This is a genomic window from Carboxylicivirga linearis (genome assembly GCF_018271995.1).
Lineage (GTDB): Bacteria > Bacteroidota > Bacteroidia > Bacteroidales > Marinilabiliaceae > Carboxylicivirga > Carboxylicivirga linearis.
The window spans coordinates 57,672-115,342 of sequence record NZ_JAGUCO010000014.1; the positions used below are offsets into that span (position 1 = coordinate 57,672).

At 36.5% G+C, this 57,671-nt stretch carries 39 protein-coding genes and 1 riboswitch (2 of these 40 cut by a window edge); of the genes, 18 read left to right on the plus strand and 21 right to left on the minus strand.

Translation table 11 applies throughout. From position 1 onward, the window contains the following. Positions 1-91: the end of a CotH kinase family protein gene (locus KEM10_RS15590; RefSeq protein ID WP_212216960.1), read on the plus strand. The gene continues 1,868 nt to the left of window position 1, outside the view; 91 of the gene's 1,959 nt are visible here — the last part of the coding sequence; the start codon falls outside the window, past its left edge; its stop codon occupies positions 89-91. A 71-nt stretch (positions 92-162) separates the two neighbouring features. On the opposite strand, the gene KEM10_RS25165 is transcribed toward KEM10_RS15590, so the two are convergent. After that, positions 163-2,448, minus strand: coding sequence for an NADP-dependent malic enzyme (locus KEM10_RS25165; protein WP_212216961.1), 2,286 nt, complete (start codon positions 2,446-2,448; stop codon positions 163-165). Positions 2,449-2,633: 185 nt separating this feature from the next. After that, complete coding sequence (locus KEM10_RS15600; protein WP_212216962.1) at positions 2,634-3,752, minus strand: glycoside hydrolase family 26 protein; 1,119 nt, start codon at positions 3,750-3,752, stop codon at positions 2,634-2,636. Between the two features lie 247 nt (positions 3,753-3,999). Here KEM10_RS15600 and KEM10_RS15605 point away from each other — a divergent pair, with 247 nt between their 5' ends. Then, positions 4,000-5,943, plus strand: coding sequence for a PP2C family protein-serine/threonine phosphatase (locus tag KEM10_RS15605; protein ID WP_212216963.1), 1,944 nt, complete (start codon positions 4,000-4,002; stop codon positions 5,941-5,943). 79 nt (positions 5,944-6,022) lie between these two features. On the opposite strand, the gene KEM10_RS15610 is transcribed toward KEM10_RS15605, so the two are convergent. Next, positions 6,023-7,234: a hypothetical protein gene (locus tag KEM10_RS15610; RefSeq protein ID WP_212216964.1), complete on the minus strand. Its 1,212-nt coding sequence runs from the start codon at positions 7,232-7,234 to the stop codon at positions 6,023-6,025. Between the two features lie 121 nt (positions 7,235-7,355). Here KEM10_RS15610 and KEM10_RS15615 point away from each other — a divergent pair, with 121 nt between their 5' ends. After that, entirely contained in the window at positions 7,356-8,114 is a 759-nt protein-coding gene (locus tag KEM10_RS15615; protein ID WP_212216965.1) for a metal-dependent hydrolase, read from the plus strand. Between the two features lie 15 nt (positions 8,115-8,129). Here KEM10_RS15615 and KEM10_RS15620 read toward each other — a convergent pair whose 3' ends face one another. From KEM10_RS15620 to KEM10_RS15680, 13 genes are all read right to left on the minus strand, one after another. Next, a complete protein-coding gene (locus tag KEM10_RS15620; protein ID WP_212216966.1) occupies positions 8,130-8,909 on the minus strand; it encodes a Cthe_2314 family HEPN domain-containing protein in 780 nt (259 codons plus the stop codon). Positions 8,910-9,027: 118 nt separating this feature from the next. Further along, complete coding sequence (locus KEM10_RS15625) at positions 9,028-9,402, minus strand: HU family DNA-binding protein (RefSeq protein ID WP_212216967.1); 375 nt, start codon at positions 9,400-9,402, stop codon at positions 9,028-9,030. Positions 9,403-10,241: 839 nt separating this feature from the next. Next, entirely contained in the window at positions 10,242-10,913 is a 672-nt protein-coding gene (locus tag KEM10_RS15630; RefSeq protein ID WP_212216968.1) for a hypothetical protein, read from the minus strand. Between the two features lie 27 nt (positions 10,914-10,940). Then, positions 10,941-11,609, minus strand: coding sequence for a hypothetical protein (locus KEM10_RS15635; RefSeq protein ID WP_212216969.1), 669 nt, complete (start codon positions 11,607-11,609; stop codon positions 10,941-10,943). Positions 11,610-11,770: 161 nt separating this feature from the next. Next, the gene (locus KEM10_RS15640) at positions 11,771-12,772 is read right to left on the minus strand and encodes an HAD family hydrolase (RefSeq protein WP_212216970.1); all 1,002 of its coding nucleotides are present in this window, start codon (positions 12,770-12,772) and stop codon (positions 11,771-11,773) included. A 72-nt stretch (positions 12,773-12,844) separates the two neighbouring features. Beyond that, the gene (locus KEM10_RS15645) at positions 12,845-14,398 is read right to left on the minus strand and encodes an arylsulfatase (RefSeq protein ID WP_212216971.1); all 1,554 of its coding nucleotides are present in this window, start codon (positions 14,396-14,398) and stop codon (positions 12,845-12,847) included. A 347-nt stretch (positions 14,399-14,745) separates the two neighbouring features. Beyond that, positions 14,746-16,119, minus strand: coding sequence for a hypothetical protein (locus KEM10_RS15650; protein WP_212216972.1), 1,374 nt, complete (start codon positions 16,117-16,119; stop codon positions 14,746-14,748). A 6-nt stretch (positions 16,120-16,125) separates the two neighbouring features. Next, entirely contained in the window at positions 16,126-17,931 is a 1,806-nt protein-coding gene (locus tag KEM10_RS15655; protein ID WP_212216973.1) for a family 43 glycosylhydrolase, read from the minus strand. A 96-nt stretch (positions 17,932-18,027) separates the two neighbouring features. Next, the gene (locus KEM10_RS15660; protein WP_212216974.1) at positions 18,028-19,593 is read right to left on the minus strand and encodes a sulfatase family protein; all 1,566 of its coding nucleotides are present in this window, start codon (positions 19,591-19,593) and stop codon (positions 18,028-18,030) included. Positions 19,594-19,747: 154 nt separating this feature from the next. Next, positions 19,748-22,063, minus strand: a complete 2,316-nt coding sequence (gene bglX / locus KEM10_RS15665; protein ID WP_212216975.1) for a beta-glucosidase BglX — start codon at positions 22,061-22,063, stop codon at positions 19,748-19,750. Positions 22,064-22,144: 81 nt separating this feature from the next. Beyond that, the gene (locus KEM10_RS15670; protein ID WP_212216976.1) at positions 22,145-23,620 is read right to left on the minus strand and encodes a RagB/SusD family nutrient uptake outer membrane protein; all 1,476 of its coding nucleotides are present in this window, start codon (positions 23,618-23,620) and stop codon (positions 22,145-22,147) included. A 21-nt stretch (positions 23,621-23,641) separates the two neighbouring features. After that, on the minus strand, positions 23,642-26,653 hold the full coding sequence (locus KEM10_RS15675; protein ID WP_212216977.1) for a SusC/RagA family TonB-linked outer membrane protein: 3,012 nt from the start codon (positions 26,651-26,653) through the stop codon (positions 23,642-23,644). 16 nt (positions 26,654-26,669) lie between these two features. After that, complete coding sequence (locus KEM10_RS15680; protein ID WP_212216978.1) at positions 26,670-29,270, minus strand: glycoside hydrolase family 2 TIM barrel-domain containing protein; 2,601 nt, start codon at positions 29,268-29,270, stop codon at positions 26,670-26,672. Positions 29,271-29,574: 304 nt separating this feature from the next. Here KEM10_RS15680 and KEM10_RS15685 point away from each other — a divergent pair, with 304 nt between their 5' ends. The 9 genes from KEM10_RS15685 to KEM10_RS15725 all read left to right on the plus strand — a co-directional run bounded on the left by KEM10_RS15685 (position 29,575) and on the right by KEM10_RS15725 (position 41,831). Further along, on the plus strand, positions 29,575-32,379 hold the full coding sequence (locus tag KEM10_RS15685) for a triple tyrosine motif-containing protein (protein ID WP_212216979.1): 2,805 nt from the start codon (positions 29,575-29,577) through the stop codon (positions 32,377-32,379). A gap of 129 nt (positions 32,380-32,508) precedes the next feature. Next, a riboswitch (cobalamin riboswitch) is annotated at positions 32,509-32,703 on the plus strand. Positions 32,704-32,820: 117 nt separating this feature from the next. Next, a complete protein-coding gene (locus KEM10_RS15690) occupies positions 32,821-34,734 on the plus strand; it encodes a TonB-dependent receptor plug domain-containing protein (RefSeq protein WP_212216980.1) in 1,914 nt (637 codons plus the stop codon). Between the two features lie 9 nt (positions 34,735-34,743). Then, positions 34,744-35,748 carry a FecCD family ABC transporter permease gene (locus tag KEM10_RS15695; RefSeq protein ID WP_212216981.1) on the plus strand — a complete coding sequence of 335 codons (1,005 nt, stop codon included), beginning with the start codon at positions 34,744-34,746 and terminating at the stop codon, positions 35,746-35,748. After that, entirely contained in the window at positions 35,741-36,559 is an 819-nt protein-coding gene (locus KEM10_RS15700) for an ABC transporter ATP-binding protein (RefSeq protein WP_212216982.1), read from the plus strand. Before KEM10_RS15695 ends, KEM10_RS15700 begins: the two co-directional genes overlap by 8 nt. Positions 36,560-36,629: 70 nt before the next feature. Further along, positions 36,630-37,172, plus strand: coding sequence for a cob(I)yrinic acid a,c-diamide adenosyltransferase (locus tag KEM10_RS15705; protein ID WP_212216983.1), 543 nt, complete (start codon positions 36,630-36,632; stop codon positions 37,170-37,172). 4 nt (positions 37,173-37,176) lie between these two features. Beyond that, entirely contained in the window at positions 37,177-38,067 is an 891-nt protein-coding gene (locus tag KEM10_RS15710) for an ABC transporter substrate-binding protein (protein WP_212216984.1), read from the plus strand. 593 nt (positions 38,068-38,660) lie between these two features. After that, positions 38,661-40,082 carry an MFS transporter gene (locus KEM10_RS15715; RefSeq protein WP_212216985.1) on the plus strand — a complete coding sequence of 474 codons (1,422 nt, stop codon included), beginning with the start codon at positions 38,661-38,663 and terminating at the stop codon, positions 40,080-40,082. A 1-nt stretch (position 40,083) separates the two neighbouring features. Then, positions 40,084-41,085, plus strand: a complete 1,002-nt coding sequence (locus tag KEM10_RS15720; RefSeq protein WP_212216986.1) for a glycoside hydrolase family 43 protein — start codon at positions 40,084-40,086, stop codon at positions 41,083-41,085. Between the two features lie 164 nt (positions 41,086-41,249). Then, positions 41,250-41,831: a DUF3109 family protein gene (locus tag KEM10_RS15725; RefSeq protein WP_212216987.1), complete on the plus strand. Its 582-nt coding sequence runs from the start codon at positions 41,250-41,252 to the stop codon at positions 41,829-41,831. A gap of 15 nt (positions 41,832-41,846) precedes the next feature. Here KEM10_RS15725 and KEM10_RS15730 read toward each other — a convergent pair whose 3' ends face one another. Both KEM10_RS15730 and gpmI read right to left on the minus strand, forming a co-directional pair. After that, complete coding sequence (locus KEM10_RS15730) at positions 41,847-42,002, minus strand: hypothetical protein (protein WP_212216988.1); 156 nt, start codon at positions 42,000-42,002, stop codon at positions 41,847-41,849. A gap of 405 nt (positions 42,003-42,407) precedes the next feature. Then, a complete protein-coding gene (gene gpmI, locus KEM10_RS15735; protein ID WP_212216989.1) occupies positions 42,408-43,922 on the minus strand; it encodes a 2,3-bisphosphoglycerate-independent phosphoglycerate mutase in 1,515 nt (504 codons plus the stop codon). Positions 43,923-44,576: 654 nt separating this feature from the next. On the opposite strand from gpmI, the gene ung reads away from it, so the two are divergent. Further along, positions 44,577-45,239 (plus strand): uracil-DNA glycosylase, encoded by a 663-nt coding sequence (gene ung / locus KEM10_RS15740; RefSeq protein ID WP_212216990.1) that lies wholly within the window; start codon positions 44,577-44,579, stop codon positions 45,237-45,239. Positions 45,240-45,665: 426 nt separating this feature from the next. On the opposite strand, the gene KEM10_RS15745 is transcribed toward ung, so the two are convergent. Next, positions 45,666-46,079, minus strand: coding sequence for an acyl-CoA thioesterase (locus KEM10_RS15745; protein WP_212216991.1), 414 nt, complete (start codon positions 46,077-46,079; stop codon positions 45,666-45,668). 337 nt (positions 46,080-46,416) lie between these two features. Here KEM10_RS15745 and KEM10_RS15750 point away from each other — a divergent pair, with 337 nt between their 5' ends. Beyond that, positions 46,417-49,155, plus strand: a complete 2,739-nt coding sequence (locus KEM10_RS15750; protein ID WP_212216992.1) for a TonB-dependent receptor — start codon at positions 46,417-46,419, stop codon at positions 49,153-49,155. Positions 49,156-49,195: 40 nt separating this feature from the next. After that, positions 49,196-50,389 carry a hypothetical protein gene (locus KEM10_RS15755; RefSeq protein ID WP_212216993.1) on the plus strand — a complete coding sequence of 398 codons (1,194 nt, stop codon included), beginning with the start codon at positions 49,196-49,198 and terminating at the stop codon, positions 50,387-50,389. 93 nt (positions 50,390-50,482) lie between these two features. On the opposite strand, the gene KEM10_RS15760 is transcribed toward KEM10_RS15755, so the two are convergent. Together KEM10_RS15760 and KEM10_RS15765 are read right to left on the minus strand one after the other, a co-directional pair. Then, positions 50,483-52,915: a mechanosensitive ion channel domain-containing protein gene (locus tag KEM10_RS15760; protein WP_212216994.1), complete on the minus strand. Its 2,433-nt coding sequence runs from the start codon at positions 52,913-52,915 to the stop codon at positions 50,483-50,485. 66 nt (positions 52,916-52,981) lie between these two features. Next, complete coding sequence (locus KEM10_RS15765) at positions 52,982-56,206, minus strand: CHAT domain-containing protein (RefSeq protein ID WP_212216995.1); 3,225 nt, start codon at positions 56,204-56,206, stop codon at positions 52,982-52,984. 85 nt (positions 56,207-56,291) lie between these two features. Between KEM10_RS15765 and KEM10_RS15770 the strand changes: the two genes are divergently transcribed. The 3 genes from KEM10_RS15770 to KEM10_RS15780 all read left to right on the plus strand — a co-directional run. Next, entirely contained in the window at positions 56,292-56,432 is a 141-nt protein-coding gene (locus KEM10_RS15770; protein ID WP_212216996.1) for a hypothetical protein, read from the plus strand. A 163-nt stretch (positions 56,433-56,595) separates the two neighbouring features. Next, positions 56,596-56,853: a hypothetical protein gene (locus KEM10_RS15775; RefSeq protein WP_212216997.1), complete on the plus strand. Its 258-nt coding sequence runs from the start codon at positions 56,596-56,598 to the stop codon at positions 56,851-56,853. Positions 56,854-56,951: 98 nt separating this feature from the next. Next, on the plus strand, positions 56,952-57,671 hold the 5' portion of the coding sequence (locus KEM10_RS15780; RefSeq protein WP_212216998.1) for an HlyD family secretion protein. Its footprint extends 426 nt past the window's final position; only the first 720 of its 1,146 coding nucleotides appear in the window; it begins with the start codon at positions 56,952-56,954; its stop codon lies off the right edge, out of view.

A 57,671-nucleotide genomic window follows, 5' to 3' on the forward strand; every position in this document is an offset into this window, starting at 1 on the left:
ATCAGGAAACGGAATGATTCCGGTTAATAGTCTTGTCAATGGCGCATATTTAATCAAGATTGGAGATCAAACATTTAAGTTCATCAAATAACTTAAAATTCAGATAAATAAAAAATGGGATCTAAATACATAGGTCCCATTTCTGTTTAATAAACTTAGTTTCTATAACTCAATTATATCATCATCTTTGGTTTGAGCATCCACAACTGTAATGGAAGCCATATCAACAATCTCGCGAACCGACGCCTGCATCTGAAGCACATGTATTGGCTTGCGAATCCCAAGAAGAACTGGTCCGATTATTTCCACCTGACCAAGCTGTTGCATCATTTTATAAGCAATATTTCCGGAGCTTAAACTAGGAAAGATAACGGTATTCACTTCTCGGCTACCCAATTTGGTAAAAGGAAATTTCTTCATGCGTAACTCAGCATTAAAGGCATAATTCGCTTGCATCTCTCCATCCACAATCAGATTCGGATAATTTTCATGCAGGTATTGAACCGCTTTTCGTACTCTCAATGGACTTCCCTGACGAGTGGAACCAAAATTAGAGTATGACACCAAAGCCACCACTGGTTCAATATTAAATTTCTTGACTTCATTAACCGTTAACAAAGTTGTATCTGCCAAGGTACGTGATGAAGGTTGATAATTAACAGTTGTATCAGCAAAGAAATAAGGCCCTTTCTTAGTCATTACAATGTACATACCAGCTATGTGATTCAAAGTATTATTAGAACCCACAATCTGTAATGCCGGACGAATAGTATCGGCATATTTACTGGCAAATCCGCCTAAGAAACCATCTGCTTCACCTGCCTCTACCATCATAACTCCAAAGTAATTACGATCGTTCATCAAGCGGCAAGCATCTTCTTTATTCAAACCTTTACGCATACGCTTCTCAAAAAGCATTTGCGCATAGTTTTCTTTTCTGTCTTTTTGGTCTTCTTCTTTAGGATCGATGATTGGCAATCCTTCTACATCTATTTTATTTTCTTCGGCAAGCTTCAATATAGCTGTTCTGTCACCAAGTAAAACCGGATGTGCAATGCCTTCGTTGCGCACTATATCCACCGCTTTTAAAACTTTAAAATGATCGGCATCGGCAAAGACAATCTTCTTAGGATCGGATTTAGCTTTCACACTAACATCGCGAACCAATTTATTATACAAGCCCATACGTTTCATTAATTCAATACGATAGGCTTCCCAATTATCAATGCTTTTACGGGCAACTCCTGTTTCGATGGCTGTCTTTGCTACAGCCGGAGCCACCACCGTTATCAATCGGGGATCAACGGGTTTAGGTATCAGATAATCTCTGCCAAATATTAAATTCTGACTTTTATAGGCCGCGTTAACCTTTTCGGGCACATCTTCTTTAGCCAGTTCAGCTAAAGCATAAACCGCCGCTTTTTTCATCTCTTCATTAATCGCCTTAGCCCTTACATCCAAAGCACCTCTGAAGATAAAAGGAAAACCCAACACGTTATTAATCTGATTGGGATAATCAGAACGACCTGTGGCTATTATCACATCCTCACGGGCCGCCTTGGCATCTTCGTAGCTAATTTCGGGTACGGGATTAGCCAATGCAAAAACAATGGGATTATCGTTCATTGAACGCACCATTTCTTTTGTAAGAATATTACCTTTTGATAATCCCAGAAAAACATCTGCCTTTTTAATCACATCTTCCAGATGCACTAATTCACTATTCTGAGCGAATTCAATCTTGTATTTATTTAAATCGGTTCTCTTTTTTGTTATCAAACCTTTACTATCAAGCATAAATACATTCTCGGGCTTCACGCCCAACGACATATACAGCTTGGTGCACATAATAGCCGATGCTCCGGCTCCATTCACCACTACCTTAATTTGAGTAATGTCTTTATCAACAAGTTCAATGGCATTGATTAATCCGGCTGCAGAGATAATGGCTGTACCATGCTGATCGTCGTGAAAAACAGGAATATCTAATTCTTTCTGCAGTCGTGTTTCTATCTCGAAACATTCCGGTGCCTTAATATCTTCGAGGTTAATACCTCCAAATGTGGGGGAAATAGCCTTAACCACTTTCACAAAGTCATCAACATTGGTTTCGTCAACTTCAATATCAAACACATCAACATCGGCAAACACTTTAAATAAGAGCCCCTTTCCTTCCATTACCGGTTTTCCGGCACTTGCTCCTATATTTCCTAATCCCAGAACTGCCGTACCGTTTGAAACAACAGCCACCAGATTACCTTTGGCAGTATAACGATAAACATCATCGGGTGTTTTTTCAATTTCGAGACAAGGATCAGCTACTCCGGGAGAATAAGCAAGTGACAGATCGTGCTGAGTACTGTAAGGTTTTGTTGGTACTACTTCGATTTTTCCAGGTTTACCACTCTCATGATAGTCAAGAGCGTCCTGCTTTGTAAATGAAGCCATAACAGGTGTAATTTTCAGATTATTATTGGGTAAATTATTAATACAAGTTAGGTATTAATACTACAGTAACCAATAACATATATCAATTGCGATTGTTCTTTTATAAGACGTTTTACTTCTGAAATAAAAAAAACGGACAGCAAGATAAAACTTACTGTCCGTTGCATTCACTTATAGTTTATCTCCTAGTAAATCTCTGGTAAATCCGAAGCAAATACGGTTTCATCTTTCTCGTAAAACTCATTGAAGTTATCAGCACTGGCTTCACCCGGATAGGTAAAATAGAACTGAGTTTCTTCGAGGTTTATCCAAACCAACGCCCATCTGATGCCCGTATCTTTAGTATACTCCAAAAGTGAATCGGTCCACCAACGCTCAGGCTTTTCATTTAAATAACCTGTTTCTGTTAAGGCATAAGGCTTGTTCTTTTCTATTGCTATTGATTTCAGAATGTCGAGATTTTTAGGTAATACTTCGTCATATTTAATTCCGTAGTGCGGAAAATCATATACATCAACACCTAATATATCAACCCATTCATCCCCCGGATACTTGGCCAGGTATTCTTCTGCTGATCCTACAATATTAGGTGAATAGGCATACAGCACATTATGCACATTCATGGTATCGCGCAAATAACTAACTGTATATTTCCAAAGCTGTGTATATTCTTCAACCGAACACAAATCATCGCCCCACCAAAACCAACTACCATTATGTTCATGAAACGGACGAAAGATAACTGGCACATTATTGCCTTTTGAATCTTTCAGATCGGAAAAGAAATGACCGATGTAAGTAATCCATCCGTTAAATTTATCATTCAATGCTCCGCCGGGCAACAATTGATTAACCACTACTGTAGTGTCCCAGGTAGTTCCTCCTGTGGAAGGATGTACCGGGTGCCAGCTTAAGGTATTAATAGCCCCCATCTCGTGAGCCTTTACAATAAACTTCTTCATATGTTCGAAGTTGACTGTATCGATATTAACAGGCGAACCTGTTTCGATATGCCCTAAATCCCAACCAAAGACTGCCGGGAAATCACCACTTATTTTATGAACATCCGAAGTATATTCCTCTCCATCAAACTTCCAGCCATGGCCATAAGCAAAGGAGTCTTCATGACCAAACATGATTCCTAAAGTATCGCTCGTTGCCAAAAAATCGTAAAGCTTCTTTACATTTTCGTCGGCTTTTTTATCAACTACTTTAATTACTTCTTCAGGAGGTGTGCTACATCCGGTATAAACAGCCGCAAAAACAACTAAAAACCAAAGATTTGTATAATATCTGAATTTCATAAAAATTAAATAATACTAATTTATAACTCCTAATATACATCATTGAACCTTGTGGTAGTATAAATGAGTTAGAATAGTATTATACTTTTATCAGATTGTATCAATTCTTATTCATATTCGTTCAGAATAGCATATAATTTAATTTCAAGTATATCTTGTATCGTATTATAATGATATATTCGCGCACCAAAAATCACACATACTTAATAGAATTCATCACGGGGATGAGTGTTGAAGATTAATGAAAATGAATTCAATTATAGCCCAACCTAAGAGTAACACTAAGGTACATAAAGTCAATTGGAATGGATTAATTGTATTCCTTATTCCATTCTTTGTAAGCATCTTCTCGCTATTGATTTATAATCTTTACCAATCAACAGATGATTTGTCGGTTTCTTTCATCAACGAAAACAGTAACGAAATAAGGGAGATGGTACAAAATTACGTTGATGATATGAACAGGCTGGTTTTAAACAATCCTACAACAGGATACGAAAGTTCAAAAGACATATTGCAAGCCGAAGAAAATAACAAATACTTTATGCCTTCGATGGTATATTCCAATAATGTTACCTCTGTGGTTGTAGCTTCATCCAATGGTAATTCATATATGCTGCATCGAAAAGAAGGCCAATGGATGAACAGAATTACTTATAAGGAAAGCAGTAAGAAAAAAGAGATTCAGACATTTTGGAAAGATCAATTTTCAAAAAACAATCAGATTACAAAAGTAATAGATGACTCCACTGTTTATAATCCTTGCACAAGACCCTGGTATACTCTATCCATAAAGCAACAATCCAAAGTGGTTACATGGACAAAACCTTATCAGCTTCAAACCGATCATAAAAATGGCATCACCGCTTCAACCTATTGCCTTGCAGCGAATGGTGACACCATTGTTACCGCTTATGACATTCTTTTGCGAAACTTTAACCGCATCATCCAATCTGTTTCGCTTACTGCTAACAGCTACGGGTTTATTGTTATGGCTAACAATATGGAATTAATTGGCATTAACGACAATCAAACTAAAAAGAATACTGACTTTTCATCTAATTTTCTTCTTCAAAATATTAATACTATTGATTTAATACCGCTAAAAAAAGGTATCAACTATTGGAAAAAATCTAAAAGCAACGCCCCCTTTGAAATGAGGATTAACAATAAACACTGGTGGATTAGCTTTCAGCCCATCTATTCAAATAAGGATAACATCTTGTTTTATTCAATAATTATTGTTCCGGAAAAAGATTTTAGAGCAACGATGAACCAGACTTTGAATATTACTACCGGAAGTTTTATAATAATTCTGTTGTTGCTCATTTTTATTCTATCCAACTTCCATAAAATTAACTCACAAAACAAATTATTGCAAAAGAAAAGAATACGAATTGCCCGTCAGAAGAAATTTATACAAGAACGTAACAAAGAAATATTAGACAGTATACATTATACAAAAGCAATACAGTCATCGATGCTACCCAAAGATGAGCAGTTAACTAATGCTTTCTCTGATCATTTTATTTTGTATATGCCCAAGGATATTGTTAGTGGCGATTTATATTGGCATCAGCCTTTTGATGACTGTCAGATGATAGCAGCCATAGATTGCACCGGACATGGTGTACCGGGTGCTGTCTTATCGATGATTGGGTATGGAGGCCTGAAGAGTGCAACTATCAGTCAAAGGCTAAAACAACCTAATAAAATTCTTGAACATCTTGCAGATGTGGTTACTTCCTATTTTTTAAATACCTCTAAACATCAAATCAACGATGGAATGGATATTGCTTTTACTACTTATTACCCAAAAGACTCACTCATTAAATATGCTGGAGCAAAAAACCCAATTTTGATAATTCGCAATAATAATACTCCTCTTATTGTAGATAATACTATTCAGAAACCTCTTTTACACAATCAGAACAGATACCTGTACTTAATAAAGGCTGATAGAAAGGGCATTGAAGCCTCGTCCTCTTCTTACAATTATAAATGCCAATCTATTCAAGCAGAAAAAAACGATATGATCTACTTATTTACCGATGGTTTTGCTGATCAATTTGGAGGTGAGAAAGGCAAAAAGTTAAATATGAAACGCTTTAAAGAGTTGATTTTGGAGACATCAAGCTATCCATCAATGGCGCAACAAAAAGAGCATTTACAAAACTTCTTTTTAAGATGAAAAGGCCCAGAGGAACAGGTTGATGACGTTCTTGTTATTGGATACAGAGTTTAACTCACAGTTTATCCGATTTCTGAGCTTAAAAAACCGCATAAGATAAAGTTATCGACCACGCACTATAGTCAGTTGGACCACTATTCAACTCTGACATTGATAAGATGTTTCTTTTAGGTTCAAATAAACAACCTATTTTAAGCTTATTATAAGAGGCACCAAAACCAATAAATGCCAGTGCTGTTGGTTTTATTTTTGATTTTTCGGAATATAAAACATCATTATAATCAGTATACTTTGCCACATATGAATTAATAGCCAGATCTAAACTATAATTAACATCAACATACAATCCGAATTGATCTGTAATTCGTTGCTTATAGCGTATACCGGCAGGCAGGCGGAAAGTCTGATATCTAAGTCGGCCCTCTATTGTCTTAAACCTATCAGAAATATCCCATCTTTTATCAGAACTATAGAAATGCATTTGCGAAACAATAGCCCAGGTATTTTTCTTACCAACGCCCAATTCTATATCTATGCCCAACAAAAAACCGCTCCCATTAACAGTCATTGCTTCATCATCCCACTTTCCTGCTGGTCGCGTCATCGTATAATTCGACATCCCCACAAACGGACTAAAACTGAATTTTTGGGTTGAAGATGGAGAATGCTGAAAATAAATATCCGGATCCTGATTAGCGCAGTATTTATTATAGTTTGTAAAATATTCGGTTAATGCCTTAGATGTATATTTAAGACTCAGAATATCCTTTAATGAAATATCATCACATTTTATATCGGCTTGTATTTGTGACTTATACGAATAATCTTCCATTTCCTTCCCATTCGCACTTTGATACGTTCTATACTTAAGCAAATTCAGTTTTTCTTCATTTAACGAATACCAAAACAATACTCCATCATTATACACTGCCTGATAAAGACTGGCTTTACCCTCAACTAAAACTTTTACAAGAATTTTATTATTCCTTACCAACTTAGCTGTATGGTGCGTCACATATTTATTATCTATCTCTGCTTCTACAAGTTTGAATTTTGCAATCCCTTCAATTATCAACTCACTTATATCTTCAGATGATAACTTCACTTCTTCACTATTTTCATTTGCCTTGATATAAAACCTGGATGGTATATAATTCCACTTTTCTACCTTTACAAAGCATTCTTTTGTATTATTATCTTTATCTGCGTACTGTCCTCTTACAAATTCTGACTGAGCTAGTAGGCTTGTTGAAATTAACAATCCCAAAAGGAAAAATAAATATTTAGGCATTAGTATTGAATTAAGTTAGTTGATTTAAGGAATTTATTTCATAATAACTGTTAAATATAATATTTCATCACAAAATGAACATATACCTTTATGCAAAGTTTAGATATAAAAAACTGATTCTATGGATATCATCACTCACGGATTAACAGGTATAGGCTTATCAACCACCGTTGCAGCAGCCACACCATCGAGCTGGAAAAGTAAACTATGGATGGGGGTAGCAGGTGGCTTTGGTGGAATATTACCCGATGTGGATGTGATTTCGAAATGGGGTAGTTTTGATGCTACTTTTGGTAAGTGGTTTAATCTGCAGCAAAGCGGCAATGATATTTTTTGGGATACTCACTGGTATTCGCATCATGTGTTTACCCATTCGGTTATAGGGGCCTTGTTTTTTGCTATGATGGGTGCTGTATTGTATCTGGCTTACGGCAAACTAATGAAACTATCAAACCTAAAAAGGGTGAAGTGGTATGCACTGGCCTTTTTTATGGGTTATATGGGGCATTTGTTTGAAGATATGATTACACCCGGAGGATCGTGGGATGGTATTGCCTTTTTTTGGCCATCAGCACATTTTACAGGTGGATGGGGCAAAGTTTGGTGGTGGAATAATTACGATTTATTTCTGATTGTAATTTCGGCTCTGGCCATTAATATGGCACTTATTATGGCCCGATATAAAGCGGCTTTATTTACAAAGATAACTGTTGTGGCTGCGGTAATTGCTTTTATAATACAGATAGAACGTCGCAATTATGATTTTAACCATGGCAGTAATAAAGAAACGGTTTCAAAAGAACTGCAACAAAAATACCTGGGTAAAAACATTTATATGATTATGCGCAAGGTAGATGGAATTATTCCGGTGGCGTTTTAAAATAGCTCTTAGCTGCTATGACTCAAATGCCTCAACTATCAACTCAACCGTATTAACAAATAAATCATTCAGATCATCGATTGCTTTAATTCTAACTTCAGATTTTAAATAGTCATACGTAAAGCTAAGAGAACGAATACCACCTTTTCTAACATCTTTTATCTTATTTCGTGGACTCATTGGAGATATATTATGAATTAAATCATTTCTATTTTCAATCAGGTCTTTGTAAGATATAGATCCGATAATTTCTGATTTAATTTTAGCCTGCAATTCGATGCATTTATCTCTTTTTTCTATCCCAAAGTGACTTTTAATAGTTTTTTGATTTAACTGGTTTACAGCTGATGCAAAGTCAACTTCACTAATATTTAATCTTAAATGAAGATCCAAACAATGACCAACTAAATCAAACAGAGACTTTATTTGAGCATAATAGTTTTCTGTAAAATAATCATACCAACCTTTTAGTAGATGATCTTCTTTTTCATATCCAGGAAACTCTCTAAAATCCTCACTGATCCATTCTTTATCATCCTTAATATGTTGAAAATAATACTTACTCATCAATTCAGACTTTTGAACGTGAAACATTTTTTGCAACAAAGCCTTATAAACATTAGTTTTTTTTAATATTTCAATCATCCCATCTGGAATATTTTCATCCTCTCGAAAATTCTGATCTAATGTCTTTTTCATTAATCTAATGCTCTCAAAGCCATTTCTCTTACTAAATCTGGAATCATTTAGAATTCTTTTAGATTCTTTCGAATCAGGAACTATCAGCATATCCATAAAATAAATTTGCTTAAAAAATCACAATCACCTAAAAAATACAATTTAAGAACAAACTTCTCACAAACAAAAAGCACCGCCTCTCGACGGTGCCCTTCACTTAATCGAACATTTAAACCTATATCTTTTCGTATTCGGCAGCTTTCATCACCTTTTTTACTTCTGTACTCATTTGGTAACTCACCTTATTACCTTTAATCAGATCTGATTTAAAATCTTCAGGCGTATCGGCTCCCGAACTACTAAGAGTTACCATCAAACGCCCCAAATCGCCTAACTCAACGGTGGCTCCATCAACCAAATACTCAGGCAACACCTTTGTAAAAGCAATTAATACCGATTTTGTATCCAGCTCGTTAACCGGCGAAATTTCGGCAATTCGCTTTGATAATGTATCGAGGGTAACATTTTTGGGTCGAACAATGGAAGCATAATACTTTTCTGGTTCACTCGGTTGTCCGGGAATTTTTCTTCCTATTACTTTATAATCCATTCGTTTTAGGTATTAGTTTATAAATATTTTATGGTCTATAACCATAATTATAAAAATATTAAACTTCGGATTACAGGCAAATTTATTTGATATATTTTTTATACTATGCCTCTTATTTATAATCAGTATAATTATATATTATAATTGTATGGTCGAAATACAAAAGGACTCCTGGTCATTCTTGAAAATGATCGGGATAGTTTTTAAAAATTACCGTGACAATTTTTGATTTTCATCAGGAGAGTTTTTAAAAATCATCAGGACAATTTTCAGTTTTTATCATGATGATTTTTCGCTCCATACAAACATACACCAAAACACAAACACTAATTATTGATTTATAATCAATTACACAAACGCTACAACTTAAGAAATAAAACTAACCACAATTAGTTTTTAAACAACACAGGGCTTACCGGGTGGATAAAATAATTCCCTCCCATTCGTTTTATGATATACGATAATATCATCACATATAAACTAGGGCTAAATTAATATTGATAAATATATAATTCGAATCAATAGTTCAAATTGTTTTTATAGCAAAGTTCAACCCACTTTCGGGGTTGTATCTATAGTCAAATAGTCACCCCGCGCTCCGCACGAGGCTATTATTGTTAATGTCCTTCAGACATTTTCAAATCCTGAAGGGATTTAATATGAATAGCCACGGGTGGAACCCGTGGAATATGAACGATTTATAAAGAAACCCCAAAGTGGGTTCAACTGTTGATTCGCATATACAGTTACTAGGTCATTAATACTTTTAAATATTAACAACATAAAAAACCTCCCAGGTTTTGAAAACCTGGGAGGTTTATATCATCATAGTTACAATTTTATCGATAAACGCCCTCTCCCAAAGTAGAAGGATCATCGCTTAAGTAAACAGCCTCATTGTCGGGAGCGGATAGAACTAACACACGTCCATAGGCCTCCGGCAGCCCTAACTGATCAGCTTCTTTCCAGCGACCTTTACCATACACTGCCACTTGCTCTCCGTTTTCGAGAATGCCTTCGCGGTATCGAATGGTTTTATTCATGCCCAGCAGATTTTCACTCGTCTTGCCATGTTGCTTTAGGTAGCGTTCCAACTCAGGGGTGGCATCGTTTAAAAAGCCGGAACGAAACTTTTTATCTTTAACTATATAGCTTTTTAGGTTATTATCCTCAACAAAAGCATAACTATTGCCATCGCGAATAAGGTATTTACACTGATTGGTTTCGTTAATAATAGTATGCCAATGAGAACTCTTACCCGATGATTTTTGCTGCTCAACAATAACATGATAATAGGCACATGCTCTGCCCGACAAAGGTGCTCTAATTGGCTCATCAACAAACTCAACCTTACCTACCACTTTAGCCACATCGTTGGTGTAGAATGACAATACACGTTTAATACGGGCCTTTTTAAGTTTTCGCTTTATTATCGCATTTTTATTAAAAAAGGCAATAGAGAAGATGACTATTCCTATGACTACAAAAACAATAATAAATACAGGATCCATAACAATGATAATTAACTATGCAAATGATTACATCTTTCTTTTTAAAGGATAGCTAAAATGAAAATCTCTAAAACTACCTACAGTTGATATAACTTGCTTATTTGTTTTTTCAAATAAAGTAAGATACAGTTTCCAATGAGCCGGGTCTTTTAAAATAATTGGGTAAGCCTTATCTATTCCAGTATTAACCGTTTTATCATCTACCCACACATTACCTGAATAATGCCCTTCGAAAAAAGCCTGATACGATAAGTTGATAAATTCAAATACAATCTTTTCGTCAATAACAGTAATAATGCCGGTATAAAAACCCGTATAGTTCTTAATAATCTCAAAGCTATTATCAAAAATAATACGTCCATCTTCTTTATTAGCATACATAAACGAAGGATACAAACCATATTGAATGGCCAAAAATTCGAGAGTTTGATTAAATAACTGGTCTTTACTAGTACCCGGAAAATCATTTACATAGGTATAATGTACTACACTATCTTCATCGAGAGGCAAATCGGGATATTGATCTAGTGATTCGAGGGTGCGATTCCATCGGGTTGCCAGGGCAGAATATCGATCTTTAGTCATTTCTTTTGCGGTAAACTTACCATATAAAGCAGCCATTTCTATTTCATTTGTCTGACCTTTAACCAAAACAGTAATCAATAAAAACAAGATAATTAAGGGGCTTTTCATCATTTTGAACTATGTTAGGTTGTGAATATTTATTTTAGACTTTTAAATATAATTATTTCTTTAGCAAATAAACCAGTCCACTTTCATCTTTTCGCAAAAAGCCCGAATTTCACTTTGAAACCCGGGCTTTAATAACACTTCATTTAATTCTTAGATCTCCCTTATCATTCAGGATAAATAACTTTCCAATCAGTTTTCATATTGACAATAGTCCAACCTTTTTCTGTTGCCTCATCCAAAGCTTTATTAAATCGACCAATATGTGAATCGCGATCATATGCCCATTCTCTTTCAGCATCAGTATGATGAATATACAACATCATCCGTTTTCCTTTACCCGAATCGGTATATTGCATCATCTGCAAATCACCATCGGAGTTACCGCCACAGAAGATAGGCTTACGACCTATATGGCGATAAATGCCAACAGGTTTACCTTCTTTATCATCAATAAAATTTAACTCCGGCATTCGAACCAGCACAGGTTCACCATCCTTTAATTCAAATTGGGTTACAATACTACTTCCTACTACCTGATTGCGTGGAATTCCATAAACTTCCTCAGCCCAGGGTCGCATAAAGTCAATGCCTCCACCCGAAACAATAAATACCTTAAAATCATTATCTCTGAGGTAATTCATTAATTCAAGCATAGGCTGATAAACCAATTTGGTAAAAGGCTTTTTAAGGCTTGGATGCCTGTCGTTGTGAAGCCAATCCATAACTGCATTTTCAAATTCAACGGATGTTATACCGGCATGCGTAGTCATTACTAATTCGAGCAATTCCTTCATTCCAAAGGTTTTTAGAGTAGCCATATCATCGTCCAGAATGGCTTTAAAAGGTTGCTCTGTGATCCACTCAGGATGATCGGGTGCCATTTTCTTTATTTGATAAATAACAAAGAACAATTGAAAATACAGAGGTTGCTCCGACCATAAAGTTCCGTCGTTATCAAAAACGGCAATTCGGTCGGGTATTTCAACAAATGTTGGGCTTTCGGGATCAGTTACAGCATCAACAAAATCAAAGATTTCCTTTTTAACCTTTCCGTCATTCCATGAGGGTAGTTGATCGGCAGGTGGTGTACTGTTATCCGCAACAGGACTTGAGCATGCAAAACCAATGAATATGAGGCTTATTAAAATCCATAATTTATTTCTCATATCTGTTCTATTACAATTAGACAAAAGGGCTGAAACACTTTAATTAAAACATTTCAACCCTTGAAAAATAAATTATTTAGAACCAACAGAGTTGATCTTTTCTTCTATGGCACTGAGGTTAAAGGCACCCGGAGTTTGGCTAGGTGGATATTCTTTCATTGTCATTAAAAACTTAGCCGCCATTTGCTGAATAGGAACCAGAATAAAAGCTCTATCAAGCAACCAGTCGTAATAGGTATTGGAGTTGTGCTGGGCTTTTTCAAATGGATCGCGTCGAAGATTAAACACCTGAGGCACCCTTAGTTCCACAAAAGGTTCTACCCACACGCCAAATTTCTCACCTCTGTTTTCATAAAACACTACTTTCCAGTCGTCGTAACGAGCCGCTACTATCTGTCCATCATCATTTACATACCAAAATTCTTTTCTTGGACAATCGTTGGTTTTACCGCTTAAATAATCATTTAAATCGTAACCATCAATGTAATTTTTGTAGCTACGCCCGTTAATGGTGGTTCCTTTGGCAAGCTTTTCCTTAATATCTTTGGCTCCTGCAATAGCAGCAAAGGTAGGCAACCAATCTTCATGAGCTACAATTCCGTTAAGGGTTACATCTTTTTGCCAATGCCCTGGCCAGCGCACAAAGGTAGGAACACGGTAAGCGCCTTCCCAGTTAGAGTTTTTCTCACCTCGGAACGGAGTGGTTCCTGCATCAGGCCAGGTATTGTAATGCGGTCCGTTATCTGTTGAATACATTACAACGGTATTATCAGCAATACCTAACTCATCCAATACGGCTAGCAACTCGCCAACGTGCATATCATGCTCAACCATACCGTCGGAATATTCATCCTGTCCGCTTATTCCCCGATGTTCCTCTTTTACATGGGTGCGAAAATGCATACGAGTACCATTCCACCAAACAAAAAATGGTTTTCCGGCTTTATTTTGTTTTTTGATAAAGGCAACAGCAGCAGCCACTGTTTCATCATCAATGGTTTCCATTCGTTTTTTTGTCAAGGCTCCGGTATCTTCAATTTTCTGTCCGCCTTTACCGTCGGCCCAGCAATGAAGAACACCCCTTGGGCCATATGTTTCTTTAAATGTTTTACCATTCTTCAACATCATATCACCGGGATAATCTTCATTTTCGGGCTCTTCCTCTGCATTTAAATGATAGAGATTCCCTAAAAACTCATCAAAACCATGCATTGTTGGCAAGTGTTCATCCAAATCGCCTTGATGGTTTTTACCAAATTGCCCGGTGGCATAACCCTGACTCTTTAGAATGGTTGCCATCGTAATATCTGTTTTCTGCCATCCTTGTTCGGCACCTGGTAATCCTACTTTGGTCATTCCGGTACGAACAGGCACATTACCACCGATAAATGCTGCACGCCCGGCAGTACAACTTTGTTGTGCATAATAATCAGTAAAAGCGATTCCTTCGTCAGCTATACGATCGATATTAGGAGTTTTGTAGCCCATCATTCCCCTGTTATTATGACTAATATTCCAGGTTCCAATATCATCGCCCCATATTACTAATATATTAGGCTTTTCCTGGGCAAATGCTCCACTAATTAAATAAATACTTAAAGCAAAGATCATAACGATTTTTCTCATAATGGTAGTTTTAGTGATAATTATTGATAAATAAGTAAAGAGTGTTTATTGTCTGGAAGTCGATATTAATTTGATGTCTTGGGATTTTATATAAGATTCAATCATTTTCAAAAACTGTCATTGAACTTCTTTTATAAATAGCTAATCACAACCATCAAGTTAAGAGCTTAATACTTCAATTTCAAGTTTATTTTAATTATTATCATAGAATTAATTACAGCTTTGCCCTAATTGCATATGATTTCAAGCAGCACCTTACATATCAATACTTCGTAGGATCCTTATTGTACAAAAAAAGCCCGATTCAAATATGAGAATCGGGCTTACTATAATAAAGTATCAAATAATTATCGTCTGTAATCTGGCATTGCCGGACTGAAGAAATTGTTGTATTCCTGAAAGAACTCAACACCCAACAGTTCAGGTAAGGCTGCTAAACCCAAAAGCATAGCACAATAATCAACTCCTTCAACTTTTGTTGGTCGCCAATCAATATCGCGATAACTATATTTCCAAAGAATAGTGTCATTGCCGGCTGAGATACCATCCTTTGCAGGCAGAGCCATTTTGCCTATTCCTCGCGGATCTTTATAAACCGAAAGCAGATCTTTTCGAACCAAATCGGGCAATACAGGCGAATAACCTGCCAAAGCACTTATAGCCACATTTAACCCACGGTTACGGTCTCTGTCGGTATCAATATCCTCTCGTCCACAAATGCGGTCAACGGTATACCCTTCTTTCCATCCATCACCGTTCTGCTGCAAGCCAACACCTGCAGTCGTTCCCCATTCGTATGATCTTTTACCTATCTCATTTAAATCATCACGATCGTTCCACCAGGCATAATCAGCCAATGCAGCCTGACGCATAGCTTCTTGATAAATTGGACTAACGGTAAACTCATGCACAAATAAATAATTGAACATGAAGGTAAAGTTTGACGTGAACTCGTTATTGTTTTTATGATCAGTCATCACATTAAATACTTCGCCTGATTTGCTTGTGTATTGTGCTACAGGCAATACCTCAGGATTGCCATAATAGGCTTCCCATAGCAAATTAGCCGGAGCATCTGCCTTTTTTGCTTTATTTTTTGCCAACCAGGCAACAATCATATATTCATTATAAGGCAAGGTATAACTCCCGCGCGCAGCACCATCCTCATCCATCACCAAGGCAATCTGCCCCTTTTTCCAATCACCAATAAACAGATCATGATTCACCATATTAAATAGTTGATCTACATACTGGCCTATCACCTCATTCTGATGAAAGTATCGCTTGGCAAATAAGGCTCCTGAAATCAGAATATCGGTATCGATAGGGCTCCAGTCGCTTCCTATAGCTTCACCTGTTGCAATATCATAAAAATGAATAAAACAGTTTTCGGCCGTGCGCGCTAATTCTACCCCTTGATCATTTTCGCCCAATACACTTTGTAAGGTTTCAATAATTTCCTCCTCGGCATCATCGTTCCATCCCATTTCGACTGCTACGCACTGGGCAACTAATCCCATACCAATACTGGCCGTCGATCCTCTGTCGGTACTTTCTTCAGTACTTATATAATCGCGGTAAAAACCATTATCAGTCCTCATTAATTGATAAACCTTTACCGTATTATGCAAAAGCTCCTCCAGAATTTCCTTGTCAGATTGCTGTTTACAACCACTTATAATTATTAAAACCGCAACAAGCGATAATCCAATTTTCTTCATCAGCTTTTATTTTACCTCAACTGGTTTTGTCATTGTTGAAATACCATTTTCGTTAAAAGCTTCTATTGAATAATAATAAGTTGTGCCTTTATCTAACGATGGCATTTTGTGCTCGGTTACATCGTACACCAACCACGAATGATATAATTTATCAGGTGCAATACCCCAACGAATATTGTACCCCTGAGCTCCTTTTACTGCATCCCATTTCAATTCTACATCGCGTGGATCTTTACTTCGGTCGAAACTAAAATTCTTTACTTTGACCGGCTTTTTCCCTTCACCCAATCCAAACACACGAATCTCCGACATGGCCAGATTATTCCCCGGAACTTCAATGTTGTTATATCTTACATATTTGGCTCTTACCGGCTTATTTAATGTGATATAAGCATTAGGTGTATCTTTAAAACTATTGCTTTTATCCACAATGGTTTCCCAATTCTTACCATCAAGAGATGCCTCAATGGTATAACGATGGCGTAAACCTTCAACACGTGTATAAATACCTGCTTCATGATCGTGGTAATTTAATTGCAAAGCATAGATATTACCAATTTGATTCATCTCAATTTCTACCCATTGCTGATCATCATTAGCATGAGCAACCCAATACGACTTCGGACTTTCATCCGTTAGCACTCTTGAAAGAATCTTACCATCAGCATCCACCTCATCTTTCATCTCTTCAATATCGAAATTACCATCATCGGCAGTGCTTTTTTTAATCTGTAACACAGAGCTCGAAACAGTAGTTTTTCCTTTGTATGACAATAACATCCATCCATTATGCTCACCTGCTTTGGTTGGATGACCAGGAGCAAATCGAGGATAATCGCCATAGTGCGTATTGCTATGCATCACACCTTCGCTATCGAAATAAGTTGGAAACATACACAAACGACGCTCCCAATGAGAGTTAGAAGCCAGTGCCATTGTGGCAAAATGCCAGTATTGATCGTTGGTTGCTTTAAGCGTCATTCCATGTCCGGCACCATTGGTAAAACCACCCGGTTTAAAGCTGATAGGATTACCTTCCATATACTCAAACGGACCAACGGGTGAATCGCCCACATAAGCACCATCGGCATATACATTAAACTGGGTTCCCGGAGCAGCATACTGAAGGTAATATTTACCGTTGTGCTTGGTCATGGATGCCCCTTCCATGTATCCTTCTTTAATGGTTGGATGAAAGTTGTTTTCGCCAAATCGTTCCCAACCATGCTCTTCTTCATTAAGGTTGATGAGCTCTTTAGGCTCTCCCACCTGAATCATTCTATCATCTTTATTCAGTTCCTTCACTTTTATGGGATGCACATTAGAGGACCCCCAGTAAAGATATGTTCTGCCATCATCATCAATAAACAATTCCGAATCCTGAATATTATTTGTGATAGATGCTGTTGGTGTCCACATCCCCGATTTCGGATCATCGGTATATAAAATACTTCCGTACCCGGCTGGATCACCTGCAAAATACATTACAGAATCTTTATAATTAAATGCCGTTGGAGCATTTGAACCTTCAAAAAACCATTGTTGAGGTTTAATAAAATCCCAATTTACCAAATCAGTTGAGTGCCAGTAGCCGAACGAACGGGTAACAAACATGTAATACTCGCCTCGAAATTCAACAACAGCAGGATCTGCTCCCGAACGATACGATATATTTTTATGTGAATTATAAACCATGTAGGTATAATCAATATCTATTGGATTACAATAGCTTTGAGGTATAGGATCCTGGGCATATACCAACAAACTAACCAACATGAATACTACCGATAGGCATTGCTTGATCTTGTTCATTGTTACTTTATTTTAGTTAGACTTTTGTTTCTTTTTTAGTTAGGTATTTTAATCATCTGATCAACTTAAGTCAAATCAGACAAATAATCCACCCCATCAATGAAGATATTTATCGGACACCTGGTATTGAATAATTAAACGCTCCAGTTCGTTATGAAGATGATATTTAACTTCTTCGTAAGCGATATCATCATAAATATTATTCATCTCATCCGGATCTTCCTGTAGGTCATATAACTCCCAAACATCATCATTATAAAAATGAATAAGTTTGTATTGATCAGTTTTTACTCCATTGTGGGCTTTTACACTATGAAACCCCGGATATTCGTAGTAATGATAGTATAACGACTTACGCCAGTCTACCCCCTTTTTATCTCCACTCATCAAGGGCAGAAACGATTCGCCTTGCATCTCGTTTGGGATCTCTACACCTGCCATTTGCAGAATAGTAGGTGCAAAATCAATATTCTGTGTCAGTTCCGAAATGCTTTTACCTTTTTCCTTAATGTAAGGATCGCGTATAATTAGTGGCATACGAAACGACTCTTCGTACATCCATCTCTTATCAAACCAACCGTGTTCTCCCAAAAAGAAGCCCTGATCAGATGTGTAGATTACAATGGTATTATCCAGCAACCCCTTTTCCTCGAGATATTCATACATTTCTCCAACACTATCGTCTACAGAACGAACACAAGCGAGATAATCCTGCAGATAGCGCTGTAACTTCCATACCGCTTTTTCTTCTTCTGTTCTTTCAGTAAGGTAATAGTCATTATTTCTCTCGCGGTAAGCTTCTAAAAAACGCTTACGCTCCTCCTCAGTCATGCGACCAAAGAAAACCTGAGGCCAGCGATCGTATAGCAACGTATCGCTATTCACACCTGTAACCATCTTCAGGTCGTGACCTTCATAGGCATCGCGGTAGATATTCATTTCCTGCCCCGCGGCAGCCAACCGTCCGTCATAATTATCGAAATAATTGTTTGGTACCGGAAACTCAACATCCTCAAACAAGTGGTAATATTTCTCTGCCGGAATCCAATTACGATGAGGCGCCTTATGCTGCATCATCAAAAAGAATGGTTGATCCTCATCGCGGTTATCTAACCAATCAATAGTTGATTCGGTTATGAGGTCGGTTACATACCCCATCTCCTGGGTCATAGTATCCTTCGTAATAAAATCGGGATTAATATATTCGCCCTGATCATTTAATATTTTATAGTAGTTGAATCCTACCGGTTTGGTATTTAAATGCCATTTACCAATTACAGCTGTTTGATAACCGTTTTTTTGAAGAATGTTAGGTATGGTTGGTTGATGACCATTAAATTTGGTGCCATCATTCTTAACAAAACCATTCGCATGAGAGTGTTTTCCTGTTAAAACAGTGGCTCTACTTGGCCCACAAATTGAGTTAGCACAGTAGTTCTCAAGAAACAAGGTTCCTTCCTGGGCTAATCGATCGATATTTGGTGTTGGCGCCAATTTTGATATAGGATGACCATAGGCACTTAATGCCTGCATAGCATGATCATCAGTCATGATAAATAAAATATTGGGCTTTGGTTGTTTACTTCTGTCTACGTTTCCTCCACATGAAGATAATAGAGATGAAATGAACAGAGTAATGGTAAAAAAGTAAGCAAATCTCATAAAACTTAATATTTAGGCGGGTAAAAGAATATCTGAAAAGAAATATTTGGTTCCTAAGTTTACTAATTATCTGTTCCAGAAAGAGCATCAGTAAAACTTTATACTTGCAATCGGAAACTATACTATTAAATTTCTTTTCAGATATACTGATTAATTACTTATATGAAAACTTCATGTGGTTGCTTTCATCATCTGATGATGTTCCAATCCAAAGATTAAAATCTCCAGCCTCAACGGTTGGTTGATTATTTAATCCAATAAATTCAATGGTTTCTTCATCAATGGTAAATTCAACCACTTTACTTTCTCCTTTTTTAAGAGTGATTTTTTCAAATCCTTTTAACTCTTTTACCGGACGTGTTACCGACGCAACAATATCCTGAATATAGAGCTGTACAATCTCTTCTCCATCGAATTTACCTGTGTTAGTAACCTCAACTGAAGCTTTGATTGATCCACCTTTTGTAAATTCTGATTTGTTTAAAACTACATTACTATACTCAAAATTGGTGTATGATAAACCATGTCCAAAAGAATACAGAGGTGTATTTTCAACATCAATATAATTTGAACGATAATCGGCTGGAGCATTATCGTTAAACGGACGACCGGTATTTTTCTGATTATAGAAGATGGGCACCTGACCAACGTTTCGTGGGAAGGTCATCACCAGCTTAGCCGATGGATTGTAATCACCCGAAATAATATCAGCCACTGCATGACCAGCCATTAAACCAGGATACCAAGCCTCTACGATTGCATCCACATTTTCAGCTTCCCATGATAAATCCAACGGACGACCGTTAAACACTACCAAAATAATTGGTTTACCCGTTTTCTTCAATTCCTTTAAAAGCTCACGCTGATTACCCGGTAAAGTGATATCGGTACGACTAGCTGCTTCACCCGACCAATGGTAGTTCTCTCCCATTGCCACTAAAACAACATCGCTATTTTTTGCTGTTTGAATAGCTTTTGCAAAGCCTCTAGAGCTAGGCTCTATATCAGATACCTTTTCGGTAGAACGATCAATTAGAGGAAGATCAGTACCCTTTTCATAAGTAAACTTCACATTAGAGCCGGCATATTTTGCATCCAATCCTTCTTTTACGGTTACTGATTTATCTCGGTCTCCTTTGATAGCCCATTCTCCGTTCAAACTCTCACGTTCATTAATAAACGGACCAATTAGCGCAACGCGTTTACTTTCATCTTTCTTCAAAGGCAACACATTGTTATCGTTTTTCAATAATACCATTGAACCTTGTGCCGCTTTATGTGCTAAATCAACATATTCGTCATTCATTATTACTTGCTTCTCACGCTCCACATCACAGTAGCGATATGGATCTTCGAACAAGCCCAATAAGAATTTCATCTCTAAAATGCGGGCTACGGCTACGTCAATCTGATTCTCAGAAATACTTCCTTCCTCAACCAATTCCTTAAGATGCATTACAAAAGCCTCACTGATCATATCCATGTCAATGCCGGCATCTAAACTCAACTGAGCTGCATGCTTCAGATCTTTAGCATATCCATGAGGAATTAATTCCATAATGGCAGTATAATCGGTAACTACCAAGCCATTAAATCCCCAGGCATCGCGCAAAATATCTTTAAACAGATATTTATTCCCCGTTGCCGGCACTCCATTTAAATCGTTAAATGAGGTCATAAACGATCCTACTCCATCTTCAACAACAGCCTTAAATGGAGGAAAATAAGTTTCGTGTAGTTTATGTTCCGATATATCTGTTGTATGATAATCTCTACCACCTTGAGCTGCTCCATAACCAACAAAGTGTTTGGCTGTTGCAATCATGGTATTGCCTTTGCTCAAATCGTTGTAATTACTAATTCCCTGAAATCCTTTCACTCTTGCGCGTGCAGCCAAAGTTGCCAGGTAAACATCTTCACCGGCTCCTTCCATTACACGTCCCCAACGAGGATCGTTTGACATATCAATCATAGGTGCAAAATTCCATGCCACACCCGATGCGGTTGCTTCTTCAGCAGCAGCCCGGGCTGTTTGCTCCATCAAATCCAAATCCCACGAACAAGCTTCAGCCAAAGGAATAGGAAAAGTGGTTTCTAAACCATGAATAACGTCAGCTGCAAAAAGCATTGGTATCTTCAATCGCGAATATTTCATATTCTGCTCTTGCAGCATACGAACATTTTCAGCGCCAAAAGCATTAAAAGTACTACCAATCATCCCTTTTTTAAGATACTCACCTGACTGGTTATCGGCTACTTCTCCTGTTGGAGCAAAGTTGGCCGAATATTGGTTCATCTGACCAATTTTCTCTTCCAATGTCATTAATGATAGTACTGAATCAACTTTTTGCTCAATAACCACATCGCCACTATAGCTATGCCAGTTGGCTATTTTAGAACCTTGTTGAGTACAAGCCGCAAAGCTCAATATCAACAAAGGCAAAAGTGCTTTTATATTTAATTTACTCATAATAATCTCTTTTAATCCTAAAAGGTTTATCTCTCAATAAAGGCAGATTAAGAAGGAGAAATACATCTCCTTCCCAATTTATTAATCCTGAACAGGCTCTAATAAGTTCGGATTCAAATCTTCTTGTGTTAATGGAATAGGAAGATACTCATGTCTACCGGCTTCAAACCCTGGTAAAGTACCAGCAGCTTTTCCGGTACGAACCAGGTCGAAGAAGCGGTTACCCCACTCTACAGAAAGCTCGGCACGACGCTCATCCAAAATATCATCTATTGTTGGACTTGAAACAGGATCCAAGCCAGCTCTTTCTCTAACTTCATTTAAAGGTGTTGCAGCATCTCCTCCAACGCGTAATTTAGCTTCAGCATTCATCAATAATACATCGGCATAGCGAAGGATACGAATATTGTTATTTGAACCATATTGATTTCTACCATCAGTCATCTGATCAGAAGGAGTATATGCCTTTCCATTGTAATGAGCTTTAATATCCATATACGTAGGTTCCCATAATGCAATATCATCGCCAGCAGGTGTGGTTACACCAGATTCTAAGATGGCTACATCATAGCGAACATCTTCACCTCGGTCATTCATAAAGTTGATGAATTCCGGACGCATTAGCATAAAACCCCAACCTGTTATTGGTGCCGGATTGATATTTGGCCCCTGATGCTGAAACCAAGCGCCACCATATACTTCCTGGCCATCACCTGTTCCGAAGTCGGTAAATTGCAACTCATATAATGATTCTTTTGCCAGCTTACCCGGAATCTTAAACAGGTTGTAATAATCTTCGTATAGACTAATACCTGCTTCTGCAATAATTCTATCTGTTAGTGTATTAACTAAATTAAATTCGCCTTCCATCAAGGCAACCTTTGCCTTTAATGCCATTGCACTGTATTTTGTAACAGCACCTTCATTAACACTCTGAACTTCCGGAAGATGTTCAATACAAAAGTCAAGTTCCTCATGAATAAAATCTCTTACGGATTCTACACTCCTACGGTATGGAAATCCATAATTCAAATCCTCAGGATCAATAATAGGCACATCACCCCACATATTAGAGATAAAATAATAAGCTAAAGCTCTGTGAAAAGTAATCTCTGCCTCGTACTGATTAGCTAACTCAAATTGATCATCACTGGTTAAATGCTCTCTAAAACGATCAATTAAAATTTGATTGTTATAAGTGGTATAAATGATATTATACATTGCCACCCAGGTACTATTCATAGCCCAAAAACCTTTGATTCCATCGTAGTTAAACTCTTCCAGATATAAGTATTCACCCTGATCGGTTTCAGATCCGCCACCTTTTGTAACTTCATCACCTCTTAGGTTTAATAAAGGCCATGATTCCCATTGCGCCAAGCGCTGACGGGTTGATGCATACACACCAGATACTGGTGCATACATCTGACTGGCATCAGTAAAATCTATGTCGTCGGTTGGTACGGTTCCTTCCGGCACAATATCCAACCAGTCGCTGCAGGAGCTTAAGGTAAAAACTCCCATCAACACTATTAATATATTTTTGAATGACTTCATAATCTAATAATTAGAAACGGATTAAAAATTAATTTTAGCACCCACCGAGAAAATTGCCGGGATTGGATATACCGATTGATCAATACCCCCCGGAACTTCAGGTGTGAATCCATTGGATGAGAAGAAGGTATACGGACGGTCGGCATTTAAATAAACCTGTGCTGATCCTAATCCCATTTTGTCCATAGCTGATTTCGGAATATCATATGAAAGGCGCACATTTTGAATTCGGAAATAAGAACCATCTTCTAAAAAGAAATCATTTAAACGACCGGTGTTCCATGGATTGAATAAACCTTCTGCCGATGGAGCACTATTGGTTGATCCTTCACCTGTCCAAATACTGTTGGCCAGATTTGCATCCATATTGTTCGCTCCGTGCTTATTTATATCAGCTCTTCGACGGTTTAAAATAGTATTACCTTGAACCCCCTGGAATGTAGCCGCTAAAGTCACGCCTTTATAACCAACTGCCATATTAATACCATAAGTAAAATCAGGATTAGGATCTCCTAAAATCATACGGTCGTTAGCATCAATAATACCATCGCCATTTACATCCACATAACGAAAATCACCGGGCTTTAAACCATTAGCCTGTGCAATAGGACAAGCATCTATCTCTGCCTGATTCTGGTAAACACCATCTGTTTTCCATCCGTAAAAAGCATACAATGGTCCGCCAACATACGATCTTTGAGGAAATTCTTCAGAACCCGTAAACAAATAAGGCTCTCCTCCTAGATCGGTTACCTCATTTTTAATGGTAGTAATATTGGCACCAATTGAATAATGGAAATCCTTACCTATTTTATCAGACCAGTTAACCATTACTTCAACTCCTGAGTTTCGAACAGATCCTGCATTTCGAAGCAAGTATCCGTTACCCATAGGTAGGGTTGTATTGATTACCATATTGCGTGTTTCGCGATTATAATAATCAGCTTCCACATTTAAACGAAAATCAAAAAGTTTTGCTTCAACACCAATGTTCTTTTCATCAACTACTTCCCATTCCAAATCAGAGAAAACAGTATTGTTGATCATACCCGGTATATAAGAAGTTCCGAAAATTCCTGATTCGCCAATTCCTCCATTTGAGATTGAAGATAATCCATCATTAGCTGGTACTTTATCGTTACCTAACAATCCCCACGAGGCTCTTAACTTTAAATAATCAATTTTAGCATTTTGCAATCCAGCAGCAAAGTCTTCTTGCGAAATAACCCAACCAGCACCTAACGATGGGAAGTATCCCCATTTTTGTTGGTACTTAGACGAACCGTCAGCACGCATAGTTAACGACAATAAGTACTTGTGCTCATAATCATATGAAAAACGCGCAAAAGCAGACATTCCTCTGAAACGATCACCACCATCATTAGACGTTCGGGTCTCCTGATTACCTGAGTTCAAATAGTATTTATTTGTAACTCCTTGAGCAGTACCATTTATCCATCTGTAGTTTTCTTCACGAACTGAAAAACCAGCCATTGAGGTTAAATTATGACTTCCCCAGCTATTACGTAAGGTAGCTGTATTATCCCACACATAATCGTAGTTCCAGTTGGTTGTTTTACTCAATGAATTTATTTGTTGCTGATTGTTACCCACTGCATATTCCGGAATATAAACACGACCTGCACCATAACGGAAATCCATATTCATTGCTGAACGCAAGGTAAGATCCTTTCCTTCAAAAGGACGTAATTCAGCATATACAGTTGGCATAAATCTGGTAATATCCGACTCGTTATCGCCATGATAATAGGCACGCGCCATTGGATTAGTATAATAAGTATCGTATCCCAAATTATGCGGATTCTCAAAATTCTCAGGATAAGAAACACCATCACCAGGATTGCCTCCCATTTCATAAACAGGATACATTGGATTATTTACATAAGCTTGAAACCATGCCTCATCGTCATCTATCTTACGCTTTTCATTGGTCAAAATAGTACTAAATCCTACTTTCAATTTTGATGATACATCATAATCTACTTTACCGCGTAAATTTAAACGGTCGTAATAACCAGTGGCGTTCATTATACCATCCTGACTAAAATATCCTACACTAAAAGCATAAGTAGATTTCTCATTACCTCCGTTAATAGATAAACTATGGTTTTGAATTGGCGCTGCACCTTTTATCAACTCATCATACCAATCTGTTGAAATTGCAGGAGTACCATTCATACCTCCATAACGATCAATGGAAGCATCAACTCTATCTCCATAACCTCCGGCACGCATAATATTAGCATATTGTGCTGAATTAGCCATTTCTAAACGCTGTGTTACCGATTGAACACCATAGTAACCATCATATGTCACCTGCATTTTACGGTCTTTGGCTCCACCTTTTGTAGTTATTAAAACAACACCATTTGCAGCACGCACACCATAAATAGCAGCAGCTGAGGCATCTTTTAATATCGACATGGTCTCGATATCATTTGGATTCAGGAAATTAATATCATCCAGAAACATACCATCCACCACGTACAGAGGATTTGAATTCTGAATAGATCCAACCCCTCTGATACTTACTGATGGTCCTTCACCGGGAACACCTGAATTAACAATATTAACACCGGCAATCTTCCCCTGTACAGCACCCATTGCAGATGAAGTATTCATAGATGTGATCTCTTCGGCTGAAATACTGGCAATAGGCGAAGTCAGGTCTTTTGATTTACTTGTACCATATCCAATAACAACAACCTCTTCTAAATCGCTTGCGTCTTCCGACAATGTTATATCAAAATATGTTTTGTCACCCACAGGAATCTCCTGACTTTGCAGACCTATGAATGAAACAACTAGAATATCTGTAGCTTTTACCTCTTCAATTTCAAACTCTCCATCGAAGTTGGTTGAAGCTCCGTTCATTGTTCCTTTAACTACTACACTTGCTCCTGGCAATTCGTAGCCCTGATCATCACGTACTATCCCCGTAATTTTTATAGCTTCTTGAGCCAGGGCTACCTGACCAATAAACAAGAATGCTATCAGTAATCGTTTAATCATAATTAATGAATTTATATTATTTAGCTAGTATTTTAATTCCATTTATAAATGCATAACCCTCCTTTGATTCAAAATTTATTTTCATTGAATCATCCTTAATATTAACCACATAAGTTTTTGAAAGACTATTACATCCACCCACTATTTCTGCTGGGATCAGTTTTTTTTCAAGAACTATGCCATTAATATGTATCATCATGTTTCCATGACTTATATCATCCTTTTTTTTATGCCCCAGATCATACACTACAGCCTCACCTGAAAAAGATAAATCAGCAAAACATAGAGTAACCTCATATTCACCAGGTTTAACATCAAATTTGTATGTAAAATTACCCTGTCGTTGTGTTTGAAACAAAGGATCATCTTCTGTGCCGATTATTTCAGCCGTAGTACCAGGACGATCTCCTCTTTCGAAAGCAGTACCATTAATGTACCCCCAGGCACCTTTTTGATATGCAACATCTGGTAGAAATACTTCTGCACTAGCATTGGAATGAAAATAACATTCACTTCCCACATTTATATTAATACCTGAACCACTGGATAGTAAATCATTAATATCAGCTATTTCTATTTCAACATAGCTAATATCTTCATATACTAATCCATCAGAATCAACTCCTTTGACTGATATCTTATTCTTGCCCGGTTTGAAAACAATATCCCATGTAACTGTGCAATTTTCAGGATTTTTTATTCCCAAGCTTTCATCATTTATAAACATCTCAACTTGATTGAGATTACTGTATACCTTAATGGATTGCATACTATCTGTTTGAAGCAATAAACGACGTGACCAATCGCGTGTGGCTATATGCAATACAGGTTCTTCATTATTTAAAAATGCCTTTTGATAGAAGTACACATCTTTCGCCTCACGATTACCGTACATGAGTCCCTTGTTATTGATGCGTGGCATCGATTCCTGACGCAAGGCAGAACTAAAATCGATAAGGTTCCACATGGCTCCTCCCATTACAAAAGCAGAATCCTTTATAACCGGCCAATAGTGCTCCATAAAAGTTTGTTGGTATTCCATCGAAAAGTCGAACTTTCGAGGTTTCATACTATGTAGTCGCTTATCTGATCCGGCACCAAATTCAGACACTATTAAAGGACGCTTGGGATATTTATTATGCTGTTCTGATATAAATGACTTAAAACCGGACAAATCACCTCCGTACCAACCATCATATAAATTCCATCCTGAGATATCACTAATACCCGCTAATCCGATTTCGTTATATAAATTAGTGCCATGGTAAGCCATTACAGTAAATCGACTAGGATCTATTTCCTTCACTAATTTTTCTAATCGTTCAGCCAAACTAACGGTACTTGCGTAAAGTTCCTTTTTTTCATTTTTATCTTTAAACCGATACTGAACCTGAATGATGGCTTCATTCATATAACCCCACATTACAACAGAAGGGTGATTAAAGTGTTGACGAATCATTTCCTGTAGTTGAAATTCGGCATTTATTGCAAACTCTTCATTATTATTTATGATATCAACTACTGGTATTTCCTCCCAAACCAACAGACCTAATTGATCACAGGCCTCCAGCACAGCCTTCGACTGTGGATAATGAGCCAGGCGAATAAAATTTGCACCCGTATTTTTTAATGCTTTTATATCTTCTATATGATGCTGATCGCTCAATGCGATTCCATAACCTACACGATCTTGATGACGACTGGCTCCCATCAATTTGATTGGTTCTCCATTTAAAAGAAACTGGTTGTTTTCATTTATTTCAATGTTTCGCCATCCAATATTCTCCGATATTTCATCAAGCTTATTTCCCTTTGAGCCATTTAAACTAACGTTAATTGTGTAAAGGTTGGGGTTTTCCGGGGTCCATAGTAAAGGATCTTTTATGGATGGTAATGGAATGGTCAATGCATTTTCTCCACTTACCGACTTCAAATTCTTTGAAAAACTGAACTCTCTTTTTCCATTGGGATTCTCACAACTAATATTTAATTGCAACCTTTGATCTGCATCAGATAAGTTACTTATTTTAATTTCCAGTTTACCTGTGGCTTTTTTATGAGTGAGTTCGTCCTGATAAAACAGCAATCCATTCCCGCCCAGGCTGTCAAGTTTAAAATGAACATCGGTTTTGTTAATCATCCAAACCGGACGATAAATACCACCGAAAATGGTAAAATCACCGCTCAATGGAGCAATATTATTGTTTGTATTATCAACAAGTACCTCAATTGAATTATAATCATCAAATTTTAATGCTGAAGTAATATTGACATAAAAACCGGTGTATCCACCTTTGTGTTCTCTAAGAATTTTATTATTTACCTTAACGGTTGCTATTGAGTTTACCCCTTCGAAATACAAGTAATATTGTGAAGTTGTATTTTCAGCTCTTACATAAAAACGCTTTTCATATATTCCTTCACCTCTGAAGTAATGCTTTGTTTCATATGCATCATCATTCCAATGGTGTGGTAATGTTACCGGCTCCGGCTTGTGCACTCTTTCAGTTACCTTATTAAAAGACCATCCTTCGTTAAATGATTCTTTTTGCAACTGAGCACCTACCTCACTAAGGCTCAATAACATTGTTAATACTATAATAAACTGCGTTCTCATAACACTTCGATTTTCATTTAGACTAGCGATGTAAAAATCTAAAATAGCTTTCACCTCAGTTAAAAAATACATACATCATTTATACATCATTATAAACATCAAACTTCTTTTTACCTCACACACTGCATGTTGTGAAATACAACTTTCTTAACATTAAATTAACAATTGACTTATTGATGTTAGTAAATACATCATATTAACATCATATATTTCGGAACTTATGCTTTTTTAAATATCTTGTGGCAAGTTTTTTTCCCAGTCAAATAATAAAATTAGAGGAGAATTCATCCATTAGACTAGTTAAATGGTAAGATTACAAATCAGCATACTCCAATTTCTACTATTTCTATCTATAAGTCAAACTTTGGCTTCTAATATTAACATTAAAAAATCGCTTGAAATACCATCACCTCATGTTAAGTCTTTTCTTAAGAATGAATATGGAGCTGAGAATCAGAATTGGGATATTTCAGCTGCGGAAAGTGGAAATATTTATTTTGCCAACTCGCTCGGTCTATTAAAATTTGATGGTGAAGATTGGGAGTTGTTCCAAACAGATGAAATACTTCGCGCTGTTTATTGTTCAGGAGACACCATTTTTGTTGGCGGAAACCATTTAATGGGATATTTTTTAGAAAACAATCTGGAAAGTGGATTTCACTCCTATTCGAAAATCACAAACGATATCTGGAAAATCTTTAAGTATCAAGATCAAGTTATTTACCAATCGTTCAACCGCTTTTATTATATCAATAAAGAAAATAAGATTCATATTGAGAGAATTCGAGAAGGAAATACTACCTATGCCTTCCCTCTTGATGATCAAATCCTATTTCAAGTCAGCTATGACAAACTGATAGCTTTAAACTTAAAGGGAAATGAATCGATTCTGCACGATTCGAAAGAAATCAGTTCTTTAATGATAAAACACATTGACTCACTTGATGTTAACACTTATTTAATTGGATCATTGAATAAAGGACTATTTGTGTTAGAAAATGACCAATTAAAATCATTAAACCATCCGCTGAATGACTACTTAAAAACGAATCAGCTTAATAAAGCTATAAGGTTAAATGATGACACCTTTGCCTTTGCCACCATGAATGGTGGTATTATAATTGGTTCTGTTGAAGGAGATATTAAATACATTATTAATAAAACAAATGGTTTACCCAACAACAGAGTACACGCTTTAGAGCTTCAAAACAATGAATATTTGTGGATTGGAACAGATAACGGAATATCGGTAATTAACATTCAATCACCCATGTTATTCCTTAATAATATGATGGTTGATTACGGGTCGTTTTATGATTTTGTGAAATATAAGAAAAAGTATTTTATTGCCACTAATCAAGGTTTATATCAGGCCCGTAGAAACGAAATGCAATCATCTTTTTATGATGTTACTTTTGTAAAAGGTACCGAAGGACAAATCTGGCACATTGAGGTATTGGATAATATTTTATGGATTGGCCATAATAATGGCACCTTTCTTCTAAAAGATGATAAGCTATCACGGCTATCTGATATTTCAGGTGGATACAGTATAGTGCAAAGTAAATTAAATCCTAATATCATTTACCAATCATCTTATTTTGGACTGGCTGTTTATGAAAAAGAAAATAATAACTGGAAATACTCTTATTCATTGCCAAATATTGAGGAGCTAACCCGCGATATTATTGAACTGAATGATGGCTCGCTGATTGTAACGGGAACAAACATTGCCTATCAGATTTGGCCTAACAATCTGAATAAAACTTCTCAAATAAAAAAGCTAACAAATGTAGCCGCATTCAATACTTCTAAATGGATTAGAGCATTTAAGGTTAATGAAAAAATTGTATTAGCCGCCAGTGATACATCTGTTTACTTTAAAGATGATAAAACTATTGCATGCTCTGATGCTCTAAATCAAATAACTTATATATCTGAACCAATCGATGATTATTGTTTTATCAGAAAAGATAATGAACTTCAACTTTACAATTTTATAAAAGATGAAATAACTCCCTTACAATATGATCTTTCCTGCATTGAAAATGATCTTATTTACAAATATGAGAAGATAGGATTTATAAATAACAAAGAAGTGTTCTTCTGTTTATCGGATCGTTTTGGGGTGGCAAACTTTAACAGACTTTTAAATTCACCAATTAAAGATCAACCTGTTAAAACAACAAACATTCAAATTAGTAACGACCGAAATGGTGAGATTGCTAAATTAGATCTGAGACAGCCAATCCCTTACCATTTTAACACACTTCGCTTTACATTCTCATCGTATAATTATTTAAATGATTCGGAGTATGAATATTTTCTGAAAGGATACAATACCGAATGGCAGCAACGAAGTAATAATACTGCTGTATTTCAGAATTTAAAAGAAGGTTCATACACTTTTATGGTTCGCGAAAAAAATAAAAGCAATGTCACTGAGGTAGCATTTTCGGTGGCTTCTCCTTACTATCGATCTACCATAGCCTATATTTTGTATTTCATTCTATTTCTTACAAGTATCCTCTTAATGCGTCTGTATTATAAATACGCCTTAAAAAAGCAACGATTAGTTTCACTTGAAAAAGAAAGAAAAAAGCTTAATCAGCAACGAATGATGCAGTCAAAAAGAAAGCTTAACGATGAAATAAAAGAACTGCAAGATGAAGTCAGTACAAAGACTGATCGCCTATCCAATCTATTAATTCAGAATAATAAAAAGAAAGAGGTTATTGACAAAATAAATGATGAACTAAAGCAAATAAAGGAAAATCAACGTTTTGCCAATCCTCGTCAGATTGAGAAACTATCAAAGATGATTAAATCCAACTTTGACGAGAAAAAAGACTGGCTGGTTTTTGAGGCTGCTTTTTCAGAAACTCATGTTAACTTCTTTAAGAAGCTCCGAGCTAAACATGCCAACCTGACTGACGAAGACCTTAGACTATGTGCCTATCTAAAAGTTAATCTATCTTCAAAAGAGTTGGCGCCTATATTTAAAATCACCACCCGCAGTGTGGATTTGAAGAAATATCGACTTAAGAAAAAGCTAGGCCTGAAAAAAGAAGAAAAACTGCAACAATATATTATGGACTTTGATTCATAAACAATATTCATTGTAATCATCATATCATTTAAAATAAATACCCTATATAAGTCACTTTAAGTCTTTACTATAGAAAACAAGAACAACTCTATAGTAAAATAAAATCGTTGTTAATTCAAAATCTTTTCTACTTTTGCATCCGATTACGGTAAATGCAATTCTTCAAATTGTATTGAAAGGGAATCAGGTGTAAATCCTGAACAGTACCCGCTGCTGTAAGCTCCACAGTATTGAAAGTCACTTTATGCCACTGTTCACCAGATGGGAATGGGAAGGCGGCTTTCAGGAGTAAGTCAGAAGACCTGCCATAGTCAAAAAGTATCGTAGCTTTCGGGAATAAAAGCGAAGAGACAGACAGGTAATTCTAGACAAATCTATCTTTCTTCTCATTATCCTAACTGCTACAAATAGTTTAAACATTGAAATAAATTATTTGTAAAGATGAATTTTCTAAAACGCCTTCTTACCGGAGGATTATTGCTGAGCATAGCTTTTATAAAGCCATTGGCTCAATCGACCGACACTTTAATTGTTTTAACTGAGGTAAACATAACCGAAAACCGCTTAAGCAATTTCAATGCAGGAAGTACTGTCTATCAACCCGATCAACAATTACTGATGCAAAAAGCCACTTTAGGCTTAGATGAAGTACTTCAATTTATGTCGCCCATGAATATTGATGCCTACGGAGTAGGATCATCCAGCATAAATGCAAGAGGTGCAGGCAGTAATCGAACACCCATTCTATGGAATGGTTTTAACCTACAAAGCATCGCCAATGGCGGAACCGACATATCAACCCTCCCCCTACTGTTTTCCGATAATGTTAAGATGGAAATGGGCGGTAATTCTGCCCTTTTTGGAAGTGGCGCTGTTGGCGGTGTTATTTATTTAGATAATAAAGCCAATTACAACGATGCTAAAAAATCATTCCTAACCATCAATGGAGGTAGCTTTGGAAGATTTAACGGCGCTTCGGGTATTCAATACGGAAATAAAAACTACAGTGGAGTCCTGCGAACCTATTATCAGCAGGCAGATAATGATTTCCCGTTTACAGGTGATTATACCTCGGGCGATGAAACCATTACCATTGACAAAGATTTACCTAATGCCAATATGCATCAATTTGGAGTGATGTCGAACAACCATTTCAGATTACAAAACGGGCAAAATATAAGTGTTCATTTATGGTATCAGGATGTAAATAAACAAATTGCCCCTACCATAAGAGACTTGGGCCGGGGCCGAACCTCTGACGCCGAACAACGTGATCAGGCATTTAGAGCTGCTGCAGAATGGAAAGCTCCGATTAAAAATGGTGCATTAACAGTTCGCTCAGGCCTTTTTTCAACAGAAACAAACTATCAGAAACCATCTTCGGCTGACACAACCAATACCACTGGTCTGTCATCAATCAATGAAGCTGAACTGGATCTTAATTTTACGCAATGGTTGAAATGGAATCTGGGCGTTAATTATACCTACGAAAAAGCAGAATCGTCATCATACGAAGGTGAGAAAGGTAGAAATCGGATTGCTTCTTTCACCTCATTCGGTATCAACAATAAACAAAGCGGCACCTTTGTTACTTTAAATGGTAGAGGAGAAAAAGCCGGCGACAGCGATTTTACCATTACCGGTAATGCAGGCATCACCCAAAATATTATTGGTGGATTATCAGCCAAAGCCAAAGCCGGAACCAGTTATCGAATACCAACTTTTAACGATTTATATTGGTCCAGTGCTTATCAAAATGGTAATCCTGACCTGGAGGCTGAAACTGGCTTTAACTACGAAGCTGGTCTACATTATCAACAAAGCTTTTCATCTACTCATATACAAGTACAGGCTACATGGTACAAAAACAGTTTGGAGAACTGGATTAGCTGGGGAGAATTGGAAGATGGAAGCTGGACTGTATTCAATCAGGATAAAGCCGAAATTAAAGGTATTGAATTACAAGCCAACGCAAGCAGAAGCTTCGAAAACGGATCGGCAGGTTTTAACATTAATTACACTCATCAGGATGCTGTTGATCCTGACACCGATAATTTGTTGCCTTATGTTCCAAAATCAAAAACAGCTGCCGCAGTATTTGGAGAATATAGCGGTTTGCGCTTAATTTACGCTCATAGTTTTGTCGACGAACGATATACATCATCAAGCAATTCTACTTTAATGCCAAAATATAACGTTGGTAACCTCTCTATCGAAAAACGTTTTGAGGGCGAAGTGGAGACTGCCCTGACCTTTAAAGTAAACAATATCTGGGATGAAAATTATCAAACTCGTCAGCATTACCCAATGCCGGGCCGACATTTTTTGCTTGGCATTCAACTGAGTTTAAATTAATTTACATACATGATTACATCTGCCAAATATAAATGGATAGTAGCAATAACACTGGTAGTGTTACTGCTACTATCGTTTATTGCCTTAACCATGGGGCCTTCACAAATAAGCTTGTCACAATTATGGATGAGTTTTAGCCAACCCGAAAACACCAATATTGGTATTGGGCAGATTGTAACCCAAATAAGATTACCCCGCATTGTAATGGCTCTTTTGGCCGGCATGGCACTCTCAGCTTCTGGAGGTGCTTTTCAGTCTATCTTTCGCAACCCAATGTCCGATCCTTATGTTTTGGGTATTTCATCCGGCGCATCTGTAGGGGCAGCCATTGCTATAGTTCTGGGATTACAAGTGGGCATTTTAGGCATTCCTTTCTTTGCCTTTTTAGGAGCCAGTTCTGCACTGGCTGTGGTATATTGGTTGGCATTCAGCCTGAAACAATCAGAACAAAACACTTTATTGCTGGCAGGTATAGCCATGAGTTTAATGCTGGGCGCCATTGTATCTTTATTACTGGTTATTAACCGGGAGCAGATGGAGAGTATCTATTTTTGGATGCTAGGCGGTTTTAACGCTATCAGCTGGAAACAAATTTATATTGTACTTCCAGTTGTTCTTTTCTCACTTGTAATGCTTTTTAAATATTGCAAAGATCTTAACCTGTTGTCGATGGGCAACGAAACAGCTCATTCACTGGGCATCAATGTAAAACAGAAGGTAGCTATCATCTTATTAATATCTGCTTTATCTGTATCAATAGTTGTTTCATACAGTGGTGTAATAGGATTTGTAGGGCTGATTGTACCCCATATGGTGCGTTTTTTAGTGGGAGCCGATAATCGAAGGCTTCTACCCTTATCTGCCCTTTGGGGTGGAATATTTTTGATACTGGCCGATACCCTGGCCAGAACACTGGTTCAACCAGGCGAATTACCTGTAGGTAGTATTACTGCCTTATTCGGAGCCCCTTATTTCTTTTTTATATTAATTAAAAGAAGTCGCCGCCATGCTTAAAGTAAAAAAAGAACTAAAACAGCAGAAGATAGTGGTGGCTTTTGAAGACTTAAGCTTTAAAGTTGGTACTAATCCTATTTTAAACAGTGTCACTCACGAATTGTATCAAGGATGCTTCTACAGCGTGGCAGGTTGTAACGGTTCTGGTAAAACAACTCTGTTACAAACCCTTCTTCAGATTAAAAAAGCCTCATCAGGCAAAATTTATCTACCTGAAGAAGTTGCAAACAAAGCACATTACTTCAGTTATGTACCTCAAAACACTCAATTGGAGTTTGACTTTACGGTTGAAGAAGTAGTAATGATGGGGCGATATCCTTATTATTCGGGCATAACCGGACCATCCAAAGAAGATAAACGCAAGGTGCAGGAAGCCTTGGCACTAACTGACATTGTAAATCTGCGCCATCGCTCAGTTACTACACTTAGTGGTGGTGAACGCCAGAGGGCAATCATTGCACGTGCATTGGCCCAGGATACACCTCTTATGTTCCTGGACGAACCTGTTTCTCAATTGGATGTATATCATCAGATAGAAGTATTAAAGCTACTCCGCGAGATAGTTGATACTCAAAACAAAACCATTGTAACAGTACTTCACGACTTAAACCAGGTTAGTGAATTTACCGATCATGTGATGGTTATGGACCAAGGATGTATTGCAGCCAATGGAACACCCATTGAAGTATTAACACCTAAACTTTTAAAAGACATCTTCAGAGTGAATGCTGAATGGGTTTGCTCCAAAGACATGAAACCGCACCTGATATTTCATTATCAAAAAAATAAGAAGAATAAACTGTTAGAATAGTAGATTAATAGACAAAACTGAATATTATATCTAAACATCTTTACATCACACATCCAAACATCAAAATATAATGACAAAAGGATTAACCATAGTTATAACAGGTAACGGAAAAGGAAAAACAACCTCGGCTCTGGGAATGCTGATGCGCACTCTTGGACATGATAAAAAAGCCTGTGTGATTCAGTTTATGAAATCACCCGACTCGGGTTATGGAGAAATAACCATGATGAATCGTTTGGGTGTTGAAAATTATCAGGCTGGCGCCGGATGCACCTGGACAGTATCAAAAGAAGACACCATAGAAACCGTTCATTCGGCATGGGAACTGGCTCAACACAAGGTACTATCTGATGGATATGATATGATTATACTGGATGAAGTAAATATAGCCTTATCTTTGCCTGAAAAATTTGAAGATACTGTAATTACGTCCGACGAAGTCATTGAACTGATCAAACAGATGAGGAAACAATTTCCGCAACGTCATCTGGTGTTAACCGGAAGATATGCCTTACCCGAAATTATTGAAGCGGCTGATCTGGTATCAGAAATTAATGAGATTAAACACCCGTACAAGAAAGGCGTAACAGCCCAGGCTTGCATTGAATTTTAAAAAAATGAAAAGTAAAATACTTTATATACTTGCATTACCTCTATTTCTGATAGCATGCAATTCAAACAATTGTAAAACAGATAAAACAATTGAGTTTACCGACTCATACGGTAAAGAATTAAAATTGGAGGATACACCTCAACGTGTTATATCATGTTCGCCTGCCATTACCGAAGTGATGTTTGCCTTGCATGAAGAAAAAAAACTGGTTGGACGAACCAGCTTTTGTGTGTATCCACCCGAAGTTGAAAACGTTCCGATAATAGGAGGTTTAATGGATCCTTCACTGGAAGTGATGATTCAGCTGAAACCCGACCTTGTAATGGCATCAACGCACTTTAAGAAAGAAACGGCTCACCGCATAGAGCAATTAGGAATGCCCTTTGCCTGGCTTTTAAGTCAGGAATCCATTGGTGGTGCCGGCGATTTGATACTGAATATTGGCAAGCTGATTGGTGAAGAAGAAAAAGCCGACTCGCTATGGAATTACATTCAATCCGACATAGCCAATACAATTAATAAGCTTCCTGCAACAAATGAAAAACCAACTGTTTATTATGCTGTTGGCTATGGTAAAGGAGGCGATTTTACTGCTGGTGGCGATACTTTTATTTCGGAGTTGATTAACAAAGCCGGAGGTATTAACATAGCCCAGGATGTGAATGGTTGGAACTACAACCTGGAAACCCTGATGCAACAAGATCCGGATATTATTTTAATTGAACCTTCGATGAAAAATGCTTTTTGCCAACATGAGCATTACAAAGAATTAAGTGCAGTAAAGAACAATCGCGTTTATGCAGTTGATCATCATATGGTACAACTGAATGGGCCCCGTATTAATCAGGCACTTCGTACTTTTGCCGAAATATTCTATCCTGAAGTAAAGTTTTAAAGTAGAGATTTTTTTCTTGCAACCCCAGAAATGTGTAGGCAGTCCATGCCGAAAAAAATGCAATCCTACAGCTCTGCACATAGGTGTGAGTTACCGGAACGAATTCCTACAGCTATAAGGGTAGGTTGATGGCACCGGGTATGCATGGCTGAAGCTGTACACTGCCATTGTCGATACCTGACATGCATATCTACAGCTGTAGAAGGCCATTGTGGAAACCCCAAACCTATTCCTACAGCCGTAGACAATCCTTATCGGTACTCAAATTGCATCCCTAGTGCTGTAGAAACTCATTCTTAACACCCGGTATACAGCTATAAAATAGGAGAAATCTATTTACACATATTACCCACACATATTCAACACAATAACTCCTAAAAGCATTTTATATTTGTCCTTCCCCGCGTTAAAACTCCACCTATTAGAAACAATACTCCACCGTTTTTTTAATTTTACAATCAATCTTTGTAAGTAGGAGACAATCTACCTGCTTAAATACTTTTTAAACAAATACAAGAATAGTATTTAAGTTTTTTTAATTGTAGAAATCACTCCCTTAAATAAAATGAAAAACTAACATTTATATTCACTAAATGAAAAATCAAAAGCTAAGTATCCTTGAAAAGATCGGATATGGTTCGGGAGACGCAGCGGTAAACGTTGTGATTTCGTCGATGTTCTTAATTATTACGTATTTCTACACCGACATTTTTGGTATTAAACCTACACATGTAGCTTTAATGTTTTTACTAGTCAGAGGTATTGATGCCATAAGTGATCCACTAATGGGTATTATTACCGACAAATACAAATCGGAAAAATGGGGTCGTTTTCGTCCTTATTTCTTGTATCTGTCTGTTCCTTTTGGGTTGGCTGTATTTTTCACTTTCTCAACACCCGATCTGGAATATGCCGGCAAGTTAATATATGCCTATGCAACTTACATTTTTGTAACGCTAATGTTTACCTCGGTAACCATTCCATACATTTCGCTTATTGGTGTATTAACAAGTGATCCTAAAGAACGTCTATCAGCCAGTGGCTACCGCCTTTTCTTTGCAAAAGTAGCTGCATTTGGTGTTTCCATTTTAGTACCAATTATGGCTAAATATGTTGGAGAGATTGATTGGACAACCTTTACCATAGATGGTTTAAGTTTTACCTACGACAAGCTGGAAAAAATCAACCTTAGAGTAGGCTACCAGGCTTCGATGGGCGTTATGGCATTTATCGGAACCATCTTATTTTTATTCTGTTTTTTCACCACTACTGAGCGGGTTGAACATGAAGTTGAAAAAACTCCATACAAAGAACAATTAAAGTATTTGTTTAGAAACAACCAGTGGGTGCTACTTTTAGGTTCATGCCTATCGGGTACAACCGGATATGTAATCAGAGCCTCTGTTGCCATGTTTTATGCCAAATACTATTTAGGTGGTGACGAAATAGTGCAATCTACTTTTATGGGTACAGGTGTGGCTGCAGCCATATTAGCAATGCCTGCATCAACTTTAATAACCAAACGTTTTTGTAAGGTTAAATTATTCTGGATGTCGCAATTTGCTGTTGGAGCAATTAGTATTTTGATGTTTGTTTTAGTGCAGCCTCAACCACAAAGTATGATGCTGGCCTATGTCATGTATTTCATCCTTTCGTTTGTTGTTGATGTGCATGCTCCAATCTTCTGGACAGCTATTGCCGAAGCTGTTGATTATGGACAAGCCGAAACGGGTGTACGTGTTTCTGGTTTAGCCTTTGGAGGTATCTCATTTGCTCAAAAAGCCGGAATGGGTATTGCAGGAGGTGTAGTAGGTCTGTTACTTTCGTGGTTCGGATATATAGCTGCAACACCTGAAACTCCGGATCCTGCACAAACAGAAACAGCTCTTTTAGGTATTTCGTTAATGCTAACCATAATACCAGCCGTGTTCCATGTTATAAATGGAGTATTGATCTATCGATACAAGATTACCGATAAATATTACGAAACAATAAAAGCAAAAATTCATATTTAAGATGGCAACATACAGCAACAAACCTTTGGTGGAGCAACGTGCCGATCCGTTTGCATATAAGCACACCGATGGTTATTATTATTTCACAGGTTCGGTACCAACATACGACAGAATTGAACTAAGGAGATCTAAAACCCTGGAAGGGTTACAAAATGCCGAGACTTTTGATGTTTGGTTTAAGCACGAGTCAGGACCGATGAGTCGTCATATTTGGGCACCAGAAATACATTACCTCGATGGAAAATGGTACGTTTATTTTGCAGCCAGCGAAGAAGAAGATATTTGGGCGCTGAGACCTTACGTATTAGAATGTAAAGGTCAGGATCCATTAAAAGATGAATGGGTTGAGTTAGGTATGATGCAAGCTGCCGACGAGGATGAAAAATCATTCATAGATTTCTCACTGGATGCTACCATCTTTGAAAATAACGGAAAGCGCTATTTCTGTTGGGCAGAGAAAACAGGCGGACAGTTTGCTGCTTCTAACCTGTATTTAGCCGAGATGGAATCGCCTATTAAACTGAAGACCGTTCAGTTCATGCTTACCACCCCCGATTACGATTGGGAACGAGTTGATTTTTGGGTGAATGAAGGACCTGCTGTTATTAAAAATAACGGAAAGATTTTCATCACCTTCTCAGCAAGTGCTACAGGTGCCTGTTACTGCATGGGAGTGATGGAAGCAGATGAAAATTCAGATTTGCTAGATAGAAACTCTTGGAAAAAATCAAGATATCCGGTACTGGAAACTGATTACGATAAAGAAATATACGGCCCAGGTCATAACAGTTTTACTGTAGCTGAAGATGGCGTTACACCTTTATGTATCTATCATGCCCGCGATTACGAAAAGGCAGTGGGTGATCCGACCGTTGTACCTAAAACTGACACTCGTCCATTGGAAGAAATTGTGGCTGATCCTTTATACGATCCAAACCGTCATGCCAGGGTTATGGAAGTAACATTTGATGCCGACGGAAGACCTGTATTCGAGTTTAATTAAACTTACTGATTCCTTGTAAAGAGTAATCAATTAGTAGATTCAAATAGTTTGTAGAAAGGTGGAGCAATCCACCTTTTTTTATGCTATTTTTTGAGAAGAGAAAGGGCCCCTCGTCAGAAACAATAATTCTTCTATCTTTGCAGCTTCAAATCAATTAATAGAAGATGGTTCAGATAGATGATAAGATAGTAAGCACCGATATTTTCACCAAACGTTTTGTTTGTAATTTATCAGTGTGTAAGGGTGAGTGTTGTGTTGAAGGAGAATCAGGTGCTCCGTTAGAAGAGGAAGAGACTGCTATTCTGGAAGAAATCTATCCTATTGTAAAACCTTATTTGAGCCCTAAAGCTATTGAGGGAATTGAAAAACAAGGTAAATGGGTTGTTGACATGGATGGCGATAAAGTAACGCCAATCATCAATGGTAAGGAATGTGTTTATACCTATTTTGATGAAGAAGGCATTTGTAAATGTGCCATCGATAAAGCTCACCAGGAAGGTAAAATCGATTTTAAGAAACCGATCTCTTGTCACCTCTATCCTATTCGTACAGTCAGATATCCTGATTTTGAAGCACTAAATTATCATACATGGCCTATTTGTGCTCCTGCTCGCGAGTTAGGAGGCCAATTAGGTGTACCTATTTACAATTTCCTTAAAGAACCTATCATCCGAAAATATGGTGAGGCTTTTTACGATGAATTGGTTGATGTAGATAAGACACTGAAAGAACAGGGGGTGATTTAAGCTCATCCCATTTGATTATTTATGGTCCAACAAAAGAGCTTTTACCTCATTTTTCTTAAATCGCGATACCGGAACCTGAACTCCATCTTTCATCACCAAGACTCCACCATCACTTTTAATATAAGAGCCCAGGTATTTTATATCGTTACTGATGATACTATGGCTTTTCATTATTAAAAATAAACACCCCTCAATTATACCATTCGTTATTAAGTACTAAAAGACCCTATTTCCTCGAAACACTCTATTATCATTTAATAAAAGCTTCACCACTCAGGAAATGAACCTTTCAGCATTTAATAATTGCTCTACGCAAATAGTATTAAAGCTTTTAATATTTAATAATTCAGTGTTTACTCAAGGAGTGAAGGTTTTATCATTTAATAATTGCTCCACTATAAGGGTGGTGAACCAATTAGCATTTATTAATGGCTTGTTTTTTTAAGGCACTAATATCGGAGGCAAAAGTATTATACAAGAGTTGAAATCAAAAACTAATTCTTCAACTATCGATGGTCATAAAACAAAAACGGCAGCCCATTGGACTGCCGTTTTTCTATATAATAAAGCTCGATATTAGCTTAATTTAATCAATGATTTTCCGGTCATTGCTTCTGGTTGTTCAACACCCATCAACTGAAGGATAGATGGAGATACATCAGCTAACACACCGTTTGAAACTTCACCTTTTTGTTCAGTTACCCAAACAAATGGTACCGGATTCAATGAGTGAGCTGTGTTTGGTGAGCCATCAGGGTTTACTGCGTTATCGGCGTTACCGTGGTCAGCAATAATAATTGCTTCGTAATCGTTAGCCTTCGCTGCTTCAATTACACTTTCAACACAGTCGTCAACCGCTTTTACAGCTTTTTGAATGGCTTCGTAAACTCCGGTATGACCTACCATATCGCCGTTGGCAAAGTTCAAACAAATAAAGTCATACTTTTTGTTGTTCAACTCAGTTACCACTTTATCTTTTACTTCGAAAGCACTCATTTCTGGTTGTAAGTCGTAAGTTGCTACTTTAGGTGAGTTAACCAAAATACGATCTTCTCCTTCGAAAACAGCCTCGCGACCACCAGAGAAGAAGAATGTAACGTGAGCATATTTTTCAGTTTCGGCAATACGTAATTGCTTCAAACCTGCTTTTGAAACTACTTCACCAATGGTTTCTTTTACGTTTTCTTTATCGAAAAGAATATGTAAACCTTCGAAAGTTGCATCGTAAGGTACCATTGTGCAATAGTGCAATGGAATGGTTTTTAAACCATGCTCAGGCATATCTTTTTGAGTTAATGCAATGGTTAACTCTTTAGCACGGTCGTTACGGAAGTTGAAGAAAACAACTACATCACCTTCTTCAATTTTACCGTTAACAGAAGTATTAACGATAGGCTTTATAAACTCATCTGTTACTTCAGCATCGTATGAAGCCTGAATAGCATCTAATACATTGGTAGTTTCTGAACCAACACCTGAAACCATTACATCGTACGCTTCTTTAACGCGCTCCCAACGGTTATCGCGGTCCATAGCGTAATAACGACCAGTTACTGTAGCCACAGCACCTGTCGATTTAGCCATGTGATCTACTAATTCAGTCATGAAACCTTTACCACTGCGAGGGTCAGTATCACGACCATCCATGAATGCATGTACAAAAACATCATTTAAATCGTATGATTTAGCAACATCTAACAAAGTGTGGATATGATCCTGGCTACTGTGTACACCACCTTTACTCATCAAACCTAGTAAGTGTACTTTTTTACCGCTTTCTTTAGCGTAAGCATAAGCTTCAGACAATGCTTTGTTTTCAGCAATTGAACCATCAGCACAAGCACGGTTGATTTTTACCAAATCCTGGTATACCACACGACCGGCACCAATGTTTAAGTGACCTACTTCAGAGTTACCCATCTGTCCGTCAGGCAAACCTACGTTTTCGCCAGAAGCTTGTAATTCTGAATAAGGATATTTAGCTAATAATGAATCCCAGTAAGGAGTTTCTACTTGTGAAATTACGTCTGATTTGGATTTATCTCCAAATCCCCATCCGTCTAAAATGACAAGAATCGTCTTTTTACTCATGTTATGATATTTTATTTTTCTATATTCTTTTCTTTCTGTCTATTATAAAAAGCTGCGCAAAAATACTTAATTAGTATTCAATGTAAAAATGTACAGCCATTTAAATAACAACCAAATTGCTTTCTGAAGAAAAACAATGGCAGACATCTTTGGTTTATTAGTATTAAGCATTAAATCGTTAAATCTTCTTAATGGGATATGAATGGTAGAGGCAAAAAAAATGAGCAAACAATTATAGCCTGCTCATCTTTAACTCATATTTTTAAATTTACTTCTTAACAATTATCGGATACAAGAAAAAATACCGATTGGTAAAATAATACTTTCTAAAAACGGGTGTCTCAATCCATCCCAACTTCACAAAAATCGCCGTAATAATAAGTATTGTTAGCATTGTATTCTTAGATTATTTGGTTACTGTTCATAGTCTAAAACGTCAGTATAAATCAAAAAGTTTCAAGGTTTTAATGGAATTAAATTTAATTAACAGATGCTAACTTTTTTACGAAAACACATTTTAAGAATTCTATCAATTGATAGTTTAGAAAAGTGATAAGCAAACTTCTGCCTTCTGGCTATATTACTAATCAACCAACAAGATTTTAAATCCTCAACTAACATTATTATTTTCATGCTCTGAAAAAACAACTAAGAATGGATGTAAAAATTGAAGCAAGCTGGAAAGAGTTATTAAATGATGAGTTTGAAAAAGATTACTTCAAGAATCTGACAGACTTTGTAAGAAGTGAGTATAAATCGCAAACCATCTTTCCGCCAGCTGCCAAAATATTTAACGCTTTTGATCTGTGCCCGGTTGAATCAACCAGAGTAGTAATTTTAGGTCAGGATCCTTACCATGGTCCGGGACAAGCACATGGACTTTGCTTCTCGGTAAACGATGGAGTAAAAATTCCACCATCGCTAGTAAACATTTATAAAGAGATTCATGCCGATTTAGGAAAATCCATTCCTCAAAGTGGAAACCTGGAACGCTGGGCAAAGCAAGGAGTTTTACTCTTAAATGCCACCTTAACAGTAAGAGCCCATCAGGCAGGTTCGCATCAGAAAAAAGGATGGGAAGAATTTACCGATAGTGTTATTAAAACCATTGCACAGGAAAGAGAAAATATCGTATTTCTGCTTTGGGGTGCTTATGCCATTAAAAAATCAGCATTAATTGATAAAAGCAAACATCTGATTTTAACTTCTCCTCACCCATCACCTCTATCTGCTCATAGAGGCTTTTTAGGAAACAAGCATTTTAGTAAAGCTAATGAATATTTGGCTCAGAAGGGATTAAATCAGATTGAGTGGTAATATTAGTTTGTTAGGTTTTAGGCAGTAGTCAGTAGAACCTTCTACCATATTTTTCTACTACCATAATAAATGAATTTGTTATTACTTAAGGACTCAAGCGCTCCTTCGACAAGCTCAGGCAGCGCTGTATTTCATCTCTACAATTGAAAATTGGTCAATTGTAAAATCTAATAATTACTTCGGTCTTTCATCAGTGCTTGATAAAAAGTGCCTAGTGCTAAGAAGCACCACCGATTCTGAAATCAAACTGCAGGCTTTTTTGTAAATAATTACCTGAGCACCTAATACAAGCTGTGATCCACTATATTATAATGTGACTTGTTTTTCAATTGAACAACTCGACAATTCAACATCTAAACATCATATATTTTAAATCCCTCTAATTTCTATCTTCTAACAGCTAATTTCTGCTTAATGGTTTAATCTCTAATCTTCCCTCTTGTTAATAACATTCTCAAACGCTTGCACAATATCATCACTCACGGCCAGTTTTCCATTAATCAAGCTGGTTGTGGTTATTACACCTTTTAAACAAAGCTTCTCGTCAGATAAACGATAAATATCCTGATAGAAAATATACTTCACTCCTTTATGCTCCACTCGGGTGCGCACCACAAATTTTTCATTACTACTCAAAGGTGTTTTATAAGCTAAATCGGCACGTGCCACAACAGCTACCACCCCTTTATCGAACAGTGCTTTAAAATTCAATCCTATTGTATCTAAAAACTCATGACGTGTATGCTCCAGGTAATTCTGATAAACCGAATTATTAACTATCCCTTGCAGATCACATTCATAATCGCGCACCTTAAATTCCAGTTCAAAATCGTAATTCATCTATGTTGTTTTACCGATTAACATATGGCAAACATAATACATTAAATTATATTTCATTTCTCTATCAGTACTTATACCTAGAGTAAATTAAGTCTACCTTAATATTACTAACACCTTATTTTCAAATAATTAAAGTTAAATCTAAAATCCCATGTTAATTTTTCCAGACCCCTATATATTCATTTAGTTAAGCCTGCTACAACCCTATTTTTTCATCTCTCAGGCAATATATATTTGCAGTGCTTTTAAGAACAAAAGAGCCTATCCTAATTATTATCTACGATTAAATATCCTAGTCCCAACACAGGAATAGAATTAATATTAAGAGGTTTTAATAATGAATTTCAAAAAAAATCTAGTGCTTTTAATAGTGCTAATTAAGAGTGGTATGTTACTTGCCCAAAACGGAACATTAAAAGGGAAAGTAACTGACAAAGTAACAAATGAAGAATTGGTTGGTGCCGCCATAGTGATAGAAGGAACAACAACCGGAACCATCACCAATTTTATGGGAGAATATGAGATGCCGCCGCTAGAAAGGGGCACTTACACCATTCGTGTTCAATACATATCGTACGAATCACAAATAATAGAAGGTATTAAAATTTCAGCCGGCGAAACTACCACTCTTGACTTTCAGCTGGGAACGGCTGAAATGGATTTAGAGGAAGTAAAGGTAGTTGCTAAAGCTAACCGCGAAAGCGAGAACCTGCTGCTGTTAGAACAAAAAAATGCCGTCATGGCAGTACAAAGCATAGGTGCACAAGAGTTGTCGCGTAAAGGTGTTGGCGATGCAGAGGGAGCTGTAACCAAGATGTCAGGGGTATCGAAGCAGGAAGGAGTTAAAAACGTATTTGTACGAGGATTGGGCGACAGAACCATTGCCACCACTCTTAACGGCTTTCCTGTTCCATCCGAAGACCCACGATATAAAAACATTGCATTGGATATGTTTCAATCTGATATAATCCAATCGGTTGGAGTTGAAAAGGTGTTTACATCCAACAAAACAGGGGATGTGGGTGGAGCCATTATTGATGTATCAACAAAGATTCTACAAACCGACAATGAATTAACCATCAACGCATCGGGAGGTGCCAACTCTCAATCGGTAAATGATAATTTTATTAAGGTTGATGGTGTTAACCGCTTAGGCTTTGCCAATATTTACGATGGACCTTCCGGCGGTAAACTTCCAACTTCCTACAATTTTGAAAACAAGATAGATCCTTCTAAAGCGGCCTACGTGGGAAATCAGAGTTATACTGTTTCGGCAGGAAAGCAATTCGAAATCAACAACAATCCATTATCCGTTTTTGTGTCAGGTTCATTTAATCAATCGCTAACACAACAAGATGGAAGTCAGCGAAACATGATTAATGACGGAACCATCTATAAAGATATTGATTTTGAAAAATTCGATATCAACACCAATCATATGCTGATGGCTAATACCCATTACCGCTGGGGTGATGGCAACAATGTTTCATACAATCTATTGGCCATTCATACCAACTCTCAGTTTTTTGCCGAACTGGAAGGATACGACAATGAGGCATTGCAATCAGGTGCCGAACGCGATTCATTATTATTACACCGCCAACAGATAAACGACAATCTTTTATTAGTTAATCAACTTTATGGTAATTTTAAATTGAATGAAAAATGGGAAATGAAAGCCGGAGTGGCAATCAATACGGTTAAAAGCTTCGAGCCCGACCGCCGTATTAACTTCCTTTATCTGAATGATGGTCAATATCAAACTTACACCCGCAAGGGGATGAACCAACGTTTCTTTTCTGATTTAAACAGTAGCGACATCAACTCACGCTTGACTTTTAAATACAAACTGAACGACCATTACAACCAACTTTCAAACTTATCATTTGGATACACCAACCGATTGACAAAAGATACTTTCAACGGGATTCAGTATGAACAACGGCTTCAAAATACCGAAACTATCTTTTTCAATTCTAAAGAAAATGTATCATTTGATTATATCTATAATTCCGATCGTTTTGATGCCGGACAAATACATCTGGAGCGAATCCATAGCTTCTACGATGTACAGAAGTACGTTCATTCTGTCTTTGCCAACGGTATGTACCAGCTTAATTCCAATCTGTATTTAATGGGTGGACTAGGTGTTGATTACGTGGATATTTTGGTTGATTACGCCGGAGAAGTGGCAGAAGATGGCTCATTAAACGGTAGAAGAACCAACCGACTTGAAAAGTTATTCTTTCTTCCGAGTGCTAATCTAAAATATGATGTGAACGAAACGAATTCGCTTCGCTTTGGAGTTAGTCGAACTTACACCATGCCTCAATCGAGAGAACTTTCTCCGTTTGAATACATTGGCATCACATTTAAAGAACGAGGAAACGAAAATCTGATTCCGGCCACCAATAATAATCTGGATGTAAAATGGGATAATTATTTATCGGCTGGTGAAATAATTTCTGTTGGTGCATTTTACAAACTCATTCAAGATCCAATTTCACGTTATAGCTCCAACAATGCAGGAGGTTTCTTATTGTACGAAAACGTCGGTGATGTAGCTGTAGCAAGTGGTGTTGAATTCGAACTTCGTAAAAACCTTTTTAATAAGATGAATGGTGATGCCAGCATCAATAATAAATTGAGTTTTGGTTTAAATGCATCCTACATCTACACCAATGTAAAACTGCATGTAAGCCCAAGCTCTCAACCTACCGAAGCCAACTCACAGTTAGAAGGAGCGGCTCCAGTCATTATCAATTCAGATTTATCATATACTTATAAAAAAGCCAATCGTTCGGTAACCGGAGCAGTTGTTTTTAATTATTTCAGCGACCGTATTTATTCCATCGGTTACGACGGTATGCCCAGCCTTTGGGAAAAAGGAATTCCTACACTGGATTTTGTGCTATCAGGCAAACTAAACAAGCATCTTGGAATCTCTGCCAAATGCAACAATGTACTAAATCCTGAATTCCAGTATTACCGCGATATGCCATCAGGCGACCGTGTTGAAATCGAAAACTATAAAAAAGGTATGACGATTAGCCTTGGTTTGAATTACTCATTTTAAAACACAGAATACAAATCTTTAATTTAAAAAATTGACAAAAATGAAAAAGCTATTATTTTCTTTATCCTTAGCCCTTCTGGCTTTAAGCTCATGTAACGATGATGACCCAACAAACAATACGGGTGTTATTGATGGCAACTTAATAAAAGGTGATGTTGTAGAAGATCTGGAGTTAGATCCAACCGTAGATTGGGTACTGGACGGAACACTTAGTGTAAAAAAAGGTGCAAAATTGACCATCCCCGCAGGAACAACCATTAAAGCAAAATCAGGATTTTATAGCTATATTATGGTTGAGCAAGGTGGGCAGATTTTCATCAACGGAACTGCAGAAGATCCTGTTACTTTAACATCTAATGCAAGTACTCCAAAAGCGGCAGATTGGGGTGGATTGCATATCAATGGTTATGCTCCTATCTCAGGTGCAACCGAAGGAACCACTAATAAAGCAGAAGTTGATGCCAGTTTAGAATATGGAGGAACCGATGCTAACGACAATTCAGGTTCTATCACTTACTTAAAATTAATGTACACCGGAGCCCGCTCTTCTGCAGATGTTGAACACAACGGTTTAACTTTAAACGGAGTTGGTAACGGTACCACAATTGAAAATATTTACATCCCTTACGGTGCTGATGATGCCATTGAATGGTTTGGTGGAACAGTTAATGTTAAAAACCTTTTGGTTGTTAATCAGGATGATGATATGTTCGACGTAACCGAAGGATGGTCGGGTACACTTGAAAATGCATTCGGAATTTGGACCGAAGGATTCTCTTCAACAGAGGCAGACCCTCGTGGTATTGAAGCTGACGGTAACATGGACGGAAATGGACCCGATCATGTTGGACAATCAGATTTTACAATGAAAAACATTACCATCGTTAATAACTCAGGCACTCCTAAATTCTCTGAAAGTGAAGATGGAAACAAAGGATTACGCGAGTTAGTAAAAATCAGACGAGGTGCAACTGCAACCTTGGAAAACATCTTATTGAAAAACGGTGATTGTGATGTATTAATCGATTTCCAGGATAGCAAACACGATGGTGAAACTTCATCAGTTATAACTTACACTGTTGAAAATGTGAGTTGGGATGAAGATAAGTATGGAGAAACAGGTGTTAGAATGCCGGAAGCAGGTGATGCAACAGTTAATAAAGTTGAAGGTAACACAGGTTGTCCAAACCCGGAAGAATTATTTGGATGGACAGGTTTTACTGAGTGGAACTAATTCTTAGATACAATTCAATAACTGCAATAACCTCCCAAATTTAGGTTCAAAGGTCAGCCACAAAAGCTGACCTTTCTTTATTCTGTTATTTCATTAGTTTGAAAGTGAATCATTCTCATCAGCTTCCTTATTAACAGGATAAATATGCAAATCGCGCTGTGGGAAAGGAATGGTAATATTAGCCTCTTTAAAGGCATTATCAATAGCCACACCCACTTCACTTTTTATCTTTAATCCTTCATCAAAATGAGTCCAGAACATTACTCTAAAATCCAATGAACTATCACCAAATCCTTTGAAAATAATAAACGGACTAGGATTTTTCATCACGCCCTCTTGCTGGGTAACAACATTATCTAATATTCCAAGAACTGTTTTTAAATCGGTTCCATAGCTTACTCCCACTAGTAATTCTTGACGACGCCTTCGATCTGACAAAGTCCAGTTTACCATTTCATTCGAAATAAGATTACCATTGGGAACAATAACCTCTGCCCCATCAAAAGTTCGTATAACACTGGCTCGGATACCAATTTCTTTCACTTCTCCCATCAGGTTCAAGCTACTTATTTGCAACACATCTCCTACTTGAATCGGTCGTTCAAACGCTAATATCAATCCTGACACCAGATTATTAAAGATATTTTGTAATCCAAAACCAATACCCACACCCAAAGCACCAAAAATGATAGTGATATTACTAATATCAATACCGGCAGCTCCAAAAGCCAGAATAAATCCAAATGCAAGAAGTATCAATCGAACCAGCATTGTAATAGCCCCACCTAAACCGCGTGGTAATTCAAAATGAGTATAGACCTCATCTTCCAAAATAAACCTTATAAATCTCGAAATATAAATAGTAACGGTAAGGGTAATTACAAATGAGAAAATATTACCTAATGAAAAACTAAATGATTCCAACTCCAACTTACTTGTTAGTATAGCTGATATCCATTCATATATTGGAGAGTAAATAAGATACCGTTTAGCTGCAGCAATTAACCAATAAATAACTGCGCTATAAGTAAGCAACTTAAAACTCCATTTAAGAATTTCATCCGGAAAGTTTCTGAATACATTCAAATCCACCAAAATACGATGGCGTACAATTAATTCGAATATACTTTTGATTACTTCTACAGAAGAGAAAATTATTAATCCACCATATACAAGAGCTATAGCACCATTAAATAAAATTATCGACAAATAATTATTACCAATTACGTTGATTATAACCGATAGACTAACTGAAAACAAGCCAACCAGTAAAATCCTCTTGCTAAATAGTTTATACTCGTCTGTTTTTACTTTAATGTTTTGTTTTAGCCATTTCCAAACGGACGCAAATATAAAAGTACATAATACTGCATTTACTAATACAAGTAGTCTACTTAGTATAACGAAACTGCTGAATAAGTCGGTTAATACGATAAAAAGAAAAACAAGGGCAGATAAATAGAAAAAACGATTCGGCAATTGACTCCAAACAAATGGCAATATTCGAAGAAGAGGAATTATTAAAAGTAACTTTAAAACATCTTTTATTTCGGGTGTTAAATCTGGAAAAAATATTAATAGAAGCAGACTAGAAAACAGAAATGAAGATGATATAGTTTTGGATATAAATATATACGGCAATTTAATACTGGCACTTTCTAAAAGCTCATCATTACTATTTAATTTCTTTTTTACGAAAACAAAAAGTGAAATAAACAGTGAAAAAATGATGATATAAATTAAACTACTATGTATCAACGAATCTTTATGACTCACAATAGAACTTCGTCTAAGTTCCAGAGTATTAATGATTCGTTTTTTAATTGAAAGACTATCCTTATCGTTTTTAAAAGCCGACCACAATGGAGGACTATCTGATGAATATATTTGAGTTCTCAATCTTTCCAAAAGGTTATTGATATTCATCAGAACTTCATCAATAAATAAAATCGCTCCTGTAATTTCATCCTGCTTTGTTAAAGCTGAATTATTATACTGATCAACTTTACTTAACAAGTTTTGCAAATCAGCAATATTGCTTTCAATTCGTTTTATGACAGGATCCGGGCTACCTTGTTCTTTCTGAATCTTATGCGTTTCATTCCACTTTTGAATTAATTCCTGAATTTTACTTTTATAAATATTTAAGTTGGTTGATGTCGCTGATAATTCCTTTCTGGCTTCTTCCAGATTAGATTTCAAATTCAACAACCGATCGTTTAACTCTTCGGTCTGCCTGAAATCTAAATTAGAAAATGACTCATATGAATAAGTATTTCTATAATCTTTAACTTTCTCCAATCGATCCTTTGCAAGTGAATCGATCTCATCCTTATCTTTTAACCCTTCGAGTTCTCCTTTAACATTACGTATAAACGACTGCGTTTTTTCCGTCTCTGCACCAATATTAACAGTTGAAAAATAACCTTTTTCGGTTTCAACAGAATCTTTTTCTAATAAATTAACCTGAGAAAAAGTGGTGACTGAAAGGAATATACTAACAATTAACAAATAGAATTTTGTCATTTTTATAGTCATAAGTAAGTCTAATATTAGATTTCTTTTTAGGTGAATGCGACGGACATTGTCAATTTACTGATTATTTTTAAATCTTTTAATGAAAACAATCAGCGATATAGGAAGAATCAATAATAAATACCAGTAATAAGAGTGGTTTTGTTGCTCAATAGGACTAGTATTTCCGGTTACAACATAGTTTGCCCAATAATAAGGATGTGCTTGAATAGCACTTGAACTCTCTATAAATTCAAGTTTTGCATGACGTAAAGCTTCATCTTTAAATTTTTTATTCTTGAGCTGACTATAAAAGAGCTCCGTTAACTTAGCTCCTGATTGATCATGAACCGGCCATAAAGTAAACACCTGTGTTTCTACTCCAGAAAATTTAAATGCCCTTGCCAAACTAATTAAACCTTCCCCGTTCTTTCTTCGTCCCCTTCCTGTACTACAAGAACTTAAAACAACCATTGGAGAATTTAGATTGTAATTATAAAGTTCATATGCTTTTAAAACCTCATTTGAATCATTCACAGAAGAGAATACCAGTTGTGAATTAAGAGGCAGTAACTCATCATTTAACGAATGCATTGCCAGGTGCATTATATTATTAGCATTGGCATTATGCAAAAAGTTTGCTTTACTTGCTTCATCCCCTTCATATATTTCAGAATTAAATATCTCACTAATATTTTCAATTTCATCCTTTGCCGAAGCAAGAGGCATCAAATAGTTATTTATTGCCTGACGAATATTAACCAATATAGAATCTTTCATTGATTCATCACCGTAATATTCAGGTGCAAAAGAATATACCTTATTAAACATTCGTTTCTTTTCATTGAAATCTGGCAAAATAGCAGCATTATATTCATAACTAAGATTATACTCTTTAATCAACCATGGATAATGTCTAAAATCAGGTTTCTGAGAAGAAACATCTTTTGTTAGTAAAGATTCAAATGAAAGATAAGCAAGTTCGGCATGGGGTATAATAATAAGATCTTTCCCTTTTATATCCTCTTTTATACTACCAAGCAATTTTGTGTATAAATAGTTGGAAGCTTTTGCAAATGTTTTAATCCTATCAACCGAATTGCCTTTTCCTAAAAACGGAGATGAAATTTCTTTCAAAACCAAATTCAGATCATCGTAAAACAAATTAGCAACCGGAACTTCATTCACTCTATAACTATCACGAGTTAATATAAATTGAATTAAACGGTCATCAGATAATAAATAATCAATCAAAACCTGATTATCACCCAACCTGTTTTGTATATCTTCAATCGATGCTAAAGGAGGTACATATTTTAACTGGTAATAATCTGGGTAATTTGTTTGGATAATAGTATTCAAACTATCCAATTCTTGCAGATATTTATCTCTATTATTCATAAGGTAAGCCAAATCATCTTCGTTAGGCTTTGCACTTAATTTTAAATGATCCACCTCGTTTTGATAAAATGACAAACGACCTTTTAAATGATTTTCTTCTTGTATCAACGAATCGGGTATGCCTGCCCGAACTTTAATTTGTTTATCATTCAAGCCCAACAATAATGAATAGGATTTTCCCTTTTGGGCAAATTCATATGCATTTTTCAAATAATACTCTTGATGAGTAACATTATATAAATCTATGTTTATTTTTACAGCAAGCTCAATATATTCAGCATACAAATCTCCCATGGCCACTCTATCGGTATCAAAGTTTAACTGCGACCGCACTGCATCAATGGATTGATCTGCTTGCTCCAAATGCTCCAGAGATTTTTGTAAATGATCATTTATATTAGTCTGCTTATATATTCCATAATAAGCTTTTGCCAAATTTAAATTCACTCTTTTAAACAGCCGTGAAATCCGGGAGGCATTATTCTGCTGAATATCATAAGAATATTGAAGTATTACTTGTTGGTAAACAGGATTAAGTATGGCAATTACATTAGCATAATCATTTAGTCCTAAATATGCCAAAGCCATGTCATTGGTATTATCCCAATATTCATAAGGCGCAAAATTCTCATCTTTATGCAGAATACTTTCGAGTTGATTGAAATATTGAATACTCTTGGTGTAATCTTTTAATGCTAAATAGGTCCAGGCCACTTGATTATTTAGTATTTTATTTGATTTAAGCTGATCTTGTTGTATAGCATCAACAATGGCGGAATCAAGGTAAGCCTTTGCTCTAGTTAAGCTGTCCAAATTGGCAAATAAATTGGCAATGCTGGCATAACTAAGATAAAGTGCATTTGTTTTTTTTATTTTAGCTTCTTTAATCGCTTGCTCTGCATATTTAAAACTTAACTTCTCATTATCCAGATCACGATATATTCTTGCAATTTGTTTGCAAGATTCCGGCCTATTATTTCTGTAATTAACAATTGGATCACTAATATTGAGGGCTTTTTGATAATAATTTAATGCCTCAGTATATCGACCACTTTTTTTCAAATAATATCCTAGTCTATTATATAATATACTTAGATCAAAACGATAAGAGTTTAAATTAGAAAGATAGAAATCTTCCAACTTCCTAGCTGTTTTGTCAAGTTCATTCGACAAACCTATATCAGTGCAAAAAAGAAGATAAGTACTATAGAGATATTCATTCTCCCTTGTTACTTCCTTATTAAAGCTTAAACTAAATAACTCTTTAAATAAATCATTTGCTTCCTCATATCTTTTATATCCTGAACTCAAAATCTTTATATAAGAAGCTGAAGACATATTATACCCTAGATAATCATTATTTTCATAAAGCAACTTTTTTGAAAGTTCAAATGATTTACGTGTAAACTCTAACTTTTTCTTTCTATTACTACTATAACAAATTGCTAAATTATGGTATATCTTAGCTTGAATACTGTCTGGTAAAGATTTCTCATCAGATAAATTCAATAATTTATTAAAAATCAACAACGCATCATTTCGCCTATTACTACCTAGATAAATACACGCTTCATAAAAAGTGACATAGTCCCTAAACTCAACTGATTGATTTTGGTTTTTTAGTTCTGAAAGAAGATCAAATGCATTTGGCAAATCAGAAATTTGTACATAGGCCTTAAAAACATGTGCCAAAATAATAAGATCTTCAGAACTGGATAAAAGACTATCCTTATTTATTAGATAATTTGCTCCTATATCAATTACTTCCTTAAAACTATTTTGATAGTATGCTGATAAAACTTCTTCTTGTATAGTATCTTGAACATTTTTAGCACCCAACAAACAAGGATGCATAATGCTGAATATCAGCATTATTGATATATGTAAAATATTTTTTTTCAAAAAATCTTATTTTTTTTTCTAAAAAAGGTGTTACGATTTCGATGTTTTGCAATTAACCTATGAAAACTAACAAAAACAATAGGTCATGAAAACAATTAAAACTACCCAGGAAAAACGCAATCAATATATAAAGTTTAACTCTAAAGATAATGCTTTTTTAAAAAAGATTATTGGTGGTGAAGAAGATAACTATGAAGATGAAGAAGAAGTAAAAATGCAGATCTAACATAAAAGAAACATTAAGTGCTTTGGACGAAGAAACTTATCAAAGATCTCAATTCAAGAATAATGGTCTGAACGCAGACACAGTTAGTGAAAAGAAGAAAGCGGAGCCCCCCAAAAGTTTCCCGATTCTAGCTTCGCTTCTTCTCTTTCCTAATATTAGTTAAATGGGAAACCTAGTAGTTATGGCACTAAAAGAAATAAACCGAACTATCAACTGGATAGATCAGGAAATACGTAGACAAGAAACCGGAACTCCTAATGAGTTTGCCGGTAAAATGAGTATGTCTGTTCGCATGCTTTTCTTTTACTTAGATATGATGCGTAATTTAGGTGCAGACATAACATACTGTAAACGCAGAATGACTTTTGAATATGCAAAAACCGGCCATTTTATCAACGGCACTAAGTGGGTTGAAGATTAAGTGTAAAAAGTTATTTTGCAAGATTATTATTACTCCACACAATCAGGCTATGGTCGTTTCAACTTTAAATAGTATTTTAACGTCCCTGAAACTAAATCATGCCTCAAACCACACTTTGGAAAAACAATAAGTTTAAAATCTACTCACGCTTTTACTACAAAGGCTTCGTTTTATATTGGATTTTACTTTCAATAATTATCATCTCATTAATATCTCTTCCTCTTATTAAGGTAGATGTCAGCACCCAAAGCAGAGGCATAATAAAAACAATTAACAAAATTAGCCCAATCTACCCTGGAATTTCTGCCAAAGTAGCATTTCTGAATATTAAAGAAAATCAAACCGTTTCTAAGGGAGATACTCTATTAATATTGGAACAAAAAGGTATTGACAGTGAAGTTGACATTGCGCAAACCCAGATAGATATTTACCAATCTTACCTTAACGACATTGACATCCTGGTTAATGAACAAAACAAACAGATAACAACTCCGCTTTACATTCAAGAAAAAGCAGATTTCATTAATGGTATAAAAAAACGAAAAAGAACCATTGAGAAAAATAAGATTGATTTTCAACGAACCAAGCAACTATATCATAATGATGTCGTTCCTATTTCCACATTGCAGGAAGATTCGTTCCAACTAAAATACTCGGAAGATGATTTGCTTGTTTTTGAAACTACTACACGAGCAAAATGGGAGCTTGATAAAAAAAACTTCACCATTAACATTCAAGATTTAAAGGTGAAAATTGAAAACCTTTTACAACAAAAGAACCAACTCCTAATAACTGCGCCATTCGATGGCAACATATTA

Coding starts and splice junctions, on each gene's coding strand:
- KEM10_RS25165 (WP_212216961.1), bottom strand. CDS start 2,448: ATGGCTTCATTTACAAAGCAGGACGCTCTTGACTATCATGAGAGTGGT.
- KEM10_RS15600 (WP_212216962.1), bottom strand. CDS start 3,752: ATGAAATTCAGATATTATACAAATCTTTGGTTTTTAGTTGTTTTTGCG.
- KEM10_RS15605 (WP_212216963.1), top strand. CDS start 4,000: ATGAATTCAATTATAGCCCAACCTAAGAGTAACACTAAGGTACATAAA.
- KEM10_RS15610 (WP_212216964.1), bottom strand. CDS start 7,234: ATGCCTAAATATTTATTTTTCCTTTTGGGATTGTTAATTTCAACAAGC.
- KEM10_RS15615 (WP_212216965.1), top strand. CDS start 7,356: ATGGATATCATCACTCACGGATTAACAGGTATAGGCTTATCAACCACC.
- KEM10_RS15620 (WP_212216966.1), bottom strand. CDS start 8,909: ATGGATATGCTGATAGTTCCTGATTCGAAAGAATCTAAAAGAATTCTA.
- KEM10_RS15625 (WP_212216967.1), bottom strand. CDS start 9,402: ATGGATTATAAAGTAATAGGAAGAAAAATTCCCGGACAACCGAGTGAA.
- KEM10_RS15630 (WP_212216968.1), bottom strand. CDS start 10,913: ATGGATCCTGTATTTATTATTGTTTTTGTAGTCATAGGAATAGTCATC.
- KEM10_RS15635 (WP_212216969.1), bottom strand. CDS start 11,609: ATGATGAAAAGCCCCTTAATTATCTTGTTTTTATTGATTACTGTTTTG.
- KEM10_RS15640 (WP_212216970.1), bottom strand. CDS start 12,772: ATGAGAAATAAATTATGGATTTTAATAAGCCTCATATTCATTGGTTTT.
- KEM10_RS15645 (WP_212216971.1), bottom strand. CDS start 14,398: ATGAGAAAAATCGTTATGATCTTTGCTTTAAGTATTTATTTAATTAGT.
- KEM10_RS15650 (WP_212216972.1), bottom strand. CDS start 16,119: ATGAAGAAAATTGGATTATCGCTTGTTGCGGTTTTAATAATTATAAGT.
- KEM10_RS15655 (WP_212216973.1), bottom strand. CDS start 17,931: ATGAACAAGATCAAGCAATGCCTATCGGTAGTATTCATGTTGGTTAGT.
- KEM10_RS15660 (WP_212216974.1), bottom strand. CDS start 19,593: ATGAGATTTGCTTACTTTTTTACCATTACTCTGTTCATTTCATCTCTA.
- bglX (WP_212216975.1), bottom strand. CDS start 22,063: ATGAGTAAATTAAATATAAAAGCACTTTTGCCTTTGTTGATATTGAGC.
- KEM10_RS15670 (WP_212216976.1), bottom strand. CDS start 23,620: ATGAAGTCATTCAAAAATATATTAATAGTGTTGATGGGAGTTTTTACC.
- KEM10_RS15675 (WP_212216977.1), bottom strand. CDS start 26,653: ATGATTAAACGATTACTGATAGCATTCTTGTTTATTGGTCAGGTAGCC.
- KEM10_RS15680 (WP_212216978.1), bottom strand. CDS start 29,270: ATGAGAACGCAGTTTATTATAGTATTAACAATGTTATTGAGCCTTAGT.
- KEM10_RS15685 (WP_212216979.1), top strand. CDS start 29,575: ATGGTAAGATTACAAATCAGCATACTCCAATTTCTACTATTTCTATCT.
- KEM10_RS15690 (WP_212216980.1), top strand. CDS start 32,821: ATGAATTTTCTAAAACGCCTTCTTACCGGAGGATTATTGCTGAGCATA.
- KEM10_RS15695 (WP_212216981.1), top strand. CDS start 34,744: ATGATTACATCTGCCAAATATAAATGGATAGTAGCAATAACACTGGTA.
- KEM10_RS15700 (WP_212216982.1), top strand. CDS start 35,741: ATGCTTAAAGTAAAAAAAGAACTAAAACAGCAGAAGATAGTGGTGGCT.
- KEM10_RS15705 (WP_212216983.1), top strand. CDS start 36,630: ATGACAAAAGGATTAACCATAGTTATAACAGGTAACGGAAAAGGAAAA.
- KEM10_RS15710 (WP_212216984.1), top strand. CDS start 37,177: ATGAAAAGTAAAATACTTTATATACTTGCATTACCTCTATTTCTGATA.
- KEM10_RS15715 (WP_212216985.1), top strand. CDS start 38,661: ATGAAAAATCAAAAGCTAAGTATCCTTGAAAAGATCGGATATGGTTCG.
- KEM10_RS15720 (WP_212216986.1), top strand. CDS start 40,084: ATGGCAACATACAGCAACAAACCTTTGGTGGAGCAACGTGCCGATCCG.
- KEM10_RS15725 (WP_212216987.1), top strand. CDS start 41,250: ATGGTTCAGATAGATGATAAGATAGTAAGCACCGATATTTTCACCAAA.
- KEM10_RS15730 (WP_212216988.1), bottom strand. CDS start 42,002: ATGAAAAGCCATAGTATCATCAGTAACGATATAAAATACCTGGGCTCT.
- gpmI (WP_212216989.1), bottom strand. CDS start 43,922: ATGAGTAAAAAGACGATTCTTGTCATTTTAGACGGATGGGGATTTGGA.
- ung (WP_212216990.1), top strand. CDS start 44,577: ATGGATGTAAAAATTGAAGCAAGCTGGAAAGAGTTATTAAATGATGAG.
- KEM10_RS15745 (WP_212216991.1), bottom strand. CDS start 46,079: ATGAATTACGATTTTGAACTGGAATTTAAGGTGCGCGATTATGAATGT.
- KEM10_RS15750 (WP_212216992.1), top strand. CDS start 46,417: ATGAATTTCAAAAAAAATCTAGTGCTTTTAATAGTGCTAATTAAGAGT.
- KEM10_RS15755 (WP_212216993.1), top strand. CDS start 49,196: ATGAAAAAGCTATTATTTTCTTTATCCTTAGCCCTTCTGGCTTTAAGC.
- KEM10_RS15760 (WP_212216994.1), bottom strand. CDS start 52,915: ATGACAAAATTCTATTTGTTAATTGTTAGTATATTCCTTTCAGTCACC.
- KEM10_RS15770 (WP_212216996.1), top strand. CDS start 56,292: ATGAAAACAATTAAAACTACCCAGGAAAAACGCAATCAATATATAAAG.
- KEM10_RS15775 (WP_212216997.1), top strand. CDS start 56,596: ATGGGAAACCTAGTAGTTATGGCACTAAAAGAAATAAACCGAACTATC.